The organism is Alkalibacterium kapii (assembly GCF_007988865.1).
GTDB classification, from domain to species: Bacteria; Bacillota; Bacilli; order Lactobacillales; family Carnobacteriaceae_A; genus Alkalibacterium; species Alkalibacterium kapii.
The window spans coordinates 1-57671 of the sequence record NZ_BJUY01000007.1 but is presented as its reverse complement, the minus strand read 5'-3'; the positions used below and the strand labels follow the sequence as shown (position 1 = coordinate 57671).

56 protein-coding genes, 1 pseudogene and 2 riboswitches (1 of these 59 running past the window's edge) are annotated in these 57671 nt (G+C 40.1%); of the genes and pseudogenes, 43 read left to right on the top strand and 14 right to left on the bottom strand.

Annotated elements, in window-relative coordinates:
• A protein-coding gene (locus AKA01nite_RS04115; RefSeq protein WP_146924050.1) for an alpha/beta hydrolase crosses the window boundary here: on the bottom strand, positions 1-860 show its 5' portion. It extends 757 nt beyond the left edge of the window; 860 of the gene's 1617 nt are visible here — the first part of the coding sequence; the start codon lies at positions 858-860; the stop codon falls past the left edge of the window.
• 204 nt (positions 861-1064) lie between these two features.
• Here AKA01nite_RS04115 and AKA01nite_RS04110 point away from each other — a divergent pair, with 204 nt between their 5' ends.
• The 3 genes from AKA01nite_RS04110 to AKA01nite_RS09425 all read left to right on the top strand — a co-directional run bounded on the left by AKA01nite_RS04110 (position 1065) and on the right by AKA01nite_RS09425 (position 2086).
• Positions 1065-1343, top strand: a complete 279-nt coding sequence (locus AKA01nite_RS04110; protein ID WP_146924049.1) for a DUF427 domain-containing protein — start codon at positions 1065-1067, stop codon at positions 1341-1343.
• A gap of 133 nt (positions 1344-1476) precedes the next feature.
• Entirely contained in the window at positions 1477-1947 is a 471-nt protein-coding gene (locus tag AKA01nite_RS04105) for a SixA phosphatase family protein (protein ID WP_146924048.1), read from the top strand.
• Between the two features lie 4 nt (positions 1948-1951).
• Positions 1952-2086: a hypothetical protein gene (locus tag AKA01nite_RS09425; RefSeq protein WP_281282438.1), complete on the top strand. Its 135-nt coding sequence runs from the start codon at positions 1952-1954 to the stop codon at positions 2084-2086.
• A gap of 586 nt (positions 2087-2672) precedes the next feature.
• Here AKA01nite_RS09425 and AKA01nite_RS04100 read toward each other — a convergent pair.
• Both AKA01nite_RS04100 and AKA01nite_RS04095 read right to left on the bottom strand, forming a co-directional pair.
• Entirely contained in the window at positions 2673-2897 is a 225-nt protein-coding gene (locus AKA01nite_RS04100; protein ID WP_146924047.1) for a hypothetical protein, read from the bottom strand.
• Positions 2898-3109: 212 nt separating this feature from the next.
• Positions 3110-3574, bottom strand: coding sequence for a pyridoxamine 5'-phosphate oxidase family protein (locus tag AKA01nite_RS04095; protein ID WP_146924046.1), 465 nt, complete (start codon positions 3572-3574; stop codon positions 3110-3112).
• A 189-nt stretch (positions 3575-3763) separates the two neighbouring features.
• Here AKA01nite_RS04095 and rnc point away from each other — a divergent pair, with 189 nt between their 5' ends.
• From rnc to AKA01nite_RS04060, 7 genes are all read left to right on the top strand, one after another.
• Positions 3764-4468, top strand: coding sequence for a ribonuclease III (gene rnc, locus AKA01nite_RS04090; RefSeq protein WP_146924045.1), 705 nt, complete (start codon positions 3764-3766; stop codon positions 4466-4468).
• A 54-nt stretch (positions 4469-4522) separates the two neighbouring features.
• Complete coding sequence (gene smc / locus AKA01nite_RS04085; protein WP_186805086.1) at positions 4523-8080, top strand: chromosome segregation protein SMC; 3558 nt, start codon at positions 4523-4525, stop codon at positions 8078-8080.
• 21 nt (positions 8081-8101) lie between these two features.
• The gene (locus AKA01nite_RS04080) at positions 8102-8914 is read left to right on the top strand and encodes a Cof-type HAD-IIB family hydrolase (RefSeq protein WP_146924043.1); all 813 of its coding nucleotides are present in this window, start codon (positions 8102-8104) and stop codon (positions 8912-8914) included.
• A 56-nt stretch (positions 8915-8970) separates the two neighbouring features.
• Positions 8971-10092, top strand: coding sequence for a signal recognition particle-docking protein FtsY (gene ftsY, locus AKA01nite_RS04075; protein WP_146924042.1), 1122 nt, complete (start codon positions 8971-8973; stop codon positions 10090-10092).
• A gap of 42 nt (positions 10093-10134) precedes the next feature.
• Positions 10135-10482 carry a putative DNA-binding protein gene (locus tag AKA01nite_RS04070; protein WP_146924041.1) on the top strand — a complete coding sequence of 116 codons (348 nt, stop codon included), beginning with the start codon at positions 10135-10137 and terminating at the stop codon, positions 10480-10482.
• A gap of 7 nt (positions 10483-10489) precedes the next feature.
• Entirely contained in the window at positions 10490-11974 is a 1485-nt protein-coding gene (gene ffh, locus AKA01nite_RS04065; protein WP_146924040.1) for a signal recognition particle protein, read from the top strand.
• Between the two features lie 106 nt (positions 11975-12080).
• Positions 12081-12281, top strand: coding sequence for a hypothetical protein (locus AKA01nite_RS04060; protein ID WP_246116982.1), 201 nt, complete (start codon positions 12081-12083; stop codon positions 12279-12281).
• A 151-nt stretch (positions 12282-12432) separates the two neighbouring features.
• Here the strand turns inward: AKA01nite_RS04060 and AKA01nite_RS04055 are convergent, their stop codons facing one another.
• Both AKA01nite_RS04055 and AKA01nite_RS04050 read right to left on the bottom strand, forming a co-directional pair.
• Positions 12433-13788, bottom strand: coding sequence for an FAD-dependent oxidoreductase (locus tag AKA01nite_RS04055; protein ID WP_146924039.1), 1356 nt, complete (start codon positions 13786-13788; stop codon positions 12433-12435).
• Between the two features lie 108 nt (positions 13789-13896).
• On the bottom strand, positions 13897-14214 hold the full coding sequence (locus AKA01nite_RS04050) for a hypothetical protein (protein ID WP_146924038.1): 318 nt from the start codon (positions 14212-14214) through the stop codon (positions 13897-13899).
• Between the two features lie 163 nt (positions 14215-14377).
• On the opposite strand from AKA01nite_RS04050, the gene AKA01nite_RS04045 reads away from it, so the two are divergent.
• The 8 genes from AKA01nite_RS04045 to AKA01nite_RS04010 all read left to right on the top strand — a co-directional run bounded on the left by AKA01nite_RS04045 (position 14378) and on the right by AKA01nite_RS04010 (position 18713).
• A complete protein-coding gene (locus tag AKA01nite_RS04045) occupies positions 14378-14575 on the top strand; it encodes a hypothetical protein (protein WP_146924037.1) in 198 nt (65 codons plus the stop codon).
• Between the two features lie 209 nt (positions 14576-14784).
• The gene (rpsP, locus tag AKA01nite_RS04040) at positions 14785-15057 is read left to right on the top strand and encodes a 30S ribosomal protein S16 (protein WP_146924036.1); all 273 of its coding nucleotides are present in this window, start codon (positions 14785-14787) and stop codon (positions 15055-15057) included.
• 113 nt (positions 15058-15170) lie between these two features.
• On the top strand, positions 15171-15416 hold the full coding sequence (locus AKA01nite_RS04035) for a KH domain-containing protein (protein ID WP_146924035.1): 246 nt from the start codon (positions 15171-15173) through the stop codon (positions 15414-15416).
• A gap of 79 nt (positions 15417-15495) precedes the next feature.
• Positions 15496-16011 carry a ribosome maturation factor RimM gene (gene rimM / locus AKA01nite_RS04030; RefSeq protein WP_146924034.1) on the top strand — a complete coding sequence of 172 codons (516 nt, stop codon included), beginning with the start codon at positions 15496-15498 and terminating at the stop codon, positions 16009-16011.
• The gene (trmD, locus tag AKA01nite_RS04025) at positions 16008-16769 is read left to right on the top strand and encodes a tRNA (guanosine(37)-N1)-methyltransferase TrmD (RefSeq protein WP_146924033.1); all 762 of its coding nucleotides are present in this window, start codon (positions 16008-16010) and stop codon (positions 16767-16769) included. Before rimM ends, trmD begins: the two co-directional genes overlap by 4 nt.
• Before the next feature lie 136 nt (positions 16770-16905).
• Positions 16906-17262: a 50S ribosomal protein L19 gene (rplS, locus tag AKA01nite_RS04020; RefSeq protein ID WP_091636198.1), complete on the top strand. Its 357-nt coding sequence runs from the start codon at positions 16906-16908 to the stop codon at positions 17260-17262.
• 524 nt (positions 17263-17786) lie between these two features.
• Positions 17787-18272 carry a hypothetical protein gene (locus tag AKA01nite_RS04015; RefSeq protein WP_146924032.1) on the top strand — a complete coding sequence of 162 codons (486 nt, stop codon included), beginning with the start codon at positions 17787-17789 and terminating at the stop codon, positions 18270-18272.
• 18 nt (positions 18273-18290) lie between these two features.
• Positions 18291-18713 carry an OsmC family protein gene (locus tag AKA01nite_RS04010; protein ID WP_146924031.1) on the top strand — a complete coding sequence of 141 codons (423 nt, stop codon included), beginning with the start codon at positions 18291-18293 and terminating at the stop codon, positions 18711-18713.
• An 87-nt stretch (positions 18714-18800) separates the two neighbouring features.
• Here the strand turns inward: AKA01nite_RS04010 and AKA01nite_RS04005 are convergent, their stop codons facing one another.
• The gene (locus tag AKA01nite_RS04005) at positions 18801-19694 is read right to left on the bottom strand and encodes an SDR family oxidoreductase (RefSeq protein WP_146924030.1); all 894 of its coding nucleotides are present in this window, start codon (positions 19692-19694) and stop codon (positions 18801-18803) included.
• A gap of 192 nt (positions 19695-19886) precedes the next feature.
• Here AKA01nite_RS04005 and AKA01nite_RS04000 point away from each other — a divergent pair, with 192 nt between their 5' ends.
• The 20 genes and pseudogenes from AKA01nite_RS04000 to AKA01nite_RS03905 all read left to right on the top strand — a co-directional run bounded on the left by AKA01nite_RS04000 (position 19887) and on the right by AKA01nite_RS03905 (position 42225).
• Positions 19887-20600, top strand: a complete 714-nt coding sequence (locus AKA01nite_RS04000) for a SatD family protein (RefSeq protein WP_186805085.1) — start codon at positions 19887-19889, stop codon at positions 20598-20600.
• On the top strand, positions 20597-21601 hold the full coding sequence (locus tag AKA01nite_RS03995; RefSeq protein ID WP_146924028.1) for a hypothetical protein: 1005 nt from the start codon (positions 20597-20599) through the stop codon (positions 21599-21601). Before AKA01nite_RS04000 ends, AKA01nite_RS03995 begins: the two co-directional genes overlap by 4 nt.
• Before the next feature lie 57 nt (positions 21602-21658).
• Complete coding sequence (locus AKA01nite_RS03990) at positions 21659-22846, top strand: helix-hairpin-helix domain-containing protein (RefSeq protein ID WP_146924027.1); 1188 nt, start codon at positions 21659-21661, stop codon at positions 22844-22846.
• Between the two features lie 668 nt (positions 22847-23514).
• A riboswitch (TPP riboswitch) is annotated at positions 23515-23627 on the top strand.
• Between the two features lie 126 nt (positions 23628-23753).
• Complete coding sequence (gene thiW, locus AKA01nite_RS03985; protein ID WP_146924026.1) at positions 23754-24275, top strand: energy coupling factor transporter S component ThiW; 522 nt, start codon at positions 23754-23756, stop codon at positions 24273-24275.
• A complete protein-coding gene (gene thiM / locus AKA01nite_RS03980; protein ID WP_146924025.1) occupies positions 24250-25083 on the top strand; it encodes a hydroxyethylthiazole kinase in 834 nt (277 codons plus the stop codon). The genes thiW and thiM overlap by 26 nt, the downstream gene beginning before the upstream one ends.
• Positions 25076-25882 (top strand): bifunctional hydroxymethylpyrimidine kinase/phosphomethylpyrimidine kinase, encoded by an 807-nt coding sequence (thiD, locus tag AKA01nite_RS03975; protein WP_146924024.1) that lies wholly within the window; start codon positions 25076-25078, stop codon positions 25880-25882. The genes thiM and thiD overlap by 8 nt, the downstream gene beginning before the upstream one ends.
• The gene (gene thiE / locus AKA01nite_RS03970) at positions 25879-26538 is read left to right on the top strand and encodes a thiamine phosphate synthase (protein ID WP_222592476.1); all 660 of its coding nucleotides are present in this window, start codon (positions 25879-25881) and stop codon (positions 26536-26538) included. The genes thiD and thiE overlap by 4 nt, the downstream gene beginning before the upstream one ends.
• A gap of 130 nt (positions 26539-26668) precedes the next feature.
• Positions 26669-29560 (top strand): insulinase family protein, encoded by a 2892-nt coding sequence (locus AKA01nite_RS03965; protein ID WP_146924023.1) that lies wholly within the window; start codon positions 26669-26671, stop codon positions 29558-29560.
• A 166-nt stretch (positions 29561-29726) separates the two neighbouring features.
• A pseudogene (locus AKA01nite_RS03960) lies at positions 29727-30284 on the top strand (hypothetical protein).
• A gap of 275 nt (positions 30285-30559) precedes the next feature.
• A complete protein-coding gene (locus AKA01nite_RS03955) occupies positions 30560-30982 on the top strand; it encodes a hypothetical protein (protein ID WP_146924022.1) in 423 nt (140 codons plus the stop codon).
• A 65-nt stretch (positions 30983-31047) separates the two neighbouring features.
• Entirely contained in the window at positions 31048-32640 is a 1593-nt protein-coding gene (locus tag AKA01nite_RS03950) for a hypothetical protein (RefSeq protein ID WP_146924021.1), read from the top strand.
• Between the two features lie 244 nt (positions 32641-32884).
• Complete coding sequence (locus tag AKA01nite_RS03945) at positions 32885-33538, top strand: DUF4352 domain-containing protein (RefSeq protein WP_146924020.1); 654 nt, start codon at positions 32885-32887, stop codon at positions 33536-33538.
• 679 nt (positions 33539-34217) lie between these two features.
• Positions 34218-35579: an excinuclease ABC subunit UvrA gene (locus tag AKA01nite_RS03940; protein ID WP_186805084.1), complete on the top strand. Its 1362-nt coding sequence runs from the start codon at positions 34218-34220 to the stop codon at positions 35577-35579.
• A gap of 54 nt (positions 35580-35633) precedes the next feature.
• Complete coding sequence (locus AKA01nite_RS03935; protein WP_146924019.1) at positions 35634-35954, top strand: DUF3784 domain-containing protein; 321 nt, start codon at positions 35634-35636, stop codon at positions 35952-35954.
• Positions 35955-36120: 166 nt separating this feature from the next.
• Positions 36121-36972, top strand: coding sequence for a patatin-like phospholipase family protein (locus AKA01nite_RS03930; protein WP_146924018.1), 852 nt, complete (start codon positions 36121-36123; stop codon positions 36970-36972).
• A 40-nt stretch (positions 36973-37012) separates the two neighbouring features.
• Entirely contained in the window at positions 37013-37321 is a 309-nt protein-coding gene (locus AKA01nite_RS03925) for a DUF3784 domain-containing protein (RefSeq protein ID WP_186805083.1), read from the top strand.
• A gap of 59 nt (positions 37322-37380) precedes the next feature.
• Positions 37381-38331, top strand: a complete 951-nt coding sequence (locus AKA01nite_RS03920) for a nucleoside hydrolase (RefSeq protein ID WP_146924016.1) — start codon at positions 37381-37383, stop codon at positions 38329-38331.
• A gap of 166 nt (positions 38332-38497) precedes the next feature.
• Complete coding sequence (locus tag AKA01nite_RS03915) at positions 38498-39931, top strand: phospholipase D-like domain-containing protein (protein WP_146924015.1); 1434 nt, start codon at positions 38498-38500, stop codon at positions 39929-39931.
• Between the two features lie 828 nt (positions 39932-40759).
• Positions 40760-40984 carry a DUF6718 family protein gene (locus tag AKA01nite_RS03910; protein ID WP_146924014.1) on the top strand — a complete coding sequence of 75 codons (225 nt, stop codon included), beginning with the start codon at positions 40760-40762 and terminating at the stop codon, positions 40982-40984.
• A gap of 380 nt (positions 40985-41364) precedes the next feature.
• The gene (locus AKA01nite_RS03905) at positions 41365-42225 is read left to right on the top strand and encodes a pyridoxamine kinase (RefSeq protein ID WP_186805082.1); all 861 of its coding nucleotides are present in this window, start codon (positions 41365-41367) and stop codon (positions 42223-42225) included.
• 156 nt (positions 42226-42381) lie between these two features.
• Here the strand turns inward: AKA01nite_RS03905 and AKA01nite_RS03900 are convergent, their stop codons facing one another.
• Positions 42382-42837, bottom strand: coding sequence for an SDR family NAD(P)-dependent oxidoreductase (locus AKA01nite_RS03900; RefSeq protein ID WP_281282439.1), 456 nt, complete (start codon positions 42835-42837; stop codon positions 42382-42384).
• A 289-nt stretch (positions 42838-43126) separates the two neighbouring features.
• On the opposite strand from AKA01nite_RS03900, the gene AKA01nite_RS03895 reads away from it, so the two are divergent.
• The gene (locus AKA01nite_RS03895) at positions 43127-43597 is read left to right on the top strand and encodes a hypothetical protein (RefSeq protein WP_146924010.1); all 471 of its coding nucleotides are present in this window, start codon (positions 43127-43129) and stop codon (positions 43595-43597) included.
• Between the two features lie 722 nt (positions 43598-44319).
• On the opposite strand, the gene AKA01nite_RS03890 is transcribed toward AKA01nite_RS03895, so the two are convergent.
• The 7 genes from AKA01nite_RS03890 to arcA form a co-directional block, all read right to left on the bottom strand.
• Positions 44320-44670: a DUF2200 domain-containing protein gene (locus tag AKA01nite_RS03890; RefSeq protein ID WP_146924008.1), complete on the bottom strand. Its 351-nt coding sequence runs from the start codon at positions 44668-44670 to the stop codon at positions 44320-44322.
• Positions 44671-44956: 286 nt separating this feature from the next.
• Complete coding sequence (locus AKA01nite_RS03885) at positions 44957-46855, bottom strand: PTS fructose transporter subunit IIABC (RefSeq protein WP_146924006.1); 1899 nt, start codon at positions 46853-46855, stop codon at positions 44957-44959.
• A complete protein-coding gene (gene pfkB, locus AKA01nite_RS03880) occupies positions 46856-47779 on the bottom strand; it encodes a 1-phosphofructokinase (RefSeq protein WP_146924004.1) in 924 nt (307 codons plus the stop codon).
• A gap of 4 nt (positions 47780-47783) precedes the next feature.
• Positions 47784-48527, bottom strand: coding sequence for a DeoR/GlpR family DNA-binding transcription regulator (locus tag AKA01nite_RS03875; RefSeq protein WP_146924002.1), 744 nt, complete (start codon positions 48525-48527; stop codon positions 47784-47786).
• Positions 48528-49166: 639 nt separating this feature from the next.
• A complete protein-coding gene (locus tag AKA01nite_RS03870; protein ID WP_146924000.1) occupies positions 49167-50675 on the bottom strand; it encodes a YfcC family protein in 1509 nt (502 codons plus the stop codon).
• A 127-nt stretch (positions 50676-50802) separates the two neighbouring features.
• Positions 50803-51816 (bottom strand): ornithine carbamoyltransferase, encoded by a 1014-nt coding sequence (gene argF / locus AKA01nite_RS03865; RefSeq protein WP_146923998.1) that lies wholly within the window; start codon positions 51814-51816, stop codon positions 50803-50805.
• A 13-nt stretch (positions 51817-51829) separates the two neighbouring features.
• Positions 51830-53080, bottom strand: coding sequence for an arginine deiminase (gene arcA, locus AKA01nite_RS03860; RefSeq protein ID WP_146923996.1), 1251 nt, complete (start codon positions 53078-53080; stop codon positions 51830-51832).
• A 466-nt stretch (positions 53081-53546) separates the two neighbouring features.
• Positions 53547-53732: riboswitch (Lysine riboswitch) on the top strand.
• Positions 53733-53824: 92 nt separating this feature from the next.
• Here arcA and AKA01nite_RS03855 point away from each other — a divergent pair.
• Genes AKA01nite_RS03855 through dapB form a run of 4 tightly spaced genes read left to right on the top strand, consistent with a single transcriptional unit; the run spans position 53825 to position 57658 of the window.
• Entirely contained in the window at positions 53825-55027 is a 1203-nt protein-coding gene (locus AKA01nite_RS03855) for an aspartate kinase (protein ID WP_146923995.1), read from the top strand.
• Between the two features lie 10 nt (positions 55028-55037).
• Positions 55038-56042, top strand: a complete 1005-nt coding sequence (locus AKA01nite_RS03850) for an aspartate-semialdehyde dehydrogenase (RefSeq protein ID WP_371860854.1) — start codon at positions 55038-55040, stop codon at positions 56040-56042.
• Position 56043: 1 nt separating this feature from the next.
• The gene (dapA, locus tag AKA01nite_RS03845; protein WP_146923993.1) at positions 56044-56928 is read left to right on the top strand and encodes a 4-hydroxy-tetrahydrodipicolinate synthase; all 885 of its coding nucleotides are present in this window, start codon (positions 56044-56046) and stop codon (positions 56926-56928) included.
• Between the two features lies 1 nt (position 56929).
• Positions 56930-57658, top strand: a complete 729-nt coding sequence (gene dapB, locus AKA01nite_RS03840) for a 4-hydroxy-tetrahydrodipicolinate reductase (protein ID WP_146923991.1) — start codon at positions 56930-56932, stop codon at positions 57656-57658.
• Positions 57659-57671 lie beyond the last annotated feature (13 nt).

Genomic DNA, 57671 nt, shown 5'->3' with positions numbered 1-57671 from the left:
AGCCCGTCATCTATTCCTTCAGTGCCTTCATAAAACAGAACATCTTCTTCGAGTGAATAGTCGTCAGACGGAGATCCAAAGAAAAAAGCCGGGATTGATACAGGAACATCTCTAAACTCAGTTATATTATCATCAAAAGACTTCCATTCGTTTCCAAAAGCTTCGGTGTAGTTTTCTTCTGCTTCGTTTAACATGGAGGGGATAGACAGAAAGGGCAGAGCAAAGAGTATGTATAATACTACGCCAAATGCACCTAAGGAGTACGTGATGATCGAATGCTTTTTAACGTTTATGAGGTTCAATGACATGCCGGAAATGCTGAGAAAAATCAGACTATAAAACAAGCTGTAAGGAGATAAACCGGCTTCTATCAAACTGACAGGAATGTTCGTCAACATGATCAATGCGAGTAATCCACCAACAAGCATTAAAAAAGAGAGCAATAGCAGTAGGGCGATCCTCGTTTTTCTGTATGTTTTTAAAGCCTGCTCAATGTTGTCTGTTTTGTTTTGGCTACTGAAAGACTTACTTGTCAACCTCGCACCGATAATCAAGAGTAAAACCATGATAGCGATCGATAAAATACTTTGGGAAGAGTGATTGGCTGGATCCAGAGAAGTGACGGTATTTAAGCCCATGACAATAAGTAATCCGAAACTTGACAGAAGAAGATAAGAGAAGCGCCACTTCTTTTTTTGCTTTATAAAAGTAGCGGCCAGTATGTTACTAGTCAGAGTTAGGATCAAGATCAAGCCATAAACGTTCGCGTAAATACTTGGGCCGGGCACAAAGAAATAAACAAGACTTGCCACTATAGAAATAATATTCAATACAAATAAAGACTTCAACGAGTGAGCCATAATTTTACTCCCTTCTAAAATGATATCAATAGATTTATCAATGCTTTAATTAGTCTCATTGTAGTGAATAAAGTTGAATGATGCAACTAGTATAATCAGATAAGGCTTCGGTGTAATGAGAATTGGGGTCAAAAGTGTTAAAACTTTAAATGAAGTGATAGTGTGCCTTATAATAAGTGTAAGTTAAGAAAGGGAGGAATCAACATGAAAGCCATTTTAAATGATACAGTACTGGCAGAAAGTAGTAATACAGAAGTCGTTGAGGATAATCACTATTTCCCGAGAGAAGATGTCAAAACAGACTATTTAAAAGAAAGTGACAAGGAATATACGTGTCCGTGGAAAGGTGAGGCGACTTACTATCATATCGATACAGGCGAAGAGCGTAAAGAAAACGGTGCCTGGTCGTATGAAGATCCAAAAGACGCTGCCAAAAACATTACCGGCTATATCTGTTTCGATAAATCACTGGTTACTGATTAACATTTGGCTCTGCTCATTTTAATTATGGGACGGAGCTTTTTCTAAACCAGTCAGACTATAGATTACACAAGGTTTAGTACGTGGTTACATGTAAAAATTAGTTGTTATTACACGAATAGAAAGGGATATTAAAATGACTAAAGAGATACTATTCGTCCGACATGGAAAGGCTGAAGACAGATCAGCGGGTACAAGTGATGCGAACCGACAGCTTACAGAAAAAGGAAAAAAAGAATTTCGTTCCTTTGTTTCATCCGTTAAAAAAGAGCTGGAATCGGATAAGGCAGTTAGCGTTTGGACGAGTCCGATGGAGCGTGCGAAGCAAACAACAGAAATCTTAAGCGAACAGATGAATTGGCCAGACGCCGAAGAAAAAGAGTTTATCGTTAAAGGTGACTTCAAAGCTTTGATGGAAGACGTAAAAGCAGCAGAGCCAAATACCCGCATTGTTTGTGTCGGCCATAAACCCATACAAGGAATCTGGATAAAGGAACTGACCGGTAATTCTTATGCCTTCAAAAAAGGCGGCATGGCATTGGTGCGGTTGAATGAAAGGGACGCGAATCAAGGCGAATTGGTTTGGGAAGACAAGCCGGACTCATAAACTTATGGCTGGTATTGATTTGAGTTTAACTAAACGTATTCTCTGTCCTCTGAGTGGTCACTATATCAGTTCCGTTTTGACCACTCAGATGAATAGAAGAATTGAAATGCCTATACAAGAGCTGTTTGGTTCCAACTGAAAGGAAAGTTGATGTTGAGCGGTAACTAAAAGCGTAAGTAACGTCAACTCAGATTAGTCGCTTTTTTGAGATGATAGAATATCACACTTTTATTGCCTGCTCATCGGAAAATACAGCTCAGTTCGATGGATAAATGTTTTTTAGCCCATCCATTACTAAATAAGTCTGAACTGTAGATATAAATACTTGAAAATTTAATTCAATAGAAGTTATAGAGTTCATACGAGCTATAAAGCGCGTATGTTCCTTTTTAATCATTCAATTATGATGAAACTGACCAAGGTTAGTTTTTTCTTTACAGACTAAACGAAATCAATGAACTCCATCCGTTTGTTTCCAAAGCGGACGGGGTGTTTAATGTTTAAACTTAATTACTCGGGTGCATAACACTTGCAACAGCTATCCGTAAAAAAACTGTTTTACAAACAGATGAACCACATGTAACCTCGTTTGACATTATGTTATCCTTTAGTATGAAGTAACGCATGTGGAAGAGAAAATAAGAAGATCCTAAAAGTTTTTAAAACAAAAAAAGCAGTCACGCAAAAGATTTTGCGGACCGCTTTAAAATAAGTATATCGAGCAATTATAAGCACAAGACTAAATTGTCAGTGTTTATATAATTCTCTATTTCAGTGTATAATACTTGTGCTTCGTGACGTTCGCTTTTTGTGACATCTGCTGAGTCACTGAGATAGAGAACATCGAGCGTTTCGAGTTGAGTGATAAGCAGATCGACTTTTTTCGGAAAGGCGATGACTGGAGAGGCTTTAATGGCTTGAAAGTTGCTTTTTACATCGTTTAATCCCATTACTGTACCTCCTTGTTTTTATTATTCCTTTGTTTATGATACCACATTACTTGTGTAGTAAGTAACCGATCATGTGACATTATTGACTGAATTTGTTCATATTTATACTGCTGACCACCTACATAAAGAAGAAAATATGACAGCAAAAGCCCAGAGCAGGAAGTCAGGCACTTCCTGCTCTGGGCATGTTCAGCATATTGATTTAAATGTACTTAAACATCTAAGGCATCATTTTCTCCAAGATCAGCTTTTTTATCGGTCGTCATGGCTTTGGTAAATTCAAAGGTATTGGTAAATATGTTATCGGAAGTCCAGTACTCGATACTATCCATGTCAACTTTTAAGAGGATGATCTGGTCATCTTCCGGTTCGCTTTCGAAAAATGCTTCCAGTGGTTTTGACCATAATTCTTTTTTCTTTTCTGCATCATTAACCACAGAGACGTTTCCGCTAACAGAGAGGTACTCATCACCCGTAAATGACACATTAACTACATCATTCTTTTTCAATTCCTCGATTTTTTCGGCATTCCTTCTTGAAAAGAACCAGAGTACATCGTCTTTGATGTCTCCCTGACGGGTCATCGGGTGGCTTACGAGCTTGCCTTGTTCATTAATATTGGTCATCATACCGATATCGTAATTTCTGATCAAATCATAAATGTCTGCTTTTTTCAAAACTAAACACTCCTTTAGTATTTTTTACTTTGGAATAATCCTACGTTTTAATTTTAAAATATAAAAGGAATTATATGAAGCAATAAGACTTACAAGATACATATTCATTGTGTTGCCTTGTTTATTTTTCCTTTGAAATCAAGTATAATTATCAGGGAATGCTATTTTTTTTAAAGGAGGGAAAATGAAATGACAAAAAAGTTAGTGAACCATATAGAAAAAACCTTTGGTGTAACGTTTAATGACGAGTCGATACTAGTCGAAGCGTTTACCCATTCATCCTATGCGAATGATCATCGCGAACAACAGCTCAATAATTTGGAACGCCTTGAATTTCTCGGCGATGCTGTGTTGGAACTGACTGTCTCTGATTACCTTTATCACAAATATCCTGACCAGCCTGAAGGACAACTGACTAGAAAACGTGCATCGATTGTGCGTGCTGAAAGTCTGGCTCAACTTGCCAAAGAGTATAACCTTCATAACTATTTGCGACTAGGCAAAGGGGAAGAACAAATGAACGGTAGAAACCGTCCGTCACTTTTATGTGATGTGTTTGAAGCCTTTATCGGTTCTGTATTTGTGGATCAGGGAATGGATACCGTTCTAAATATATTGAAACAGATATTATTTCCAAAAATTGACTCCGGTGCTTTCTCTCATGGGATGGATCATAAAACAGCGCTTCAGGAACTACTTCAGCAAAATGGTGTCGTGACGATCCAGTACAAGGTCGTTGATAAGCGCGGGCCCGATCATCAGCGTGAGTTTGTGGTAGATGTATTTGTTGAAGGAGATTCATTCGGTCGAGGCATCGGTCGTTCAAAAAAAGCTGCGGAACAGCTGGCGGCTAAACATGCCCTTGATACACTGGAAAAAACGGAACGAAGCTGACGTCTGAATGCAGGCCAGTACTTTTTTATTTGCGGGAGAGGAGAGACTTTTTACGTGCAATTAAAACGATTAGAAATTAAAGGGTTTAAATCTTTTGCTGATAAAACCGTTATTGATTTCACTGATGGGATAACGGCAGTCGTTGGGCCTAATGGCAGCGGGAAATCCAATATTATAGAAGCAATCAGATGGGTCATGGGGGAACAATCGGCTAAGACGCTTCGCGGCGGCCGGATGCACGACGTCATTTTTTCAGGGACCGACTCACGAAAGGCCATCAATATCGCCCAAGTGACCCTTATTCTTGATAATTCCGATAACTTTCTGCCGATAGATTTTGAAGAAGTAAGTATAGGTCGGCGAATCAATCGAAATGGTGACAGTGATTACTTTATCAATAAAGAAAGCTGTCGTCTTAAAGATATCATTGATCTGTTCATGGATTCTGGACTTGGTAAAGAATCGTTTTCGATCATTAGTCAAGGTCAGGTGGAAGCCATTTTCAACAGCAAGGCAGAAGACCGTCGTGCGATATTTGAAGAGGCAGCGGGTGTTTTTAAATACAAGATCGAAAAAGAAAAAGCCGAACGTAAACTGTTTGAAACGCAGGACAATTTGGACCGCGTACAAGACATCCTTTATGAATTAAAGGATCAACTGGAACCTTTAAAAAAACAGAAAGATATCGCTCAGTCTTACCTTTCTCAAAAAGAAGAACTGACGGATCTGGACATTGCCTTATCGGTACTTAAAATCGATCAGTACGTTCTGGAACAAAAAGAAAATAAAGGTAAAATCAATCGCCTTGATCATGACCTTAAGGAACTTGAAGTCAGAATCGGGCAAGAATCCGGCGAATTAAAAAAGAAACGTTCTGAACTGGATGTCATCGAGGAGAAACGGGAAGCGATTCAAGAAAAAATGCTCACCTCTGTTCAGCAAACTGAGCGCACAGAAGCTCAATTGCGTCTGGTTGAAGAAAAGGAGCGTCACCAGGATGCTTTCTTATCCGAAAAAGAGAACAGCTTGAAAAAAGAGCAGATCCGTCTCGCTACTTTGAATGATGACTATGACACGCTTAAAGTAGCCTATGAAAAACAGTCGGCCCAGGCTGAAAAACTGAAAAAAGAAAGAGACAGATTCACCAGCCAACTGGAACGTTTGATGGGTAACAAGGATGAGGCCATCGAAGGGCTCCGCAGCGAATACATGGATGCGATGCAGCTGAAAACCTCTTTGAAAAATGAAGAGATGTACCTGGAACGTGAACACCAGCAAGCACAAATCAATACGAAAAAGTACCGTAAAGCACTGGACAAGGTGGATCAAAATCTTGACGAAAAACGAGTGGAGCATCAAGAAAACGATAAGGCTCTGACTGAAATTAAATCCGAGATAGATGATCTTTTAAAAACATACACATCAAAGAAAGACGTTTTGGAACAGACACAGGAGTTATATAAGGAAAAAACAGGGCGGCTGAACCAATTGAATCACGACTTGCAGCGCGCTCAAGCGAAACAGTCCTCGCTTAAAGAAATGCAGGAAAATTACGCCGGGTACTTTGCCGGTGTCAAAGCTATCATGCGAAGTAAGGATAAACAAGAGGGCATCGTTGGAACGGTTGCTGACATGATGGATGTGCCGTCTGAAGTGACTGAAGCCATCGATGTGGTCTTAGGCGCAGCCAGTCAGTTTGTGATCGTGGAAGATGAAAAGGCCGGACGGTCAGCTATTGCATATCTGAAAAACAAAAAAGCTGGACGGGCAACCTTCCTCCCTTTGACGACAATCAAAAAACGTTTCATTTCACCGGGGAAACTGCAGAATGTAAAAGCAATGGATGGGTTTATTGGTGTAGCCAGTGAGCTGATTCATTATGATGACAAAGTTAAAAATGTAATGGAAAACCTTCTTGGACAGACGATCGTTGCGCGTGATCTTCAGTCAGCAAATGCGATTGCCAAGGCCTTAAGCTATACTGTTCGGATCGTTAGTCTCGATGGCGACGTGATGAACGCCGGGGGTTCAATGACTGGTGGTGGAGGCAAGCGTTCCTCCAACGCTCATCTTTTCTCTCAGAAAAAAGAGCAGAAGGTACTGCGCATTGAAATCGATGAGCTGGAACAAAGATATTCCCTGCGTGAAAAAGAAATGCAGACACTTCAGAATAAAATCGACGGAATTAGTCGAGAGCTGGAAAAATTGCGTACAGCCGGTGAAGAAAAGCGCCTGGCCGAACGGCAATTGGAACAAATCGTTGATGGGCTGACCGAAACTCTCCGTCGTTTAGAACGCGAAGCCAAGGGTCTGCAGTTTGAATTGGAAGAAGCAGAGAGAGAAGAGACAGAGGTTACGGCTAATCTGAAAGATGTGAAAGAAAATCGTAAGCTTTCAGAAACTGAGCTTGAAAGACTGAAACACGAGCTGGATCAGCTGACGAATGAAAAAGAGGATAAACAGGTTCAAAAAGAACGTCTGGAACGTGAACGCGATGTGGTGAGTGAGCAGTGGAACAAAGAACGTGAAACCCTTGCCTCAACGCGGTCAAAAGTTGAAGGGATCAAGTCACAAATCAAAGAGGCTAAAGTATCTCTTTCTAATATAAAAGCAGAACTGACCCAGTTACAAGAGGGCGGCCAGCTGGAATCAAAAGAAGATCTACATGAAAAACTTGAATTGTTGAAGTTGGAATCAGAACAGTTGAAAGTACAGGAAAATGCATTGAAAACGAAACACAGCGCATTGGATGAGCGGGTCCGCAGCCTTGATGAATCCGTAACGTACGCAATTCAGCGCAAGTCTGAACTGACTGATCAAAAAAATAAGCTGGATATCGCTTTATCCCGTTCAGATGTCTCGATGGATCACCTTTTGGAATATTTGTCAGAAGAGTATGCTGTTAGTTATGAGGAAGCCAAAGCGAACCAGCCGGAAAACATCGACCCGGGAGATACAAAAAAACGGGTGAAACTGTTGAAGCGGGGTATCGAAGAGTTGGGTCCAGTCAATATTGGGGCGATCGAGGAGTACGAACGTGTTTCAGAACGTCATGATTTCCTGGCTGCCCAGCAGACTGATTTACTTGAAGCTAAAGAAAAATTGTATGACACAATGGATCAGATGGATAAGGAAGTCAAGCGACGCTTTTTTGAAACTTTCAGCCAAGTGAAAGAACAGTTTGCGCTCGTCTTTCCACGCATGTTCGGAGGCGGTAAAGCGGAACTGCGTCTGACTGACCCGGATGATTTACTTCACTCAGGGATCGAGATCATTGCACAGCCACCAGGAAAGCGTCTGCAGTCTTTGAGTCTGTTATCCGGAGGCGAACGCGCATTGACTGCTCTGTCTTTACTTTTTGCTATTATCCAAGTAAAGCCGATCCCTTTCTGTATTTTAGATGAAGCGGAAGCAGCCTTGGACGAAGCTAATGTGACCCGGTTTGGTCGTTATCTTCATGAATTTGCATCAGATACACAGTTTATCGTTATTACCCACCGCAAGGGAACGATGGAAGAAGCAGATTCACTTTACGGGGTGACTATGCACGAAAAAGGGGTATCACAACTTGTCTCTGTCCATCTCAAGGATGCCATAGAAACAGTTACCTAATAACTTTTTACGGAGGAAAATATGTCTATTAAACTCGTTGCCATCGACTTAGATGGTACTTTACTTAACTCGAATCACGAGGTGTCTTTTGAAAACAAGGAAGCGATCAGGAAAGCGAAGGAACAGGGCGTCAAGGTCGTTCTCGTTACCGGCCGTCCTTTGAAAGCGATGCTGCATATTCTAGAGGCGTGCAACTTAACTGATGCAGGAGATATTGCCTTAACCTATAATGGCGGATTGGTGCAGTGGACGCAAAGTGGTGAAACGCTGAATCAAATCGTTTTCCAGAAAGATGAATCCATAGATATTTATAAACTGAGTCAGGATCTGGGCCTTCCATGTAACTTTATCGATTTGAATACGGTCTACGAACCGCCTTACCCTAAAGGCAAACCGTCCCGCTATCCAGAAGTGATGCATGCTTTACCATTTGAACCGATCGATATGACGGATTTACCGGAAGAATTCCCGATCAATAAAATTGTTTACTGCTGGGATCAGGAAGAACTGGATGAAAAAATCAAAGAAATCCCAAACATCTACCGAGAACGCTATAATTTGATTAAATCACGTCCCAATTTACTTGAATTCATGCCTAAGTCGATCGATAAAGGCAAGGGGCTTGAGCTTCTTTCTGAGATTTTGGACATCAGTGTGGATGATATGATGGCGATCGGTGACCAGGAAAATGACTTGGCTATGGTGCAGCGTGCCGGTACAGGGGTGGCAATGGAGAATGCTGTGCCGATTGTTAAAGATGCTGCTCAAATCATCACCAAAACAAATGATGCGCATGGTGTGGCTTATGCTATTGAAAAATATGTGTTAAACTGATTCTATTAAGACACAACGCTATTAAAACAAACAGAGCATAGAAAGAGTGAGACATTATGGGATTATTTGATAAAATCAAATCAGCTTTTACCGGTTCAGACAAGCAAAAGGACACAGTAAGAGACGAGAAGCTAAGTGGAGCAGCACCCGCTTCTAAAGAGGAACAAGTTGAAAAAGTCACAGAAATAAGCGAAAAATCTACAGCTGAAAACACGACTTTGGAACCAAAAAATGATAAAAAAGAGACCGAACACTATGAAAAAGGCTTAAAGAAATCGCGAGTGAGTTTTACTCGTCGACTAAATGAATTATTAGCCAATTTCCGTTATGAAGATGAGGAGTTCTTTGAAGAACTTGAGGATCTGCTCATCGAATCAGACGTCGGATTCGAAGCAACGATGCATATTGCGGACACTTTGCGTTACGAATCTAAAGTCCAGAACGTCAAGAGCATGAAAGATGCGGAACGTGTGATTGTATCAACAATGGTCGATATGTACGGCGAAACGAATCCGGATCACCATTACTTTAATGAAAACAAAGACGGCTTGACTGTTGTATTATTTGTCGGCGTCAATGGTGTGGGGAAAACAACCACCATCGCTAAAATGGCTCATGAATATATCGAAAAAGGTCAGAAAGTCGTTATGGCTGCCGGAGATACCTTCCGAGCCGGTGCGATCGAACAGTTACATGTCTGGGGAGACCGCGTGGGAGCAGAAGTCGTGTCAACCAAACAAGGCGGAGACCCTGCGGCTGTTGTGTATGATGGGATCGAAACGGCCAGAAACAGTGGTGCCGATTTATTACTCATCGATACTGCCGGACGTCTACAAAACAAGAAAAACTTGATGAACGAACTGGAAAAAATGAAACGGGTCATTTCAAGAGAAATCCCGGATGCTCCGCACGAAACGCTATTGGTCCTGGATGCAACGACCGGACAGAATGCCTTGAACCAAGCCAAGATATTTAAAGAAACCACAGATGTCACCGGAATCGTCTTGACGAAAATGGATGGGACGGCTAAAGGTGGGATCGTGCTGGCGATTGGTAAGGAACTGGGTATCCCAGTGAAATTCGTGGGTTTAGGTGAAACAATGAATGACCTTCATCCATTCGATACAGAGAAGTTTGCTTATGGATTATTCAAGGAATTGATCGAACAAACGGCCTAAAAGCGCTTTGTAGAGCGTTCAAAGGATAAAGGAGCCGACCCAATGGAACTGGAAAAAACATTACGTATGAATCAGCTGTTTTCTTTTTACCGACCGCTCCTCACAAAAAAGCAGCAGGAATACATGCAGCTTTACTATGGTGATGACTATTCGCTCGGAGAAATTGCTGATGCCTTTTCGGTGAGTCGTCAAGCCGTTTATGATAATATCAAACGTTCGGAAACAATTCTAAAAAATTACGAAGACAAATTGCATCTGGTTTCCGATTTTCTAAAAAAGCAAGAAGTATTACAAAAATTAAGTCATTATGTAAAAAAAAACTACGAAGAAGATACTCAGTTGCTTGATTATATTCAGGCGATTCGTAAAGAGATCATGAGAGAGGAATGAAGCCAGAATGGCCTTTGAAGGATTAACTGGACGTCTGCAGGATGCCTTTTCCGGACTGCGTAAAAAAGGGAAAGTAACTGAGGCAGATGTCAAAGACGTCATGCGAGAAGTAAGGCTCGCTTTACTGGAAGCCGACGTCAACTATAAGGTAGTAAGAAATTTTGTTAAAACCGTTCGCGAAAAAGCACTTGGTGAAGAAGTACTTGGCAGCCTCAATGGCGGACAGCAAGTCGTTAAGATCGTTAATGATGAACTGACTGAATTAATGGGTGGCGAGCAGGAAAAAATCATTTTTGCCGAACCAGGACAAGGCCCGACTGTTTATATGATGACGGGTCTCCAGGGTGCCGGTAAAACGACCACTGCTGGGAAACTAGCGAACTATTTAAGGAAATATGAGAAGAAAAAACCGATGATGGTCGCAGCTGATATTTACCGTCCAGCGGCTATAGACCAGCTGCAGACCGTGGGGCGTGACTTGGATATTCCTGTTTTCAGTATGGGAGATCAGGTCAGTCCTGTTGAGATCGCAAAAAAAGGGTTGGAAGAAGCAATTGCTGAAAACCGCGACGTCGTTATCATTGATACGGCTGGTCGTTTGCATATCGACGAAACGTTGATGGATGAACTTGAAGATGTCAAAAAAGCCGTTAACCCTAATGAGATCTTTTTGGTTGTCGATGCCATGACCGGACAGGACGCTGTCAATGTGGCTGATTCCTTTAACGAACGTTTAAGCATTACAAGTGTCATCTTGACAAAATTAGACGGTGACACACGTGGTGGTGCAGCGCTATCTATTCGTTCCGTTACCAACAAACCAATAAAATTTACGGGTACCGGTGAGAAACTAGACGCACTGGAGCCTTTCTATCCAGATCGTATGGCCAATCGAATTCTTGGCATGGGTGATATTCTGACGCTGATCGAACGAGCTCAGCAGGAAGTCGATGAAGAACGTGCCGAAGAGATGGCAGCCAAAATGCGTGAGAACCGTTATGACTTCAATGACTTTATCGAGCAGATGGATCAGATGCAGAATATGGGGCCTTTGGAAGATATTATCAAGATGATCCCGGGGATGAATAATCTGCCTGGCATGGATAACTTTGAAGTGGATCCTAAAGACATGGCTCACATGAAAGCCATTGTAATGTCCATGACGAATGAAGAGCGGGAAAATCCGGATCTTTTATCTCAAAAACGTCGCCGCCGTATAGCTAAAGGTTCGGCTAGAGATATCGCAGAAGTCAATCGTTTGATCAAGCAGTTCAAGCAGTCCAAAGAAATGATGGGCAAGATGTCCAACGGCAAAATGGGCGGCATGGAAAAAATGCTTGGTAAATTAGGCGGTGGCAAAGGCAAGCTCGGAAAGATGGGCAAAGGCATGGGCGGCATGGGTGATATGCTCGGTGGCCTTGGTGGTGGAAACGCTGGTTCTGGTGGCAAGAAGAAGAAAAAGAAGAAGAAAAAAGTCAGACGCAAAAGATAGCAAAGGAAAGCAAAAGAAAGCAGGCATCAGGCCTGCTTTTTTCATACACATTTTTCGTTATTTCTGTTACGTTAGAGATAATAGAAACAATGAAAGGGAGATAGACTTGAAAAAGAAGACATTCTGGCTTTTAGCGATAGGCTACAGTCTACTTACATTCTTATTACATAATGTTTTAGATACTTTCCTGGGTGAGATATTGATGCAAATCAGTTATTTTGGCTTATTGTATGTGGTTGTGTGGTTCATCTATTCGATCATTTCATTCGGTATCAAACAGTTTATTTACAACCGGAAGCACAAGTAGTAATTAACGAAGCGATTTAGGTCGGATAGGCTAGGTTAATGCTTAGTTTAAATATAAATAGTAGTCACTGTAAACTCTTGAACTAGAAAAAGCTCCCCTTACCTCTATAACACTAGAGGGAGGGGAGCTTTCAGCGTAACTTTGAAGCTTATTAGAATAACATATTGTCGCTGCCGTAGGTTTCTCCAGAAGCTTGCTGTGCAAGGACGTTCAAGAAGTTCCATGGACGATTGAATTCTGGCTGGAAGAAGAAGTCGGCGAATGCTAACTGTTCCAATGTCCATCCAGCAGAAATCACTACAGAAAGTGTATTGATAGCTGGTGTGATATCATAAGTCGACATCAACTGTGCACCGACGATACGCTTGCTATCTGTTTCAAAATGAATTTTCATCATAACTTTTTCGTCATCACCCATAAATTTAGGGCGTAGTTTTTCTTCTACATACTTGCTTGAAACTTCTGCTTCCACACTGTCGCTGTCAATATCTTTAACACCTGTTGAAGCGAATTTGTGTGAGAAGAGAGAGAGTCCGGATGTACCAGAAACTTCTGGCATTTTCATCTTCTTATCACCCATGTTTTTAGCTGCAACGACTGCTTGGCGTCGTGCATTTGATGCTAAGGCAATCAATTTATCTCCGTTATTTGGAGCGAAAGGAATCTTGGTAGCATCACCAGCTGCATAGATATCTTTTTCAGATGTCTGCATGTATTCATCGACAACGACTGTTCCGTCTTCGTTCAAGTCTAAAATACCATCTAGCCATTTGGTATTAGGACGAACGCCGGCAGAAAGGATAACGGTGTCAACATCATACTCACCTTTATTGGTAACGACTTTTTTGACTTTGCCATTTTCGCCAACGATTTCTTTGACCATTTCATCCGTACGGACATTGATACCTTGATCGCGCATTTCATCTTCAAGGACGTCTGTGAATTCTTTATCCAGATATGTTTTCAGCACACGATCGAGTGCATCGATAACGGTAACTTCGATACCGGCTTTTGCAAAAGCTTCAACCACTTCAATACCGATATATCCAGCACCAACGACAACGGCTTTTTTCGAATCAGCCATGCGTGCTTTTATTTTTTCTGCCCAATTTCTTCCGCGAACGTAGAAGGCGTTTTCTAAATCTGTCCCTGGGATAGGTAGTTCTACAGGTTTAGCCCCAGGTGATAAGAACAACTTGTCGTAACTTTCTTCTGTTTCACCATCGTCGGTTTTAACCGTGATCGTTTTGTCTTTGGAATTGATGCCCACAACATCACTATTCATGTGTACATGAACGCCTTGTTCTTTGAAAGACTGTTCAGTTGCATAATGAAGCTGGTCGGCATGTTTGCTGATACCTTCTAAATAACTCTGAATGCCGCAGGACAGAAATGAAGCAGTGGATCCTCGTTCATACAGATGTACTTCTGCATCCGGATGATCCTTCAAAAGTGTTTCTGTTGCTTCGTATCCAGCGTGAGATGTGCCTACTACGATAAATTTCATTGAAAATTCCTCCTATTATAATAAAATAATATGTATATTTACATACTTTAATTATTTTAACAAAATACATCTTACTTATAAAATAATATGCCCATAGAATTCAAGTCTTTAACCGTTTTTAACCAGTCTTTTTCCTGCTCCACTAATTTTTTTCAATTCCTCTAATTCTTCTTCTGAAGCTTTTTCAGTCGTTGTGACTAACTTACTTACTTGCTGAGGGCTTAATCCGAGCATTTTTTCAAGTTCTTCCTCAGAAAGTATACGCCTATTTATATAGTTTTCTACTCGTGCCGTATACATAATAGACTCAATTTTTCTGTCAGATAGGCTTTCATCAATTGAAAATTCTAGTTGCAAGAGCTCTTTAAGGGAAGAGAGATCAAGTAACACGCCGATTCCTTTCGCAAAATTTTTTATCTGACGCATAATAAAATCCTGGTCTTCGTATGACATAGAAATCACTCCTCATTTAGTATGACTATAGCATGATTGATCGTATATTTCTCTTAATAGAATCAGTAAATCATATTCAAAGAGATATATCTGTGGTAAATTAATAGTGATCATTGTGAAAGAGGAGGGGAAAATTGTGTCAAATAATGGATTTTTAAAAAGTGGTTTAAACATGGGGATTACTGTTTTTCTAGCATTGATGATAGCTGAATTCACTCCGATAGATAATCTCGCGCTTTTATGGCGTATACTTTTGACTATGTTGATTACAGCTGTTATCTACTTATTAATCAATACATTAAATCCAGTAAAGCACAAAAATGAACAGGGGTAAAAGTCCTAAACTAATGATAAAGTTACTATCAGTTAAATCAGTTAAATCAGTTAAATTTCCTTCTGTAAAGAAAAAACACTTGACGACCTCTACATATCATGATAAGATTACTATCGTGAGTTTGAAAGAGAACGAAACTCAAATAAAAAAGGGTCTTTAAACTTTAAAAGAACGCCTTATTATTTTAAATAGCAGGAGGTGCAAGTATAATGGCAGTAAAAATCCGTATGAAACGCATGGGTTCAAAAAGAAACCCGTTTTACCGTTTAGTCGTCGCTGATTCACGTGCTCCACGTGACGGTCGTATTATTGAACAAGTTGGAACGTACAACCCAATTTCAAAACCAGCAGAAGTCAAACTTGATGAAGAGCTCGTTATGAAATGGTTGAGAGATGGCGCTAAACCATCTGACACAGTTAAAACTTTATTATCTAAAGAAGGAATCATCAAACGATTCCACGACGAGAAAAACAGCAAATAATCGTTCGAATTAAATGAAGCATGTGTGAAGAAAAGGCTGGAGCATTGATAACTGAGACTGTTCCATTTCTTTTCTTCATTTTGTATCAAAGCATTTAAACAAAGGATGGTATTATGACTGATACAGAGATGAGAGAATTGATCAGAACCATTGTCGAACCCTTGGTAAGTCATCCTGAAGACGTTAAACTTGATTTAAAAGACACAGATGACTTTCACGAATATTTGTTATCTGTTCATCCAGACGATGTCGGTCGTGTGATCGGTAAACGTGGTCGGATTGCTAAGGCGATTCGTTCTATTGTCTACAGTATCCAATTTGATGGACCTAAGCGTGTCCGTCTGACGATCGTTGATTAATCAATTGAACAGAAAAACGAGGATGGCTCTCTGAGTACATCCTTTTTTTGTATCAAACGGCATACAGAGGAGGAAATGAATGGATTATTATGACGTTGGAAAAATCGTTAATACACACGGAATAAAAGGAGAGGTTCGTGTGTTATCTACAACGACCAATCCACAGGAACGCTACTTTGAAGGGGCGCCTTTAATATGGTTTGGAAAAAATGGAGAGAGAGAAGACGTTACCGTACGTACGCACCGTACCCATAAAACATTTGACTTGCTTTCATTTGAAGGTTATACCAATGTGAATGATGTCGAGCGATTTGTCGGTGGAACGTTGCGTATCAGTGAAGAGATGCTCTTAGAGCTGCCTGAAAATGAATTTTATATCCACGAAGTTATCGGCAGTCGCGTAATCGATGAGGATACTGGAGAAGAAATCGGTACGATCAAAGACATTCTGACACCAGGAGCCAATGATGTCTGGGTCGTAGAGAGACCTGGGAAAAAAAATCTTCTTCTTCCTTATATAGAATCTGTGATATTGGATGTAGATTTAGATGAGAAAGTCATTCGCGTACATGTGATGGAAGGACTGGACGAATGAAAATTGATATCGTAACACTTTTTCCCGAAATGTTTGACGGTCCATTGGGTCATTCTATGGTTAAAAGGGCAATCGAAAAAGACATCGTTGACATCAATACGATAAATTTTAGACAGTTTGGAAAAGGCAAGCACCAGCAAGTCGATGATACGCCTTACGGTGGGGGCGCCGGGATGCTTTTGAAGCCCGAGCCTTTATTTGAAGCGATTGATGCCATCAACTCGCGTAATCCGGAAACGAAAAAGCGCGTGATTCTCATGGATCCTGCCGGTAAACCTTTCGATCAGAAAATGGCTGAAGAATTCAGTGAAGAAAATCATCTCGTTTTTCTGTGCGGGCATTATGAAGGGTATGACGAGCGTATTCGTTCACTGGTGACGGATGAAGTCTCTTTAGGCGATTATGTGCTGACAGGAGGAGAACTGGCCGCAATGGTGATGGTCGATGCCACGGTGCGTCTGCTGCCTGAAGTTTTAGGTAATGCTGTTTCTGCTCAGACAGATTCACATTCCAGTGGCCTTCTTGAACATCCTCATTACACACGTCCGGCAGAGTATAAAGGGATGAAAGTGCCTGACGTCTTGATGAACGGCAATCACGGTTTGATCGAAGAATGGCGTCATGAAGAATCTTTGAAACGTACCTTTTTACGTCGTCCGGATATGCTGGAGAACTACGATTTGACTGAAAAAGATAAAGCACTTATTTCCAAGTGGCAGAACGAGACAGCAGATAAAAAGACAGACGAAGATTTTTGAATTAAGTAAGTAAAAGACCTTTACACTATATATGTAGTATGGTAAAGTTAATAATTGAGTGGGCAACCACTTTTATTTTCGCAATATTCCGCTGGGACGTGCTCTTATTGAGTGTTGCGCGAGAGGAGATGTAAAGATGAACCAATTGATCGAAGATATCACAAAAGAACAATTACGTACTGATTTACCAGACTTCCGTCCAGGTGACAACGTAACTGTACATGCGCGAATCGTTGAGGGTGAACGCGAACGTATTCAGCTTTTTGAAGGCGTCGTAATCAGCCGTCGTGGTAAAGGGATCAGCGAAATGTACACTGTCCGCAAAATGTCCGGCGGTGTCGGCGTTGAACGTACTTTCCCAGTACATTCCCCACGTGTTGCAAAAATCGATGTTACTCGTCAAGGACGTGTCCGTCGTGCGAAGTTGTACTACTTACGTAACCTACGTGGTAAAGCTGCTCGTATTCCAGAACGCGTACGTAAAACTAAATAGTATGCTGTTGAAGCACCAGATTCTCGATATAGAGTCTGGTGTTTTTTCTACCTTAACGTCAACATTTTCATGCTCATGATCAACTCTGCATCTAGGTACGTTATTTTGTTTAAAACATATGAATAAGGTAAAGTAGTCCGAACTCGGGGACGCCATAGCGATTGAGTTCCAATTATGTGCTTCTATAGCTCTAACTCACGGATGCCACAGCACGTGAGTTACTGTTATCCATTTTGATTCTACCGATTCCACAAAATTTAAACTGGTTAACATTCGTAACAAAGGACTTAGACTACTTCCTGCTCCAGTTTAAGAGGTCAAAGTATACTGAACAGGAAAAAATATAGGATTATGTCTCTTAAAAATTTATTTCAGTCTTTCACTTTCTAAAGTCATGAAGTCCTAATGTTAATAAAATCCCCAACTCAATTCCTGAAGACGTCTATATTTAGTAAGCGTTTTATGTTATACTGTTTTTTGTGTGGAACATAGACACGATACTACATCATTGGAGGAATTATATAATGAGCAAAATAACAGATAATTTCAAATACTTGGCACAAGATAGAAAAATAGAATTCAAAACAAAGGATATCGAAACACCGATCCGCAGAAAAGACGGAGAAGATATCGTACAAAAGCAAATGGTTTTCCAGACCGCTCTTAGAATAAACGAAGATAAAGCAGTGGCTTGCGGCGTGATTATCCATGATTCTGACCAGCCGCGTGTCAATTATCAAGTCACTTACAACAAAATCGGTCAAGTAACAGATCGTAACAAAATGCCGCAAATCACATCTGCACTTAACGACATCAATGCGATGCGTTCAGGTTACTACCGTTTCGTTATATCAGGTGATGGGGAGATTATTATGCGTCATTTGGGTATTACAGGCGAAGATGCCAGCCCGATGATGGATGTATTTGTTTACGGTGGACGTATTTTAAGAGCAGTCTTACCGGAACTTGAAAAAATCGACGGCGTAGATATGTCTCAAATCAAAAACTGAGCGACGAAGGTGAAGTAAGTGGAAAATTATTTGTTTGAAGCAACCGTTCATAACGAAGAGGGCGTGGAGGGGACTGCCTATGTTGAAGGAGAAGACAAGCTTTCCGTCACTGTTTCCAGTCCGACGTCTGATAAGCCGGGAACTAATCCCGAAGAATTGTTTGGCCTGGCTTTGACAACGTGTTTAAATGCCACAATCAGGTCTTTGCTTAAAGCACGTGGTTTGAAGAATCAAAGTAGGGTAACAGCTAAAGTACAGTTGAGACGTGAAGAAAACGGCGTAGGATATTACTTCAAAGTTTCTGTCTTTGCATCGATCGAAGGGCTTGAACTGGACCGTGCAGATGCAATCGTCCAGTCAGCTGACAAACGTTGTCCCGTTGCCAAACTGACACAAAACGCCTCCACGATCACGCTTAAAACTGTTCCTTACAACAACTGATCAATACGAAAGACACTGTAGATTGAACTACAGTGTCTTTTTCATCTTTATTTAGTTGATTTCTTAAAATCGCTTATAAAAGATTGATTATAATGCGATTTGTTTTCCACCGGTAATGCCGTAAATCTGTCCGTTAACGTAGCTTCCTTCATCTGATGCCAGGAAGACGTAAACTGGAGCCAATTCCACGGGTTGTCCGGCACGGCCGAGCGGTGTATCCTGACCAAACGACGGTATGGAACCTGGTAATTGTCCGTTATCTAATTGAAGCGGTGTCCATACAGGGCCTGGTGCAACGCCATTGACACGGACACCTTTTGGACCAAAGTACTCAGCTAATGTTACTGTAAAGTTGCTGATTGATCCTTTAGTGGCTGCATAATCTAGCAGATGGGTACTTGGTCTGAATGATTGTACAGATGTCGTCGTGACAATTGCACTGCCGGGCTTCAAGTGCTTTTCAGCCGCCTTGACTGTTTCAAACATGCTGAGGATATTTACTTTAAAGGTATCCGTCACTTGCTCCATCGATAAGCTTTCAAGATCAGGCTGTGCAATCTGCTGGGCTGCATTTAAAACGAGGGTGTCTAATGCACCGAAGGCATCCACTGTCTTTTCAACGATTTCAGTGGCAGCGTTATCCTCTCGTAAATCATAAGGAAGCAGTAATGCTTTTCGTCCTTCTTTTTCAATAATTTCTTTAACTTCATTCGCGTCTTCTTCCTCGCCAGGGAAGAACTGGATGGCCACATTGGCTCCTTCACGCGCGTAAGCGATAGCTGCCGCACGTCCGATCCCCGAATCTCCACCCGTGATCAGAGCATGACGTCCTTCTAGGCGACTATAACCTTTATAGGATTCTTCTCCTGAATCAGGCTTTGGATCCATCTTTTTCTGTAAAGCCGGAGTACCTTGTTCTTGTTCAGGAAACTTCTCATTGTAATATTTCGTACGCGGATCAGTTATCTTTTTCTCTGACATTGACTTTCGACTCCTTTATCTATTTTTGTCTTAATTTTATAGACACCTATAGTTTAACAAGTCTTTTTTTTATTTTCTATTATAACGGCTCAAACTGTTAATGTTGAATACCATAAACCAATAACAGTTGAAATTTGAAAATCAACCTTTTATGGTTTATGATAAAGAAGAATAATGAAAGGAAGACAAAAAATGACAAAGACGACAAAAATAGCCATGATCGGGGACATCATTGCTTCAAAAAAACTGAAAGAGCGTGCAGAAACGCAGAAAATTCTCTCTACTATACTATCTAAAATGAATACAACATACAGTGAGCACTTTGAATCACATTTAACGATTACTCTAGGAGATGAATTTCAATGTATCGTCAGTGATGTTAAGACGGCATTTATACTCATTGACCGGATCACATTGGAACTGCAGATTACCACAAAAAAACAACTGAATGACGATATTTCATTACGGTGGGGGATAGGGATCGGTGGATTGATCACGCCTATTATAGATAAAAAAGTAAGCATTGGTGCCGATGGTCCAGCTTACTGGCATGCAAGAGAAGCAATCGAATCAGTACATGAAAATGATGATTACGGGCTTTTGAATGAAAAAATCATTACGGAACAGGACGATGATCTTTTTTATAATAGTATCATAAGACTACAGAATGTCATCCGTAACCAGTGGACTTATACGCAGAAAGAAACAGTTTACCATGTCCTCTTAGCTGATGAGTACAATGATGTAAACAATCAAAAAGTCACCGAGGCTTTGTCTCAAGGACTTGAAAAGTCTCTGAGCGCTCAAACAGTCAGCAAGCGAATCATTTCTACCCAGATCAAACAATATATTCAGTCGCGTCGATTACTGGCTGAACAAATAGAGAAGGGGTGTCTACAGGAATGATGATTGAATCAGTTATCCTCCATGTGATCAGTTATTTTTACTTCCAGTCCATTGGTGAAGAAAATGCACATAGACAGCGAGCTGTTTCACAAACTGTCCATTTTGTATGGGGAACGCTATTGTCGAGTTTGATCCTCGCCAGTTTAAAGGACTTTGACATCATCTTTTCTTTGAAGCTGCTTTTGATCGCATCCGGCCTGCTTATGGGATATATTCTTTATGAGAACAAGCTCAAACAGTTTTTTAACATCTTTCTAGCAGATAACTTGAATAGTGAGCATGCCTTATATTCGGTTTATATCAAGAATCGCTCGATCATCCAGTTCGTTCTCCACCAAGGTGTCTATCTGCTGTGGCTAATACTTTTAAATGAGCTGGTATCCATCAGCACGCAACCACTGATTCTTGCAGCTTTGAGTCTAGTCTTTTTTGGTATTTTCATTATAAGTTTCTATGCCCTAAATCAGCGTGATAAAAGAGAAACTCTGTCATTTAAATCATTTTTGAAGCATTTAGGGACTTATATGTTCATTTGGGCTGCCGGGGTACTTTTTTTACAACTTTTGATGGACGGGCTAACGTTGCTCAAGCAATTAGCATTTCCAATCAGTATGTTCCGTATTCAATCGCCTTACCGTATCCTTATCTCTATTAGCCTTGTCCTCTTATTATTGATGAAGCCGACCAATTTAGTCATACGGGCAGTAAGCAGTAAATATGATCCGAAAAAAGATACGACGTTATCTACTCAAAGTGATCATGGATCAGGTTTCAAAGGAGCCGGAGCTATGATCGGGGACCTTGAGCGCCTTTTGATTTTACTGTCGTTTTTCTTTGGCAGCCTTTTATCCGTCGTCGCCATTTTATCGATCAAGGCTTTCGCGCGTTACAAACTAATTGCCGAGGATCCCTACTTCTCAGAGTACTTTGTTATTGGTACAATGCTAAGTGTATTGATAACCTTTGCATGCTATGGACTGCTTGTCTTGTTTCTGGTGTAGAGCAGTTTAATTTGAAAATCACTCAAAAAATAAACACTCAAAAAGGAGCGGTAACGTATGTCAAACGATATGGAAATATTTCAAAGAATGGTCCAGCAGTTTTTAGATGAACACGGAGATGAATTTGATACCACAGCAGAAGCAGTTGATTACTTCACCAGAAAGTATAACAATAAAATAAACACTGGATTCGATTTTTCTCAATCAGAAACGAAAGAAACACGGTCAATGAAAAAGTTGGAAGAAGCCCAGTACGAAGCATCACAAGCGAGAAAGAAAAAGCTCATCAAAGAAGCGATCGAGATTTGGCCGGAAAATTGGGATGCTCAAAGTATGCTGATCGATGTGGATCAAGAAATAGACATGATATCTTTTGTGGAACACACTTTGTTTCTGGAGAAAAGAGCACGCAAATATTGGCAGAATCATACAGATAAGATGGGGTACCTTAACGTTGAAGAACGGCCATATTTAAGACTGAAAGCAAAAGTGGGCTTTCTATATATGGATATGGGTATGGTCGATCACGCACTGGAACATTTACTTGAACTTTACAATATTGATCAAACAGATTCACTAGGCACTCGCTATAAAATCATGAGCCTCTATGTCCGTAAATTCGACTGGAAAAGTGCCTGGCGCTTCTTCCAAAAGGCTGAAGGAGCAGACGAAGACGATCAACTGTTGCTGCCTATACTGATTCTGGCTGTACTGACTGATCGAAAAGATTTAGCCAGAAGTCTATTAGAAAAACTTATTAACGTTAATCGTGAAATAGGATTGGTATTGATGGACGACATGTGGCCGATCGAAGATATTTATAACGAGGAAGTCACTTTAACAACTTCTTACCAGCCGTTTTCTTATCAAAGTTTGCTCATTGCCCTGAGAGATATCGTTTATGTAGTAGTTGAAAATGCCTATCTTTTTGATTGGTTGAAGAAAGAAACGTTCAAACGGATCCCTATCGAAAAAAGTGTCCGTAAAAACAGTCAGCCTTTTTACGGAGAGCTCGACCCGTTCCAAACTCAAAAGTTAGAAGATTTCTTCTATAGTATGCGCGATGAACCATCTAATCCGCTTCGTGGAATGCGAATCGACCGTATGCGTATCCTGTATCATGCAGGGCTGCGAAACTTTGAAGATTTTGCTGAAAGAACTGAAAAAGAGATCCTCAAACTCGACGGAATCGGTCCGGTGACGATCAAAGAGCTAAGGGCGAATGGAGTGAAGTTTAAAAAGTGATTTTTCTATCGGCAAACGAAAGGTGTATGACTTGATTTAAAATAGACAAAAATTTCATTTAATTTAATTCTATAAGTGTGCACTCGGAAGCTACCTGGTCAGCGAGTTCGATATTTCAAGACGAAAAGTGCTCACTCGGACATCATGGCTTCACTGAGTTCGACATTCCGAGACGAAAAGTGCTCACTCGGACATCACGACTTCACTGAGTTCGACATTTCGCTTCACAAAGTGCACACTCAGAGGGCTGGGATTTACTAAGTTCGACATTCTGCTCTTAAAAGTGCAGACTCAGATGAGTGGTGCTTGTCGAGTTCGACATTTCGAGATGCAAAGTGCTCACTCGGACATCAATGACTCTCTGAGTTCGACATTTCGAAAGAAAAAGTGCATACTCAGTGGTCAAAAATTCTGCGAGTTCGACATTTTGAAAGGAAAACTGCATACTCGACAGATACTATTCATCTGAGTTCGACATCTCCAAAAAAGCCTGAACTTTTACTCTTAAAACGACTAAATCACTCTGATATACGCAAATCATAACGATGTAATAAAACAATCTTTATTCAAAAGAGGTCAAACTAGGCTGCAGCCTAGTTTCTTCAAATTAGCCCTTAAAAGGATTGGTTATAAGGTAAACTTGTGGTATCATGAACACAAATTGAATAGAAAACCATTAGGGGGGCATATCCATTTGACCGATGTGCTGAGAGTGACTTTCGTCTGACCCTTTGACCTGATCTGGTTAGTACCAGCGGAGGAAAAGTGGATAAAAGAAAATGGGAGAAATATGTTTTCTTCTCAATTTGCTTTTTATTAATATTACTCACCACACCACTTTTTGTCACTGAGACAGATAAGTGGTGTTTTTTTATTCAATGAATTAAAAGTAAGAAAGGAAACTTCTATGAATATCAAAAAAATGATTCAAACCTCGATGCTGATCGCTATAGGTTATATTGGTAACAGTTTATTTATCATCCCGCTGGGTTTTGTAAGGATCGCACCCATGCAGCATCTGATGAATATCGTGACAAGTGCTTTACTTGGACCATGGTATAGCCTCGCACAGGCATTCGGTGTCTCTTTTTTAAGAAATGTGACCGGAACAGGCTCTCCATTGGCGTTCCCCGGAAGTATGATCGGCGCCTTTCTTTCAGGACTCCTGTTCAGACACTATAAGAAATTTTGGCTGCTTGGTGCAGGGGAAGTCGTTGGTACTGGTATTTTTGGTGCACTGATAAGTTACCCGATCGCACGGCTTGTTTTATCGCAGGAGGCCACGCTATTCGGCTTTTTACCTGCCTTTTTTCAGAGTTCGCTGGCTGGAACGATCATTGGATTAGTCATAGTGATACAGGCAAAAAATAAAAATCTGTTTAAACTGTTAGGAGAAGAAAAAAATGACCACACACTATCTGCTAAATAAGTTAAGACAAGAAAATCCTCTCGTTCATTCTATCACCAACCAGGTCGTTTCCAATGATGTTGCTAATAGCCTGCTGGCGATCGGGGCCTCTCCAATGATGGCGATGGCGCCGGAAGAAATGGAAGAAGTAACCAAATTTGCCAAGGCTGTTGTGTTGAACATAGGTACTTTGACAACAGAAATACTCGAAGCGATGCTCATAGTCGGAAAAGCTGCCAATAAAAAAGGAGTTCCGGTAATCCTTGATCCTGTCGGAGTAGGCGCAACTCAATTCCGTCAAGAAGCTGTTTCGATGCTTTTGAAAGAAGTAACTATTCAACTGATAACAGGAAATGCTGGTGAAATGGCTTATCTTGCTGGGATCGATTGGTCAAGTAAGGGCGTCGATGCAGGGGAAGGGAAAGCCTCAGGAAGAGAAATCGCTGAGCGGGTGGCCAGACGCTATCAGACAGTAGCCGCCGTCAGTGGTAAGGAAGATTTTGTTTCTGATGGTCGAATGACTATAGGTATTTTAAATGGTGATCCAATGCTGACGCGTGTCACTGGAACAGGGTGTATGTTAAGTGGCATTTGTGGTGCCTATTTAGCTGTAGGGGGAAAACCTGTATTAGAAAGCACCGTAGAAGCCTGTACTGCCTATGGTGTGGCTGCAGAAATAGCCGTAGAAAATAAGGAGGTCAACGGACCGGGGAGTTTTCGTGCATCTCTAATAGATGCGCTCTATAACCTCTCAGAACAGACTATTCGTGATAAAGAAAACATAAAAAGATACCATGTGAACAAATCAGAGGAGGGTACCAATGAGTAAAATACAAGTTTTAACTATTGCCGGAAGCGACAGTGGAGGGGGAGCTGGGATACAGGCTGATATCAAAACCTTCCAGGAAAGAGATGTGTTTGGGACTTCAGTCATCACAGCCGTTACGGCTCAGAACACACTTGGGGTTCATGGGATTTATAAGGTTCCTCTAAATGGGGTCAGAGCACAGATGGATGCTGTTTTTTCAGATTTCGATATTGCTGCTATGAAAACGGGTATGCTAGTCGATGAAACCTATATCTCTCTCATTGCAGAAGAACTATCAACTCACTCAGAGATACACTTAGTTGTTGATCCTGTTATGGTTGCCAAAGGTGGGGCACATTTAATGGAAACGCAGGCACTTAAAGCGATGAGAGATGAACTGGCTCCTCTGGCAACGGTATTGACACCGAATATCCCGGAAGCAGAAGAACTGACTGGCATGCAAATTAAATCAGAAGAAGACATGAAAAAAGCCGCTGCCATCCTTCAAGAAAAAGGAAGTAGAAATGTTCTGATAAAAGGCGGACATATGGCAGACAAAGACTGTGCACGTGATTATCTGCTGATGGAAAATCAAACCGAACGCTGGTACGAAACTCCCCGTATAGAAACTAAAAATACGCATGGCACAGGCTGTACGTTCTCTGCCTGTATAGCTGCAGAACTGGCGAAAGGAAAATCCGTCGAAAAGGCAGTTGAAACAGGTAAAGCTTATATTCAGGCGGCTATTTCTCAACCAATTCATGTCGGAAATGGACACGGTCCGACGAATCACTGGGCATATAGGGAGAGTAAACAATGAAAAATGAAATAGAGAAAATGCTTGAATTGTATTTCATCGCAGGGACTCAAGACACGAAAGATCGGTCATTACCTGATGTCCTAAAAGAGGCATTAGAGGCGGGGATCACCTGTTTTCAATATAGAGAGAAAGGACAAGGCAGTTTAACAGATCATGAAGAAATCAAAAAAATGGCAAAGACTTGCCTTGATTTATGCAAAAAAGCAGGCGTACCTTTTGTTGTAAATGATGATGTTTCTTTAGCTGTTGACATCGGAGCAGATGGCGTTCATGTCGGCCAGGATGATTTGGCGATCGAAGAAACAATTGATTTGGCAGGCAGCGATATGTTTGTCGGCTTATCCGTTAATAATTTAAAAGAATTTAAAATCGCAGAAAAAATTGATGGTGTCTCTTATATTGGAATTGGGCCAGTTTATTCGACTTATTCAAAAGCAGACGCAAAGGAGACAATTGGCCTGGGATTTATAGAAAAGGTAGTCGCTCAAAAATCAAAAAAACCTATTGTCGCTATCGGAGGGATTTCAGAAGAACGAGCAGTGCTGGTAAGAAAAACCGGAGTCAGTGGTATTGCTGTGATTTCTGCGATAACGAAGAGTACGGATATTAAAAAAACGGTCACTACATTAAAGAAGTTAAATAAAAATGAAGTTTAAACTAGGCCTCAGCCTAGTTTTTTCATTCTGACTAAAGCCCTCAGTCTCTTCCTCTAGTCAAACAAGGAGCTATTGGTGTACAATAGAGAAGTATGTAGTTGAAAATATAGATGATACAAAGGAGATTGTTATGGTCTTTAAGAAAATAGAAACGCAGGAACTTCCTGACGTTCACTCACAAGGTCACTTATATAAACATATTGAAACAGGGGCTCAGGTTTTACACTTGGCCAATGATGATACGAATAAATCTTTCACGATTGGCTTTAAAACCCCGCCTTATAATGATAACGGGATCACGCATATTCTTGAACATTCTGTCCTGAACGGATCAAAGAAATATCCTTCCAAAGAACCGTTTGTGGAATTGATCAAAGGATCACTCAACACCTTCGTCAACGCGATGACGTTTTCGGATAAAACCATTTACCCGGTTGCATCCACGAACGAAAAAGACTTTGGCCATCTCGTAGACGTCTATCTAGATGCTGTCTTCCAGCCGAAACTATATGAAGATCCACAGATTCTAGCACAAGAAGGCTGGCACTATCATTTAGAAAACGAAGAAGATGACTTGATTTATAAAGGTGTCGTTTACAATGAAATGAAAGGTGCGGCCGCGTCACCGGAAGGTCAGATCTATGATCATATCTTAGCGCAGCTCTACCCAAACACAGTTTACAGTAAAAATTCTGGCGGAGATCCTAAAGCCATCCCAACACTGACACATGAGGAATTTATCGCTTATCATCAAATGCACTATCATCCAAGTAATTCTTTAACGATCGTTTATGGCGATTTGGATATCACTACTGTATTCAATAAATTGGAAGAATACTTCACTGGCATGGGTGAACAAGAAGAAGCGGTCGATTTGTCCATCGAGCTCACTCAGCCGAAAGATGCTGTTTACACGGATACCTATTCCATCACGGCTGGCGATGATCCGAATGATAAGGATTATCTGGCGCTTGCCTGGCATGGTGCTTTACCTGATGAAACGCTGGATATATTCGGTTTTGAAGTACTGGATGAGATTCTTTTCGGAAACAATCAGTCGCCTCTTAAAATAGCATTATTAGACGCTGAAATCGGCGGCGATATCAACAGTGACGTGTCTGATATTGGATATCCGACGGCCTTCATGATCATGGCGAAGTATTCAAGTGCTGATAAAATGCCGAAATTCAAGGAAGTCGTTCAAGAAACATTGACCGATCTGGTTGATAAAGGAATCGAAAAAGAACGTATAGAAGCAGCTTTAAACAAAATCACTTTCCAGACAAGAGAAGCGGCGATCTCGGAAGACAATCCGCGTGGTGTCATTTATGCCATTCAAGTATTCAATACATGGCTGTATGAAAAAAATCCTTTTACAAATCTTCACTTCAATCACTATTTAAATGAACTCTCCAAGAGAGCGGAAGAGGGCTACTTTGAGGAGCTGATCCAGCGTAAATTGATCGATAATGATTTATTTAAACAGATCATTTTAAAAGCTGAACCGGGTAAAAGTGACAAGCAGGAAGCCGAAACACTTGAAAAACTGCAGGACTATAAAGAGAAAATATCTGATGACGAACGCCAGAGGATCATAAAAGAAACACGCGCACTGATCAAACGTCAGGAAACGCCTGATGATCCAGAAGCTCTGGCAAAAATCCCAACCCTGAAACGGGAAGATTTGACAACTGAAGAACCGGATTATCCTATTGAAGAAGAAGCATTCAATGAAGATACGTCTTTCTATCATGCTGAGCAGTTCACCTCAGGGATCGATTACATCGATTTATACTTTGATATCGAAGACTTTGAAGCAGACGAGTACACACTCTTAGGTTATTTCAGTCATCTACTCGGAAAACTCGCTACGGACAACTATGACGAAGCTGCACTGCAGACAGAAATGGATACCCACACAGGCGGGATCTACGGAAGTGTATCGATTTACGAAGATGTTGAAGGAAGGATCAAACCGTTCTTTAAAATCAGCGGAAAAGCTTTAACTGCTTCTTTAAAAAATTTGATCGGATTGATGAAAGAAATCGCCATGCACACTCAGTTTGACAACAGAGCCGAGCTAGTGAAAATCACTCAACGACTGATTTCAAACTTTGAAAATAAAATCAACTTCAGTTCGCATGCGATCGTAGCGAATCGGGCATTGAGTCAAGTGAAAGCGACCGCAAAACTGAGTGAACAGCTTGGTGGTATCGATCAGTTCAATTACCTGAAATCGATACGTGATGATTTAAAAGCCGGATCCACTGATATCAGTGAACAATTGACTCACTTATTGAACAAACTAATGAACAAGCAACGATTAAATGTTCTGTATACTGGCGATGCTGATCGAAAAGACGCCGTTAAATCAGCTTTGAAAGATGCCTTTGCTTCCTTGCCAAGTGACTCACTAGGCGAAAGAGCGGTATATAAAGCGGGGACAAAACAAAGCGAAGCGTTTGTCACCGCACAGGATGTCAACTATGTTGGTTTAGGAAGCGATGCTAAGGAGCAAATCGATTTTTCCGGTGAAACCCAGGTCTTATCAACGGCTTTCCGCTTTGATTATTTATGGAATGAGATCCGCGTTAAAGGAGGCGCTTATGGTTCGCTTTACCGCCATACACGTAACGGAAGTGTCGCTTTAGCCTCTTACCGCGACCCGAATATCAAGAAAACTCTCGATGTTTACACAGCTATTCCCGACTATGTCAAAGGCTTGAAATTGTCAGAGTCCGAGCTGCTGAAATATATCATCGGGACGCTCAGTCCTTTGGAACAGCCGAAATCAGCACACAGTAAAGGATTGACTGCTTTTAACCGACTGCAAAGACATATTTCAAAAGATGCTATCGTTCAATTGAAAAAAGAGATCCTTGAAACGAATCCAGATAAGTTACAGGCATTACACGAAGACTTCAGGACTGTTATCGACTCAGGTTCGGTTGTCGTCATCGGTAACAAGACACAGATCGAAAACGAAAAAGAATTGTTCGATAAAGTTTATGAGCTGTACTGATTTGCTTTAAAATATTAAAACTTTAGAAATAGAACGTCTTCCCGACTCAGGGAGCGTTCTTTTTCTATAAGGATATAGATAAATCGTATCAATTGATTAGCCAGAGGATAAGATTAAAACTTAATATAGTAAAAGAATCATGATTATATTTAGGAGGATGGTTATTATGCCTACAAGATATACTGCAGAGATAAAGCCTGTCAATGAAGATATGATCGGAACGTCCGTCTCTGGTAAAGCTGAATTGATTGAAGACGGCGACACGTGGAAGATAAAAATCGAAGCCACTGGTACACCACCAAACATGATGCACTGGAGTCACTTCCACGGATTCCCTGATGGAAAGAAAGGCAAAGTACCGTCAAAAGCTGCCGATACAAATGGTGATGGCTTTATCGATTTGCCTGAGGTCTATGAAGTTGCCGGTCAGACGATGGTTCCATTTGACAATGCACCTCAAGATATCAATGTCCCCCATGACGATTATCCGCATTCTGATGAAGAGGGGAACTGGAAGTATGAATTTTAAGTACCGCTTGCACCACTTAAAAAGAAGTTCAAAGAAAAATTCGGTTCAGAAGACCTGCAGCTTGACACTCGAACTGTCATTATTCACGGTGTTCCAGAGTCCGTTGACCTTCCAGATACAGTCGAAGGCACTGTTAAAAGTTACGGACCGCATACAACACTGCCGATAGGCGTCGGTGAAATAGAGAAAGCGTAGACGTTGTGAGTCGGTAGAAACTAGTGATGAAACAATTTACTGTCTAACTTCACATCAAAAAATAAAAACGAACCCCTTTCAATCGTTACTGAATTGACCACATATGAAAGGAGTCGTTTTTTTCTGCTTTCTAGTGTCAAAGGTTGTTATACTGAAGTAACGATCATATTTTGAAATTGAAATCCATATACTTAAATCTAATATTGATAAAAACAGAAAGACCTTTATACTGTAATAAGGTAGTGATTTATCTAGAAGAGAATAGAGGTGAATAAATGAGTCTGTTTTATTTTGCACTAGTTTTAAGCGTCTTTTTGTTCCTAAAAGAAGAAAAGGAAGTAAAAAAGCTGTTGACGGCTGTCGATACATATAAAAAACCATTTAAAATTGGCACGTTTATTACTGTCATTTTCCAGGGGTTGTTCATCACGCCATTCGAATCTAGCGGTACAATCATCTTGCGTGCTGTCTTCTACTTATTTGTTGGCATGATCATGTATGGTCTTTATAAGAATCAGCCCCTGAAAGTCTTCTTAGTAGTTGTCATGCTGCATCTACTTGGACTTACCGGACGGATCACACTCGAATGGACCGAAACGATACCCATGAAACTTTACGAGGTCGCGATTCCACTCGTTATCCTATCACTTTATATTTACATCATCCAATTGTTCCTGACTCTTAAACGCTTTTCTTAAGATTGATCACTACCATTAAATCAGCTGTTTGTCCTATTATGGACGAATGCAAAAAGGAAGGTTTTATGAAAACAATAAAGAAACGGCTTTTATTATATCCTGTGCTTTTTATAATCGCACTAGTCGTGTTTTACATTTACACACCGGCACTTAACATCCAGTCGCAGGAGTTCAGATTTTATCTCATACTATTCACATTAGCTGTGATGGGTATAGAATTTCTGGTGGACGGTCAATATTTCTACCGCAAGAAACTGAAGTACGGTGCGCTTTTTTTACCAATCATTTTAGTTATTGGTATTGCGGTCGGCAATTTATTCAACAGTGTGATTTTCCGCTCGACGGACTATGCTGATCTTATAAAAGTGGAAGAGAAGAGCTTCCAGCAGGATTTTCCATCAATGGATGAATCTTCCATTCCACTAATGGACAGAGACACAGCTCAGCGTTTGGGAGACCGCCGCATCGGCTCGATCAGTGAATTGGTGTCCCAGTTTGTACCGGCAGATTCCTATACACAGATCAATATCGATAATGATCCTTACCGTGTCACGCCGCTTCAGTATGCAAGTTTTATTCGCTGGTTGAATAACCGCAGTGAAGGGATTCCCAACTATTTGAAAGTCGATATGGTGACCGGTGAAGTTGAAGTGGAAGACTTGGAAGAAAATATCAAGTATTCCGACTCAGAGATGCTTAACCATAACGTCAAGCGGCATCTGCGTTTCAAATATCCAACGAAACTCTTTGAAGACCCGGATTTTGAAGTAGACGACGAGGGGCATCCGTATTATATTGCGACGACTTACGAAAATGTCTTCTGGTTCACTCAGCTTGAACCGACTGGGCTCATTGTTTTAGACGCTGTGACAGGTGAAACCGAAGAATATACACTTGAAACAATGCCAACGTGGGTCGACCGTGTGTATTCAGCAGAGTTGATTCTGCAGCAGCTGAACTATCGCGGTCAGTATAGCGGCGGCTTCTTCAATGCATATTTTGGTAAGCAGGGCGTCAACCGTACGACCGATGGGTATAATTATATTCCAATGAATGATGATGTCTATCTGTATACAGGAGTCACATCCGTCAATAATGATGCATCAAATATCGGTTTCTATCTTGTTAACACGCGGACCAAAGCGACTGAGTTTTATCCAGTAACGTCTGCTGATGAAATTTCAGCTATGGATTCGGCAGAAGGGGCGCTTCAGCAGATGCGCTTTGAATCGACTTTCCCGCTTCTCATAAGCTTGAATGATCGTCCTTACTATATTTCATCTTTAAAAGATGATTCAGGACTCGTACGTTCGTATGCACTGGTTGATGCGCAGGATTATCAGAAAGTTATTACAAGCGATACAGTGGATGGTCTAATCACTCAATTGAATGGAAAAGACTCAGTGACTGATTCTGACAATGCGGAAGAAGACATCGTTGAAGTGGTCGACGAAAACCTGAATGAGGTCAGCGGACAAGTGGAAAACATCTCACAAGCTGTGGTTGCCGGCAATACGATTTACTACTTCATGATCGATGGCAGTATTTATAAAGCCGATATTACACTGGATGATGCCCTGCCTTTTGTTGAAGAAGGACAAGTCATTGAAGGTGAAGCCAATGAAGACAATGAATTCAAGATGATTATTCTGGATTAGAATATAAGCCTTGCTCGTCTTACTTTTTAGTTGAAGTGAGATGGGTAGGGCTTTTTGGTTCTATAACAGATGTTTTAAAAATACTATTATTCATTTTATATAACCCTTATTTATAATAAATACAGCTTATTGTTATCTAATGTTATAAAAATTTTATCTGTTTTTCTTTACTAAAATATTGGAAATTTAGCTATACTTATGATACGGTGTGGTTGTATTGACATCATTCATAGGAGGAAATCTCATGCTCAGAAATAAGTTTTTAAAGATACTTTTGTTTTCGAGTATGTCTTTGACATTAGCTTCTTGTTCATCTAGAGAAGTACAGGACACAGACTCGGTTGAAGACGCTTCAACAGAAACTGCGGAATCCACTACAGATCAGGAAACAGGAAATGATGCAGAAGCTGAAACAGAAGAGTCAACCAGTGAACTGGGTAAGCGCTCGAATCCCGTTCCGGTTGGTGAATCGATTACTTATACAGAAACATACTACGGTGACGATATGGAAAGTGAATACGAAGCAGAATTTGAATTGAAAGTTACCGATGTGGTACGGGGTGAAGAGGCCTTTAATACATTGAAAGCAGAAAATGAATTCAATGAAGCCGCACCCGAAGGAATGGAGTGGGCTATTATTTCTCTGGAAGGACAATTGCACCAGGGAGATGAAGATGTCCCGTATCCGGTGTATCCGACCTTTACTGTTGTAGATTCAGATGGATCTGAGGTACCGCAGGATATCTACGGAACTTTTGATGGAAATGAATTTGGATATGTTGATCTCTTCCCCGGCGGGACAACGTCTGGTCGCATTGCTAAATATATGCCTGTAGACGATGAAAGTCTGCTTGTCTTAGATGACATGATAGGCAGCGGCATCTATTTCTCACTTTAGGAATAAGACAAAAAGTTATCATGGTCTTGAATGATTAGATAACTGTTCATTTAGTACCCTGTGCAACTTACGCACAGGGTACTTTTTTGAAACAGAAATAGTCTTTCATGACACCATTTTTACTAAATAAATAGTTGATACTTTTGACTCATTAATTGTGTTCTCTTAAGTGGATACTATCTTAATCGGGTTAGTTCAACTCAAACATTATTTACCAGTGAGTGTATTCTACTAAAAGCAAGTAGTGACTACTCATGCATTGATTTATGATCATTTTGATTTAAAAAGAGTATCTGAGGATGACTCGCCCAAAAAATTCCTTTCATCCACTGACCATTAATCAATACTCATAACTCAGCTGTTTTACACCCGACTCGAACTTATATAGTAATTGAGTATACGTTAAATACAATATGAATATTAAAAAAAGCAGTTTATGATTACTTTTTTTAATTTAATCAGAGAATAATGGTATAGTTAATAAAAGTAAGTTAATGATAAAGTCAAGTATATAATAAAAGACGGGACGGAAATGTCAGGGTCAGGGTACAAAAAAGTAGCGTAATTTATTTTTAAATTGCATACATTTGCTTAAGTACAGTTTTTCATAGTAAGAATAGTGACTAAACATTTATTATTTAAATAAGAAGAAAAATTCAGTACAGAAAGGGGCAGGAGTATGTCTGTAAATAAAGATGAAATCATTTTACGTGGACTTAAAGAAAACAACCTTAAAAACATTGATTTAACGATACCTAAAAGAAACATCACGGTATTTACTGGGCTTTCGGGTTCAGGGAAAAGTTCTGTTGCGTTTGATACGCTGGCTACTGAGAGCAGAAGACAGATGACGTTGAACTATCCTTTGTATGTTAGAAATCAGATGCCCCGCTACGAAAGGCCGCATGCCGATTTAATGCAGAACTTGAGTCCGGTCGTTGTCGTTGAGCAGCGGGCTGCCAGTGGCAATTCCAGATCCTCGGTCAGTACTTATATGGACATCGATCCTTTGATCAGGCTTTTATTTTCTCGATTCGGAGACCCATCGATTGGTTCAGCAACTGACTACACCCCTCAAAGCGTATTCGGAAGATGTCCGACGTGTGATGGCTTTGGTGAAGTTGTTGCACCTGATTTGGATAAATTGGTAGACTTCGATAAGTCATTGAGAGAATACGCTGTTCAGTTTAAACCTTTATCTCCTGCAGGGTGGCAAGGTAACTGGATGATGACCTGTGGGCTCTTTGATCCGGATAAACCGATCAAAGATTACTCGGATGAAACACTGGAACTGTTTTTATACGGTCCTCCCGACGGCGGGGCAGTCTATGCGCCTTTTCATACCAAGGATGGCCCACAAAACGCCCGGTGGGATGGCTTGCTGCCACGGTTTACCCGTCTTTATATCAACCGGGACCTTTCAAAATTAAAACAAGTGTCTCAAGAAGATGTCCTGGCAGTTTCCGCTCATTCGACCTGTCCAACGTGTCAGGGAACGGGATTGAATCCAAAAGTGCTTGAAAGTAAAATCAACGGATTCAATCTCCTTGAATACCGAGGATTAGAATTGACAGAAATGGCATTGGAACTTGATAAAATAGACGATCCGCTTGGACATTCTATTGCCCAGCAGGCTTTACCGTTAGTGTCTAAGCTGATCGATATGGGACTTGGATACTTGACCCTAGGACAAACCACGAGTTCTTTAAGTGGCGGTGAAGTCCAGCGATTGAAGCTCGCCAGCCAACTGAAAAAAGAGGGTCAAACGTATCTTTTAGACGAACCTTCACTTGGACTGCACTTAAAAGATAATGAAAAACTTCTTGATGTCTTTAACAAACTGGTCGAACGTGGGAATACGGTAATCGTAATCGAGCATAATTTAGAGTTTATTGCGGCGAGTGACTGGGTAATCGAACTTGGTCCAGAAGGTGGTAAAAGAGGGGGCAAAATCATTTCTGAAGGGACGCCTATGGACATGCTTAATTCTGATACACTGACCGCTAAATGGCTGAACCAGGCTGTCAGTGAATCACGTTAAACAGTCAAATGATTTATCGACATATAAAACGAATTTTAGAAGGAGGAGTTCAAATTGTGGACTTATGTAATCATGGGCTTGGTATTTTTAGGCATTGGCTTTGCTGTGCATATACTTAAATGGAACGGTCTGATATCAGGCTATTCATCAATACCTGAAGAAAAAAAGAAAAAAGTTGATATACAAGCCCAGCGACGTATTTTAGGCCTGTACGGTTATGTCAGTGGTGTGTTTTTCCTCTTGCTGGCTGTCATGGAATACTTTGGGATCATAGTCTCACCGATCCTGGCACTTGTCATCTTTCTGGTGTGGACAGGGTTCATTCTATATTATGCGCAAAAGCAGGCAATAAAAGGCTCGATCAACAAAAAATAATGTCATACATTTACCGTAAACCGACGACTGATGAACAATTAAGAAGGACCTGTGATTGATTGTCAACATGGGTTCTTTCTTTATGCTGTTTGAGCTTGTATAATTGAAAGTAACGATACAATATCACATATGTTGAAAAATAACTAACGAACGAAAAGGTGAGACAATGAGTACAGGCATGGTATTGGAAGGCGGAGGGATGCGCGGCTTATATACAGCCGGAGTGCTTGACACACTGATCGAAGAAGATGTAAGTGTGGACGGTATGGTTACCGTATCTGCAGGCGCTTTGTTTGGTATCAATTTTGCTTCCAGGCAAAAAGGACGATCGCTGAGATATAACATCAACTACATTAGAGACAAACGGTATATCAGCTTAAGAAGCTGGCTGAAAACAGGTGATATCGTCAATAAAGAATTCGCTTATTACACCGTTCCTTTTTCTCTCGATGTCTTCGATGAACAGGCATTCAAGGAATCAGGTATTGATTTCTACGCAACCGTCACGAACATGGAAACAGGTCAACCGGAGTATCCAAAAATCACGGAACCTTTTAAACAAATGGAAGCACTCAGAGCGTCTGGCTCCATGCCCTTCGCTTCAAAACCCGTTACACATGAGGGAACGAATTACTTGGACGGAGGTGTGAGTGACAGTATCCCATTAGAAAAAGCAAAAGCACTTGGATACAATAAAAATATTGTTATTTTAACGCGACCACTGGACTATAGGAAAACGAAACCGAACAGCTTTTTAATTGACCGCTGGTACAAGCATTATCCAAAATTTAAAGAAACACTAAAAAACAGATATAAAAATTACAACAAAACCATTGAAAAAATCAATGAAGAAGAAAAGCAAGACGATATCTTTGTCATAAGGCCGTCAAAAACCATCCCGATCAAACGGCTCGAACGCGATCCAGAAAAACTGCAGGCCATGTATGACTTGGGCGTAAAGGATGCTAAGCGTCGTATTAATGAATTGAAGGACTACTTAAACAAACCATTAAATTAAAAAACATAAACATTTACGCTATCAGAAAGAAGGAATCCTTGTGTTAACTTATCTTTTAATCGGTGCTATTTTACTGGCTCTTGGCTTTGCGGTACATGTTCTCAAATGGAATATGCTGATTGCCTACAGTAACAGTAAACCTAAAGCAAAAACGAACAAGACTAATTCAGAACGCTTCAGAAAAATTATAGGCATTTACGCCTATTTTACTGGCGCTTTATTTTTACTTCTTGCGTTTTTAGAATATCAGGGTATCAGCGTCCCTCAAACGCCGGTCGTTTCTTTCTTTGTCTTGTTGACAATGGGCGTCATGTATTATGCACAAAAAGATTCGAATGATAAAAATTAATCGGATCAGTCTGGTTCTATTTCAATAAAATAGCGATAGGAAGAAAGGGACGTTTGATTATGAAAAAGAATAACAAAAGACCAATCATTATAGATTGTGATCCTGGTGTGGATGATGCCTTTGCTTTGGCGATGGCCTTTGCGGAGGACTCTTTAGACGTACTGGCAATCCATACAGTGGCTGGGAATGTACCGGTGGGGTATACAACAAAAAATGCGAGAGGATTAGTCAAGTTGCTCGGTGTCGATGTGCCAGTTGCTAAAGGAGCAACAGAACCACTTATATTTGATCCGTTTTTTGCTGCGGAAGTGCATGGTGAAAATGGCTTTGGAGAAATCGAACTTACAGATTTGGCACCTTTATCTCCGCTCACTGCAATGGAATCTTATGTTAAGATTTTGAGCGAGGCAGAAGAAAAAGTCACGATCATTGCGATAGGACCACTGACAAATATCGCTTTGTTAATAAAAAGTTACCCTGAATTACTTGATAAAATCGAGTGCATTTCATTAATGGGCGGTGGGCTCAAGGGCGGTAACACGACAAGCGCCGGTGAATTCAACTTTTTCTATGATCCACATGCTGCCCACATCGTTTTAAACAGCGGCCTCCCAATCATTATGTCCAGTCTTGATGCGACCGAACAAAGCGAGTTCCATCAAAAAGACGCTGATGTTCTGAAGGAAAAGGGAGGCGAACTAGGTGTCTTGCTGCACGACATCTCTCAGTCTGCCCTGAAATTTCACCGTGAAGTGAATCACAGCGATTTTATGAATTTACATGACGTGATGGCAGTCTTGTATTTAGTTTATCCTGAATTATTTACGACAAAAGATGTTTATGTGAAGATTGCTTATGACGAAGGGATCATGAGAGGCTTCAGCCATACTGATATTCGTCTTCAGGCAGAGAATCCACCTAATGCCAAAGTTCTTATCGGTCTTGATAACAAAAAAATCATACGAATAGTACTTGAGACACTAACAGGTAAAGACGTGACGTTTAACTAAACGAGAATACCTTTGATATACAAGAACCTGCTGTTTATCACACATTTATGATAAGCAGCAGGCTTTTTTATACTTAAGATAGGCACCATTTTTTATCCTTCCCTCCATTAATGGTATACTTGAATAACAACGGTATGCTTTTGATGTATAGAGAGGATTGGTCAGTATGTTAAAAAAGATAATCAAAGGCGTAACTTTGGGTTTAGGCGCTTATATAGGGTATGCCTTTTTTACTGGGAATATCCTGCTCCATTACAAGAAACCTAAAAACAGGGAAAAATTGAACCCAAAAGGACTGACAGATTATTACGGTGACGACGAAAAATACGGACCGGATAAAGCCGCTTTTTTTGACACGCAGGATATTTTGATGACTCTGCATTTAAACCTGATCGACTCTGCAAAGCAGACGATCAAACTTGCCAACTTTTCCATCGATGACGGGAAAGCCAGTGATTTATTTTATGGGAAACTATTAAAAGCAGCTGATAAAGGAGTCAATGCCTATGTTCTATTTGACGGTAAAGGGCACAATCTTGTTGGTATCAGTAATGAGAAATACTGGGCACTGATGGCTCATCCAAATATCAATCTAGCCTTTTACGAAGAGTTCGATTGGCTGCGTCCGTGGACCTGGCAAAACCGTATGCATGATAAATACATGATTATTGATAAACGCAGTGTTTTGACCGGGGGCGTTAATTTAGAAGATGCCTTTTTCGTTAAAGACGATGAAGATGCTGTGTACGACCGCAATGTCGTTATCATTAATGACGATCCGAAACGCTACGATGAGAGTGTTTTGAAAGATTATACAGAATATTTTGAGTCGATGTGGTATCATCCGTTTACGAGTGTAAGACCGAGTCATATCTTGGAAAGATATAAAGATCTGGCTAAAGAGTCGTATGAAAATCTTACTTCGGCAGTTATAGAGGCTGAAGAAAACCAAGAATATGGAGCCGGGAAGAAAATCAAGTGGGATGATCATGTTTACTCGACAAGAAAAGTCAGTCTCGTAACAAATGGCATACAGCGCTGGAAAAAGGACCCGCATATCCTTGCAACACTTGGACGGCTTTTTGACGAAGCTGAAGAGTGTATAGTTTTTCAGAGTCCTTACGTGGTGCCAAATAAAGAAATGCGTAATTATATCTCACTCAAAGATACAGATGCTGACATTTTCTTTGTAACGAATTCCATGGCAGTTTCAACAAATTTCCCAGCTATTTCCGGCCAGCGAAAATATTTGCAGGAATTAAGCGAGAGAACGACACAGCTCTATCATTTCCAAGGTAAAGGATACATTCATGCCAAAGCATACATGTTTGACCGACGATTGAGCCTTATAGGTTCATTTAACTTTGATCCGCGCAGCTCTTTTTTAAGTCAGGAAAACCTGGTTATTATAGACAGCAGTGATCTTGCTGAAGCCCTAGAAAAAAGCATCAAAGAAATCGCAAAAGACAGTGTTCCTTATCAGAAAGACGCAGGACATCTTGTCGAAAAAACAGCGGAGAACACACCGACACCTTGGTATAAAAAAATCTTACTGGGCATCGCCTATATCGTTTTTTATCCTTTGGAAGATGTCGTTTAAGTAGAGAATAATAAGATGAAGAAGCTGAGATGAGCTTTTCAGCTTCTTTTTTTGTGGCTTTTGTACGAGTGCTCAGTTTTTCTAGCTACATCAAGGTATTTGCTAGCATTTAGATAAGTGAAGTACTTGTAATAATAACTCATGACTGTTTTGGCTCCGAGTTACCATTACTAAGACAAATAACCCCAACTCAGTCCTTTACTTCTGCTTGAGTTGCCATTACTAAGACAAATAGCCCTAACTCAGTGCTTCACTTTCCCTTGAGTTGCCATTACTTAGACAAATAGCCTCAACTCAGGCACTACATAAAATCCCAGTTCCTGTTACTGAGCACGTTAAACTTAACTCATAGAATTATTCCGTATTGAGTTACTACTATTGAGCTCATTAGACGGAACTCGAAAAATTTCTTTACTTTGAGTGACTCATATTCACTATGATTATTTCAAAATCCTGTGAATATTAAATTCGTTATCTAGAATATTTAGTTCGGTTCATTAAATAACACTTTCACATGTGAACTGCTTTTTTTTAAAAAGTAGTTACAGTTAATAGAAAATTCTGCCAGGATCTCATCCATTTATATGATATTTTAATCAAATTGTTTAAGTATATAAGAGTTAAAGCTGCAAGATTAAATAAAATGGAGATTTTATTATAGATATGTTTATTTATTCATATTTTTTGAAAATTTGTATGGATTATAAGTGCAAGATGAAGTAGAATAAAAGAGGTGTTTAAATTAGTACATTGTTAACACTCGTATACGTTTATATACTAATGTAATAGTATATACATCATAATTTTTGATAAAAAGGAAGAGTGATCATGGCCTATGTAATAGCAAAAAAACACGGAAAAAACGGCTCCGTTGCGTATACATATGAATCAAGTGAAATACAGTTGATCAGTCAATTAGAACAGGAATACTCAAACTGCGATATCGATATTTTCATTACCTCAGACCTGTGCAATAAAAAAGAATTTCAGCCTGTTTTCAATGTGGGTCATTTTGAGTTGTTCATTGAATCGATCAAGAAGGTACTGAAATAATTAGATATCTATTATTCAATCTTTATTTATGGGGTTGTTCAGAAAGTGAACCAGCATGCCATAAAAGTTTAAAACACGATGACCGGTCATTTTTCTTGCCCGTAATACTGAAATATAGAAAAACCGGATCTTTGTGTTTTTATTTGCAGAAAAACAACTGACTTATTTTTGCAGTGAAAGCTTATCTCATTGTAAGCGACTTATATTATCATTGAAACTTGCCCAGCAGCCTCAGATAATATTGGAGCAAGAACAAATCATCTCCATCATGCAAGGACAGACGGGTCAGTTTTCATCAATTTTATTATGTCCATAGAATTAATCATTTTACAGGGTACAAAATAATGTATAATGAAATTAAGGAAAAGGAGATGAGAAACATGAGTGAACAAGTTTTAGTGATCAACGACTTGCCGGGTGTTGCCAAGGTCGCCGGCATGTCAAACCTACCCATTTTAGAAGCGGCGCAGTTCGAAGTAGCTTTGCTGCCCACACTGCTTCTGTCTACACATACACTAGGTTATCCGGGTATAGTGAAACATTACTTAAATGAGTCTTTTGATGATATACTGGCTCACTGGAAAGATCTAAACGTGCAATTTCGAGCAACACTGACTGGATACTTTGCCGACAGCAAACAGATCGTCACGGTCATCGATTACCTGGAATCCCTGGATTATGATATGCCGGTCATTATTGATCCCATTATGGCAGATTTCGGTAAATTATATGCGGGCTTCAGTGAAGACTTTCCTGAAAAATTCAGAAAGCTTGTTAAGTATGCAGACATTATTGTTCCCAATTTAACGGAAGCCTGTCTGATTACAGATTATCCGTATTCAGATGATTTGGGGCCGGAAGATTATCCAAAAATCGCTCAGAAATTGTGTGATTTAGGTGCAAAAACCGTTGTATTGACAAGTGTCTTTCAACATGAGGGTAAGCGTGAAGAAGAGACAGGTTACTATGTTTATTCTGAAAACACTGAACCATTTTATCACATGCATGAGAAAGAAGATGTCTGGTTCAAGGGCGTAGGGGATATTTCAGTCAGTTTCATCACAGCTTATTATTTACTAGGACATTCTGTAAAGGATGCTGTGATCAAGAGTTCTGATTACATTGAAAAATCCCTTCGACACAGCACAACTGTAGATCGGGATCCAAACCTGGGAATTTATTTTGAACCGATCATACCAGAATTTTCAAATGATATTGATGAAATAAGAAAACAGCAGTAACTCTCGTATCTTTTAATATCCTAAAAACTTGTCTTATCCTACTGGTTTTTAAAACTAGAAGAGTGGAGAAGAGGAGGGGGGGAAGGGAGGATTTGCTGTTAAAATAAAGAGGATCAAGTCAACTGAATGACTTGATCCTCTTTATTTATTAATGAATTAAGACATCGTCCATCCACCATCAACAGGTAATGCGTGACCTGTGATATAAGAAGACTGATTGCTGGCCAAGAACAAAGCAGCATTTGCCACATCATTAGGCTGGCCTAAGCGTTTCATAGGGATCGGTGAAATAAAGCCTTTATATGTTTCTTCATCTTCTAGAAGTTCTTTAGTCATGCCGGTTTCTCCAGTACCTGGACAAATAGCGTTTGCACGAATGCCATCATCAGCATAGTCAACAGCCATCGCACGAGTAAATGAAATCACTGCACCTTTGGTTGTTGCATAAGATATCGCATCAGGGAAACCGATTATTCCTCCCGCCGAAGCTGTGTTGATAATATTTCCTTTTGTTTCCTTTAAATAAGGCATGGCATATTTAGACGCCAGGAACAAACTGGTAACATTGACGTCTAATGAACGTTTCCAGGCATCCATCTTGGTTTCTTCAATGTTTCCATAAGCATAAATATTAGAAAAGTAAAACAGTTATCCTTCTAATTGTGTATATGGCAATCTTTTAATAATCTAAGACAACCAAAAAACTTGCAGACCAACTTATGATATACTGCGAAGTGTGGACTATACTTTTGACTTAAGAGACGAGAGGAGGAGAGAGGTGAGAAGTAAACGCAGATGCTTTCTTTAACTTTATTTCAAACTGCCACTTTCTGCAAGGAATATTGTATGCAAAGTACCTGATACTAGTGATAACCTGCTTATTTGAAGGAGTGACTTTTATATGTATATTGACAAAGACAGACATCCGATTGCTGAGTTCATAATCAGATTGATTTATATTCTTTCAGTCATACCTTTTATCATAAATCTCTACATATTTTGGCGAACAGACAGTCTAAGCGATGTATTAAATGATGCGATCGACGGAAGAAAAATTGACAGTATATCAGTCAATAACGATGTGCTTAACCTAAGTGATGAGACAATAGAAGACTTTTACTGGAGTATACATGGATATGACACGACAATACCCACGCTTCCTGTTCATGCTCCCAGCAATATTGCCTGGGAAATAGAAGTCAAACATCATCCTTTTAAATCGATCAGCAAAAATGCCTGCGAGTTTTCTATTGAATTCAAGAATGATGACTCTTTAACGATATTTTACAATCAAAATGGCGTCGAGTTAAACAATGTTTATTACACGCTAGTTAAAAATCCAATACAAGAATTTATTGATGATAATAAATAATAATTTGTTTATTTGATAAATTCAAACAGATAATTTCATTTAATTCATTTTGAATGACGGAAGAATTCTAAGGATATTTTATTATTATAATAAGTGTTTTGGCGAAATAGCTGTCTGTTGTTTCTTTACAATTGCAATTAAAGTATGAAGGCAACTCTTATGGAACAAATCGAAAAAGCAATTTAAAAAGTAAAAGTATCAGTATTATTACGATCATTTAATAAAGTTAGATTAAAAAGTGAAAAATAAACTAAAAATAGGGGATTAATTCACGATTTTAACGTATCCAGACAATCCGTTTCTTTTTTTGTTTTAGTTTACATAATATATATTATACAAAGTAGATTGTATGGAATAATGTCTATTATTGATCATTTTCAATTGAATTTGACTTCCTCATCGTTCACTGTTGAATTGAATTGAATTCATCCTTTATTTCAGCTGATTATTCTTTATAGATTTATCTTTTTGTAAAAATTAAAATCATTCTCCATTTGTTTCAACTTTATATTCATTCAAACCATTTATGACTGTTTCAGTTTTTCTCATGTAAAATTATTTGTCAATATTTCTAGAGTTTTCATTTCTGTTCGAATATTTTCCATGCCCTGCTTCTATTTTATTTAGCTCATTCTTTTATTTATTGTTAAACTGTCATGAAACTATCTTTAAAATTATTGCCTGCTATTTTATAGTCCACTTTATTCAAACTTAATTTGTTATTAGTGTCGTTTGATATTCTCGAACTTTTTACCTCTTGCTAATTCATCAATAAGTTTGTCTAGATAGCGAATATCTTGCATCAGCGAATCTTCAATGTCCTCTACGCGAATACCACAAATAACACCTTTAATCAATTTGCGTGACGGATTCATCTGTGGTGCTTCAGCAAAGAACGTCTCAAAATCGTTATCTTTCTTCAATTGATTTTCTAATCCTTCTTGAGTATATCCAGTTAACCAACGAATAAGCTCATCAACTTGACTCTTTGTTTTACCTTTATTTTCTGCTTTTTTAACGTAATGTGGATATACTTTTGAAAAACTCATTGTAAATATTTTGTGTCTAACCATTATATTCTTCTCCTTTTCTACAGAAATGCTGCTGGTATAAATTCATAATAAATACCTCTATCTGAACCGGATAGTTTCATTTTACGATTTCAAATAGCTATATATTCAAAGCATTACATTCTTATACTATCATATATTTACTCAAAATAGGTGTTTTACTTTCTTTATTCACCTCCTTTGCAGTCTATTTGGTTTGAAAAACAAACTAAAGAACGTTCGTTCTGTGTTGAGAATAAAAACAGACTCCTCTACTATGAGAAGTCTGTTTCATTGTTTTTATATGTTTTTAGCTTAATTTACTTTCTACAGTATTTTTATTTGTATTGTCCACTTTTGGTTTCCATAAGCCCATAATGACTGCGGATATTATCGAACCAATAAGAAGTGCTACAACAAATAGCAATGGATTTTCTCCAATCCCGACAACGAACAAACCGCCGTGTGGTGCGGGAATGGAAACATTCCACAATTGGGTCAATCCTCCACCGATAGCTGCACCTAGGACAGAAGAACCGATGACTCGTAGTGGATCTGCTGCGGCAAATGGGATGGCTCCTTCAGTAATAAATGACGCACCTAAAACGAAGTTCGATAAACCGGATTGTTTCTCCATGTCAGTATATTTAGATTTGAACAACACGGTGGAAAGTGCGATCGCTAAAGGCGGGATCATACCACCGACCATAATAGCTGCCATTAAAGCTCCATCTCCAGTATCTGTAAAGATACCGATCGAGAACGCATAGGCCGCTTTGTTTACGGGACCACCCATATCAACAGCCATCATTCCGCCCAAGACGGCGCCAAGCAGCACGATATTTCCGGTACCGAGATTATTTAATAATCCTAACATTTCATTGTTTATAACGGCGAAAAATGGACCAATAATAAAGAACATCAGTAAGCCAACCACAAACAGACCTAATACTGGATAAAGTAAAATAGCTTTAAGTCCTTCAAAGGTTGTAGGTACTTTTCTGAGCATCTTCTTGATTCCGTTCATAACATATCCGGCGATGAAACCAGCAACCAGACCACCTAAGAACCCTGCATTACTTTCTACAGCCAGCAAACCACCCGCCATACCAGGTAAAAGACCAGGACGATCACCGATACTGTATGCAATATAGCCTGCTAGGATTGGGATAAGGAATTCGAAGGCTGAGCCGCCTATAGTATTAAGTGAGGTAAATAACACACTATCCGAACCTAATAAAGATTCAAACAGGAATGATAAAGCTAAGAGTATTCCACCCCCGACAACAAATGGCAGCATATGTGAGATTCCATTCATTAAATCCTTATAAATCGATTGCCAGACCGAACTACTTTCAGTCGTTTCAGCTGAACGTTCTGAACTGTAATCATTACCAGAATCGAATATGGGGGCATTACCTGTACTGGCTTTAGTGATCAGTTCTTCAGCTTTTTTAATGCCATCAGAAACTGGGCGCTCAACAACCGGTTTACCATGGAAACGAGCTGTATCTACTTTTTTATCCGCCGCTACAATAACCCCATCTGCACGAGCAATTTCTTCACTGGTCAGTTTATTTTTAGCACCATCTGTTCCATTCGTTTCAACGCGGATCTCGACACCCATTTCAGCCGCTTTTTTCTTTAAGGCGTCCTCGGCCATATACGTATGCGCGATCCCTGTCGGACAAGCAGTGACGGCAACGACAAACTTCTTGCCTTCTTCATTTGCCTGGACTTCAGTGACCTTTTCTTCTTCTTCACTTTCATTGAAAATCATTTGAACATCTTCTGGGGTCTGAGTTGTTTTCAGCGCTTGGACGACGTCTGCATCCACGAGTCGGCGTGATAAAGAAGCTAGCACTTCAAGGTGTAAGTCATTCCCGCCTTCAGGGGCAGCGATCATGAAGAATATTTCGACCGGCTCTCCATCTAGAGCATTGAAGTTCACACCATTGGATGATTTTGCAAATAATACAGCGGGTTCTTTGACTGCTTCATTTTTTGAGTGTGGCATAGCGATCCCATCACCCAAACCTGTTGAAGTCTGTGCTTCACGAGCCATGATGCCATCTTTGAATGTATCAAAGTCATTCACCACTCCTTTATCCACGAGTTGCTCTACCATCTCATCTATTGCAGATTCTTTTGTTCGAGCTTTTAAGTCCATGATCATTAACTCTTTTTTCAAAACATCATTGATCTTCATTTATTTTTCCTCCCATTTTTCGATTATTATTTGAGGTAATAATTTTTCTATATCATCTTTTTCTGCCAGATCTTCTTTGAAAGCTGTTGCGCTTCCGCAGGCTAAACTCATTTTAAATGCATCGAGTGGATCTTTTATTTTTTGATATTCACTGATAAAACCGGCAATCATGGAATCTCCGGAACCTACCGAATTGACGAGCTGACCTTTAGGCGGTTTGCTGTAAAAGACGTCTTCCCCACTAAAGAACAATGCGCCATCCCCTCCCAGAGATATAATGGCATAGTGAGCACCTGCTTCAAGCAATTTTTTACCGTAAGGCACGATGTCGTTTAAGTTATTTAATGTAACCTCATATAAATCTTCTAGTTCATGTATATTTGGTTTTACTAGCAACGGTTTTTTTGATAAAGCCATCTGCAATTCTTCGCCTGTAGTGTCAATGATAAAATCCGCTTGCTTACTTTCTACATGATCGATCAGTTGCTGATAATAATCTTCCGACAAGCCTTTGGGTTTACTTCCGGCGATGATGACAATATCTCCTTCTGACAAGTCGTTCAATTTCGCATAAAAGTCTTTACTGAAAGCTTCCGTCACTAGAGGCCCTTTGCCATTGATTTCTGTTTCATGATAGCCTTTTATCTTCACATTGATGCGCGTATCTGAATCAATGGCTGTGAAATCAGTGTTGACATGTTCATTATGGAGCTGATCTGTGAGCAGCTGTCCAATTCGTCCGCCTACAAACCCCATAGCCACATTATCCGTATTTAATTGTGTGAGGATACGCGACACATTTATTCCCTTCCCACCCGCTGATTTCTGATCTTTCTCAAACCTGTTCAGTTGTCCTAACTCAATCGGGTCATCCGGGTAAATCACATAATCGATTGAAGGATTCAAGGTTACTGTGTAAATCATAGTGTTACGCCTCCATTATTCTCGTATATTCTTTGAAGTGATGGTATTTATCAGGCAGAGTATTGGTGATGATCGTGCATTCATCGATATCTGCCACTTTTTTGAAGTGGACTTCTTCTAATTTGGATAAGTCAACAAGAACATACGACTGATTGGATTGACTTATCGCTTTTCTCTTAATAGCCGCTTCATCAATGTCTGGAGTAGTAAATCCTTGGCTGACATCCACTCCGTTCATTCCCATAAAAGCTTTAGTGAAATTAACTTCTGCTAGTGTCTGCTCTGCTATGGCGCCAATGATTGCTTTTGTGCGTTGCTTGATTCTTCCTCCCAGAAGGATCGTTTCAATATTGTAATCAGTTAACAGGACAGCATGAGGCACACCATTAGTCACAATAGTGATATTTTTATCTTTCAAATGAGGAATCATAGAATAAGTCGTCGTGCCAGCGTCAAGATAAATCACATCAAAATCATTGATAAGAGAAGCAGCCAATTGACTGATTTTCTCTTTCTCATGAATGAATTTGACTGTTTTTTCATCCATAGTGGGTTCATCCACTGGTTCTCGCTTCTTTTTAGCCCCACCGTGTACACGAACGAGCAAATCCTGATCCTCTAGTGTTGTTAAATCACGTCTTATCGTTGATTCGGAGTGTCCTAGGTTCGTCACTAAGTCTTGAACAGATACCGTTTGGTGCTGATTTAATTGTTCGATAATATACTGATGCCTTTCCTCTGTAAGCACTTCCTTCACCTCTTAAATGTAGTTTAACATGATATAAAATTCAAAACAATACTTTTCATCCAATTACAATCAATTTCAATCATTATTCTTTTTAATAATTGCTAACCTTTTTAAAACGGTCGACTCTACAAGGGGATCGTCGCGACTGCGACATATAGTCTAGAAAGTGCATGCTCAACTTCAGTCAGCTTCATGAGTTCGACATCTCAGTCTAAAAAGTGCATACTCAACTTCAGTCAGCTTCACGAGCTCGACATCTCAGTCTAGAAAGTGCATACTCACCAGCAGTCAGCTTCATGAGTTCGACATCTCAATCTAAAAAGTGCATACTCACCAGCAATCAGCTTCATGAGTTCGACATCTCAATCTAAAAAGTGCATACTCACCAGCAGTCAGCTTCACGAGTTCGACATTTCAGTCTAAAAAGTGCATACTCACAAGCAGTCAGCATCATGAGTTCGACATCTCAGTCTAGAAAGTGCATACTCACCATCAGTCAGCTCACGAGTTCGACATCTCATGCTAAAAAGTGTAAACAGTGCTTACTTCGGCACATTCTCCATCAGACGCATAAAAAAAGATTCCTGACACGACGGTTAAATCGCATCAGAAATCTTTCCCCTTTTATGGATCCTTCTCTTATAAGAACAACACACCTAACGCTAACAGAACACAGGTTGTGACAAAAAGAATACCAATCAGTTTTGCCGTATATTTCCACCAGGTGATAAGTTCAACTTCAGCAATAGCCAAGGCTCCCATTACAACACCGAATGTTGGGGTGACCAGATTGACTATTCCACTGGCGGATTGGAAGGCTGTTACAACGATATGTTCAGATACGCCTACGAATGATCCCAGCGGCCCCATGATCCCCATGGTTGCAGAAGCAAGTCCAGAAGTTGAAGGGATCAGGAATGACAGTGGAATATAGAATATATATGTCAACACAGAGAAGATGACTGGCGACAAACCAGACAAGGCTTGTTCTCCAAAGTGCAGTATGGTATCTGTAATCATCCCTTCGTTCATGATAACTTGAATACCGCGAGCCAAGGCGACAATCAATGCGACACTTAAAAGGTCTTTTGCTCCGTCAACAAAGCCTGAAACAATTTCTTTCTCAGGGACTCTGTAAATGATTCCGATCAGGATGGCCATAGCAAGGAACAGCATTGTGATTTCTTTGAAATACCAGACTCCCAAAGGTACCATTTGCTGGCCTAAGACTGTACCGACAATTGGCAGCTCCATCAGCCAGGTATTAAATGTTTCAAAGAATGTCCAGTTTTCATTAAGTAACGTCCAAGGAATGAGTCCCATTACCATGATCAAGAAGGTCAATCCGAAAAGTATGATCACTATCTTTTGTTTTGTATTCATTTTTGTATCTTTGTTTTTCGTTTTAAACTTCTCTTTATTTTTTTCATAGTCTTCAGAAACCAGTGAATTTTCCCGGTCTTTCTGTACCTTGGTCGCGTATCGATAGACATAAGCTGTCGTGATACTATACATGACTACAAAGAAAATCAGTCTTAGTACAATACCGTTACCTGGGCTGATACCCAAGGATTGTGATGCCACCCCTGTTGCAAAGGGGTTAACGGTTGAAGCTAAAACGCCGACTCCGGCACCCAAAAGGATAACCGATACAGCGACAAGCATGTCAAAACCTACAGTAATCATGACAGGAATGATCAATGGATAAAAAGCAAGTGTTTCTTCTGCCATACCATAAGTGGTTCCGCCCAAAGCAAAGATGAGCATTAAAATGGGGATGAGCGCTTTTTCTCTACCCTTGTTTGCACTAACAACTTGGCCGATCGCCGTGTCAAGTGCCCCTGTTTTATTGACAACGCCTAAAAACCCACCTACAACGAGAATAAAGAGCGATACTTCGATGGCTCCGGGAGTCGTATCTGTTCCTAACATCCCTTTGACGGGAGCCATAAATATATCCCACAAACCCTGTGGCTGCTGTTCGGTGTAAGCAAAGGTGCCTGCAATGATCTCTCCAGCATCATTCACTTCATAACTGCCTGCGGGTACAAACCATGTTAGAATAGCCATAATGACAATGATTATAAATAGTATAGTAAAAGAGGTCGGTAAGGACGATAATTTATCCTTTATTTTGTTATCAGACATTTTTTAACCCTCCAACTCATTATTTTTATCGTTTATTGTGCCAGCCGTCTTTGATTCATGCATTTGAATTCATTATAAGAAGAGGAATGAACCAACTGGATTACCCAGTCAGTTCATTTTTTTCACATTATACGCGGGGAATAAAAAGATTACCTAGTGTTGCTGCCATAATGGCTTTTATTGAATGCATACGGTTTTCTGCCTGGTCGAACTGGCGGGCGTGCTTACTTCTAAACGCTTCATCTGTGACTTCCATTTCCACTTCTCCGAATTTTTCTTCGACCATTTTACCATATTCGGTTTTTGTATCGTGAAAGGCCGGTAGACAATGTAAGAGGATCGTTTCTTCTTTTCCAGTTTTATCAAACATATCCATGTTTATTTGATACGGTTTCAGTAAACTGACCCGCTCTTCAAATTTATCTTCCTCACCCATGGACACCCAGACATCTGTATAGAGAGCATCGGCATCTTTCACACCTTCATCAACATCAGAAGTAACTAATACACGGCTTCCTGATTTATCGGCATATCCTTTTGCCAGGTCAATGATTTCCTGACTTGGAAACAATTCTTTCGGCGATACGATGTGTACATTGACTCCTAGGATAGCACCCGTAACTAGTAAACTGTGGGCAACGTTATTTCTTCCATCGCCTGTGTAAGCTAAGGTCAATCCTTCCAGTTTGCCGAAATTTTCTTTCAGTGTCAGATAATCCGCAATCATCTGAGTCGGATGCCACTCGTCTGTTAAACCGTTCCAAACAGGCACACCAGCATGTTCTGCTAATAGTTCAACACTTTCTTGCTTGAATCCACGAAATTCGATTCCATCAAACATCCGACCAAGTACTTTAGCTGTGTCTTCGACCGATTCTTTTTTACCGATCTGAATATCATTTTTCCCAAGATATTCTGGATGAGCCCCCAAATCGATTGCTGCAGTAGTAAAAGCTGAACGGGTACGCGTCGAGGCTTTTTCAAACAGCAAGGCAATATTTTTTCCTTCGAGATAATGATGGGGTATACCCTTTTTCTTCATATCCTTTAAATGCGCTGAAAAATCGATGAAATACATCAGCTCTTCTTTAGTAAAATCTTTTTCCTTTAAAAAACTGCGTCCTTGAAATACATTTTCCATATCGTTTCCTCCTCTAATTGTCTTCTATATCTTTTCTTACAAGCGGCATACTCATACAGCGAGGACCGCCACGCCCTCTGGATAATTCACTGGATTCAATTTCTATGACTTTAATGCCTTTTTCTCTCATCAAACCATTGGAGACATGATTTCGATCGTATGTCACAACAACGCCTGGTGCGATTGCCAGTGTATTGGATCCATCGTTCCACTGTTCTCTTGGTGCTGCAATAGCGTCTCCGCCACCACACTGGATCAGTTCGATTTCTTCAACGCCCAGCGCCTCTTTAAGAACTTTTTCCAGATCAGTCTGATGTGTGATTTTCAATTCATCTGAATCTAGTGATTTCTCTAAGGTGTATGTGTCTATAGAACCGTCCAGTTCTAAAATACCAGGATGTATGGTGAATTTATTGTGGTCAATCATGGTAAAGACCGTGTCCAAGTGCATCATCGCACGCACATTTGGTATTTTGATCGCAAGAACTTTTTCAAAGGTTGTATGCTTTTTAAACAACTCATGTGCTAAGTCCTCGATCGCTCTAGCTTCTGTACGCTGTGAGATCCCTACGGCCAGGACTTTATCATTCAATACAAGTTCATCGCCACCTTCCATAGATGTCGTTTCATTACGGTCCCTATAAATTTCTACAGCACTGTCTTTGAAGCGTGGATGGTGTTTCATGATCGTCTCAAGAAACAGCGTCTCCCGTTTACGTGCCTCAAAGGTCATATTGTTGATCGTCATGCCATTACCGATCGATGCACCGGGGTCACGTGTGAAGTAAAGATTTGGCATTGGATCCATATAAAAAGGATAATGCTTGCGGTCACTGATATCAGCCAGTCGTTTTGATTCCACTTCGATTTCTTTCTTGCGTACCCCTGCCATCATCGATTCCACCATATCATAAGTGTTCATCGAAAGAAGATACTCTTTTAAAGCAGCGTAAACACTTTCTGACTGAACATGTGATTCATCGAGCATCGCTTCCACAAAGGCTTCTTTATTGCCGGAAGCATCGATTGCTTCTGCCGAAAGTTTTTCCAGGTAAAGGACCTCGACACCGTTTTCTCTTAAGACATCAGCAAACTGATCATGTTCTTTTTGAATAACAGGCAGATGCGGAATATCATCAAGTAATAAACGATCCATAATATCTGGTGTCAGATTTTCGACTTCTCTTCCAGGACGTTTGAGCAAGACCGTTTTCAGATCACCTATTTCTGAGAAAACATGGATGGGCTTATTTGCTTCGTTCATTTTTTTCTCTCCTTTGTAAATTTTTTTATTATCTATTTATTTACACTTGTATAATAACATGAATAATTCATATTGTTATAAGGAATGAAAACGCTTTTTATTCATTCGGTACGCTATTTTGTATAAATATTTAAAATTTGTATATCCTGTGATTTCTGTTCTTTAAAAATGAATAATGGCTTTTTTTATACAGAAATTATCGATAATAAATAATTGATGATAAGTATATTAGAAGTCTTTTAATTGTAACTTTTTGCCACTGATAAGCCTTTTTTTCAATAAACAAGATATTCTATCATCGTCTGTCACTCCTTACTTTTTAATCTTAACTTGAACTGCCTTCAATTTAAAATGATTTGCAGTAAAAGAAAACATAAGTTCAACCCTTTTATTTAGAATTTGATGATTAACTGTTTACATATTTATTAAAATTTGCTAAGCTTGAATACATAAATACAACAGTTGAATAATTGGATGAGGCGCAAAATTCATCAGTACTGGCTTTAGAGGGATCTGTTTATCCAAAGCTTGGGAAAGGGACTTTTGCCGAAACAGCGTGTTTTTTACAGAAAACAGGTTGTTGGGCTGTATATTAAGAATATGCAGACTGCCGTATAGCATTTCATGTGCTAAACGGAGGGCTTCCGCTTGTGAGGGTATCATTAAAAACAAGTCGGCATCCCCGGCTTGTTTTTTTATATAAAAATACTTTCTCAGCTATATATTTAAAGAAAAGGAGTCGCTATGAAAAGAAGTGTTTTAAAATTTGGAGGCTCAAGTGTTTCTGATTTTTTGAAAATCAAAAATCTTGCAGGTTACCTCAAATCACGTATTGAAAACCAGGAACAATTGGTTGTCGTTGTTTCAGCTATGGGGAAAACAACAGATGACCTGCTGACGTCAGTCAGTCATCTGACTGCTAAGCCGAATGAGCTGGATTTAGCGATGCTGCTCAATACAGGAGAGCAGCAGACCATTTCTTTTCTATCGCTCGCACTGAATGATTTGAATGTGCGGACTAAACCTTTGACCGGTTATCAAGCAGGCATCGAAACGAGAGGCAATCATTTGAAAAGTAAAATTTCTTCTATAAAAGCAGACTTTCTAAAAGAGTTGTTTGAATCCAATGATTTACTTATCGTCGCTGGCTTTCAAGGATTCAACGAATTCGGGGAACTGACGACGCTTGGACGAGGCGGGTCCGATACGACAGCGGTAGCTCTTGCTGCTGCCCTGGACTGTACATGTGAAATCTACACAGATGTCACCGGTGTATTCAGTACAGACCCACGGATCTATAAAGACGCCAAACGCCGCGAGCTGATTTCCTTTGAAGAAATGATGGAAATGTCTGCTTTAGGCGCAGGTGTGCTGGAAACGCGGAGTGTCGAACTCGCTAACAATCATAGTATCCCCATTTATTTAGCCAAAACATTATCTGATGAGAAAGGAACATGGATCGTGCCGAATGACCAAATGCTCGAACGAAAAGCCGTAACAGGAGTCGCTTTAGATAAAGAGATGGCACACGTTACCATCACTCACCCTTTAGAAACAAAGGCATTCCTTACCGATTTATTTAGTGAACTGGAAGGATCCGAAATCAATATCGATATGATTTCTCAGATTCAGAACAAGGATGGTCTGCAGTTGTCTTTTACTGTTAAAGAATCTGAAGAAAGCGTGTTGAATGACTTGTTTGATTTGCTAAAAAAGTCCTATGAGAACCTTTATGTCACTATCGAAACGACTTATTGCAAATTGTCTGTTATAGGAGCCGGGATGCGAGATATGACTGGTGTAGCATCGAAAATTTTCAACACATTATTGACTTCAAACATTCCCTTTTACCAAGTCACGACTTCTGAGATCAGTGTCTCTTATGTCTTGGATGAAAAAAATGGCGAATATGCTGCCCGTCTTCTCTGTCAGGCATTCGACTTGTAAACAAACTAAACTGAGAAAGGTTGATTTCATGAGTAACATTGCGATCGTTGGAGCTACGGGGTTAGTAGGCAAGACCATGCTGGATATCATTGAACAGAATGACATTTCCTATTCTTCCCTGACACTTTTTTCTTCTGCACGTTCTGCTGGGAAAGAAATTATTGTTAATGGGAAAACACATGTTGTTGAAGAACTAACCGAGGAAAAAACATCTGAATCGTTTGATTACGTGCTGATGTCAGCTGGAGGAGACACAAGTTTACATTTCTCTCCCCTGTTCGAAAAATCGGGAGCTGTCGTTATTGATAACTCAAGTGCCTGGCGGATGGATGAATCGATCGACCTAGTTGTTCCTGAAGTGAATAAGGCGTCTCTTAAACGTAAAATCATTGCTAACCCAAACTGTTCGACCATCCAGTCTGTTGTCCCTCTAAAACGTCTGTCAGACATTTTTGGAGTGAAACGTGTCGCCTATACGACTTACCAATCGGTATCAGGATCTGGATGGAAAGGCATCGAAGACTTAACAGGAGGTGAACAGGGCGAAGCACCAAAAACTTACCCTAAACCGATCCATCATAATGTCATTCCACACATTGATGACTTCTTGGATAATGGCTACACCAAAGAAGAAGAAAAAATGATTAAAGAAACTCAGAAAATACTGAATGACCCGGCATTGGCTGTTACAGCGACTTGTGTACGCGTGCCTGTGCTGCATGCTCATGCTGTTGCGATAAACGTCACTTTAGATCAAGAAACGAATGTTATAGAACTGAAAGAGGTCCTTTTAAATGCGCCATCCGTGGTTGTTATGGATGATCCTTCACGAGAGGTTTATCCGACGCCCTTGGATGCTGCCGGAAAAGGAAATATCTTTGTTGGACGAATCAGAAAAGATGACAGTTTACCAAATACTTACCACCTATGGTCGGTTTCTGATAACATCCAAAAAGGCGCCGCTTTGAATGCTGTACAAATTCTCCAAGACCTTCTATCAAGAAAGGAAGACTAATATGACAAGACTATTTACTGGCGCAGCTGCTGCTGTGACGACGCCTTTTATAAAGGATCGTATCGACTACGATAGTTTCAAGAATCATTTGACTTATTTAAAAAACAACTCTATTCAAGCTTTTGTGGTTAATGGGACGACTGGAGAAAGTGCCACATTAACTCACAAGGAAAAAGCAACACTTTTATCCATCGCTATCGATGTGGCAGATGGCGATATTCCTGTTATCGCAGGAACGGGATCCAATAATACAGCCGACAGCATACACTACTCAAAGGAAGCTGAGAAACTAGGAGTGGATGGCCTTTTAGTCATTACCCCTTATTACAACAAAACCAGTCAGAAAGGATTGGTTGCTCATTTTGGTGCGATTGCTGACTCTGTCTCTATACCCGTGATTTTATATGATGTGCCCGCCCGAACCGGAATGACGATTGCTCCCGAAACATTGGGAGTTCTAGCCAAGCAGCATAAGAACATTGTGGGATTAAAAGATGCAACGGGCGATCTCTCTCATCTGAACAGGCTGCAATACGTCGTGGATGACTCCTTTTCTTTCTACAGTGGCAACGATGATCTTGCCCTGCCCTTTTACTCTCTAGGTGGTCATGGTTTGATTTCCGTACTGGCTAATGCTTTACCAAAAGAATACCAAGATATGTATGAAATGGCACAAAGACTCCCTAAACGAGCCGCTCAGATCAGTCACAAGCTTTTCCCCTTAGTGGATGCTTTAAACGTAGATGTGAACCCCATTCCCATAAAGTTACTAATAAGTCATTTAGGGTTCGGCGAGTATTCCCTGCGCTTGCCATTAGTTCCACTGGAGAAAATGGCGCAGGACGTCTTGCTCGAACTCTTTGAGCACACAAGGAAGGATGGTTGATATGAAACTACTACTCGTTGGATATGGTGTGATGAATAAACGTGTCGCCAAACTGGCAGAAGAAAGCGGACATGAAATCGTCGGAGTTTTATCACCGGATGAAGAAAACAACTGTCCTTATCCTCTTTTTGAATCAGCGTCTGAAAAATTACCGGAAGCAGACTGTCTGATCGATTTTTCACATCCCTCTTTGTCGAAAAAAATACTGACTTCAGACTTGACTGTTCCCATGGTCATTGCAACCACAGGTGAAAAAGAGGCACTGGTGGAACTGATCGATAAAAAAGCTTCTTCTACACCAGTCTTTTTCAGTGCCAATATGAGTTATGGTGTCCATATCATGATACAGCTCCTTGAAACGGTGGTTCCTTTAATGGAAGATTATGATATAGAATTGATTGAAAAACATCATAACCAGAAAATAGATGCACCCAGCGGTACTCTCATTAAACTGCTTGATGTCATCAAGAATAGAGCGCGCTCAGATGCGAATGAGGTCTATGACCGCTCAGAGACTACAGAAAAACGCAATCAAAAAGATATAGGCATTTCTACGATCCGCGGTGGAACGATCGTCGGAGAACACGAAGTTCTGTTTGCAGGACAGGATGAAGTGATTTCCATCAAACACACCGCCCAGTCAAAAGATATCTTTGCTCGTGGCGCTTTAAAAGCAGCTGAGAAACTCGTCGATAGGAAAAATGGCTTTTACACCTATAATAATTTGTAAGTGAGAAGATTTT

Excerpts from the sequence above, each read along its gene's own strand:
- AKA01nite_RS04110 (WP_146924049.1), top strand. The coding sequence starts at position 1,065 with ATGAAAGCCATTTTAAATGATACAGTACTGGCAGAAAGTAGTAATACA.
- AKA01nite_RS04105 (WP_146924048.1), top strand. The coding sequence starts at position 1,477 with ATGACTAAAGAGATACTATTCGTCCGACATGGAAAGGCTGAAGACAGA.
- AKA01nite_RS09425 (WP_281282438.1), top strand. The coding sequence starts at position 1,952 with ATGGCTGGTATTGATTTGAGTTTAACTAAACGTATTCTCTGTCCTCTG.
- AKA01nite_RS04100 (WP_146924047.1), bottom strand. The coding sequence starts at position 2,897 with ATGGGATTAAACGATGTAAAAAGCAACTTTCAAGCCATTAAAGCCTCT.
- rnc (WP_146924045.1), top strand. The coding sequence starts at position 3,764 with ATGACAAAAAAGTTAGTGAACCATATAGAAAAAACCTTTGGTGTAACG.
- AKA01nite_RS04080 (WP_146924043.1), top strand. The coding sequence starts at position 8,102 with ATGTCTATTAAACTCGTTGCCATCGACTTAGATGGTACTTTACTTAAC.
- ftsY (WP_146924042.1), top strand. The coding sequence starts at position 8,971 with ATGGGATTATTTGATAAAATCAAATCAGCTTTTACCGGTTCAGACAAG.
- AKA01nite_RS04070 (WP_146924041.1), top strand. The coding sequence starts at position 10,135 with ATGGAACTGGAAAAAACATTACGTATGAATCAGCTGTTTTCTTTTTAC.
- ffh (WP_146924040.1), top strand. The coding sequence starts at position 10,490 with ATGGCCTTTGAAGGATTAACTGGACGTCTGCAGGATGCCTTTTCCGGA.
- AKA01nite_RS04055 (WP_146924039.1), bottom strand. The coding sequence starts at position 13,788 with ATGAAATTTATCGTAGTAGGCACATCTCACGCTGGATACGAAGCAACA.
- AKA01nite_RS04050 (WP_146924038.1), bottom strand. The coding sequence starts at position 14,214 with ATGCGTCAGATAAAAAATTTTGCGAAAGGAATCGGCGTGTTACTTGAT.
- rpsP (WP_146924036.1), top strand. The coding sequence starts at position 14,785 with ATGGCAGTAAAAATCCGTATGAAACGCATGGGTTCAAAAAGAAACCCG.
- AKA01nite_RS04035 (WP_146924035.1), top strand. The coding sequence starts at position 15,171 with ATGACTGATACAGAGATGAGAGAATTGATCAGAACCATTGTCGAACCC.
- rimM (WP_146924034.1), top strand. The coding sequence starts at position 15,496 with ATGGATTATTATGACGTTGGAAAAATCGTTAATACACACGGAATAAAA.
- trmD (WP_146924033.1), top strand. The coding sequence starts at position 16,008 with ATGAAAATTGATATCGTAACACTTTTTCCCGAAATGTTTGACGGTCCA.
- rplS (WP_091636198.1), top strand. The coding sequence starts at position 16,906 with ATGAACCAATTGATCGAAGATATCACAAAAGAACAATTACGTACTGAT.
- AKA01nite_RS04015 (WP_146924032.1), top strand. The coding sequence starts at position 17,787 with ATGAGCAAAATAACAGATAATTTCAAATACTTGGCACAAGATAGAAAA.
- AKA01nite_RS04005 (WP_146924030.1), bottom strand. The coding sequence starts at position 19,694 with ATGTCAGAGAAAAAGATAACTGATCCGCGTACGAAATATTACAATGAG.
- AKA01nite_RS04000 (WP_186805085.1), top strand. The coding sequence starts at position 19,887 with ATGACAAAGACGACAAAAATAGCCATGATCGGGGACATCATTGCTTCA.
- AKA01nite_RS03995 (WP_146924028.1), top strand. The coding sequence starts at position 20,597 with ATGATGATTGAATCAGTTATCCTCCATGTGATCAGTTATTTTTACTTC.
- AKA01nite_RS03990 (WP_146924027.1), top strand. The coding sequence starts at position 21,659 with ATGTCAAACGATATGGAAATATTTCAAAGAATGGTCCAGCAGTTTTTA.
- thiW (WP_146924026.1), top strand. The coding sequence starts at position 23,754 with ATGAATATCAAAAAAATGATTCAAACCTCGATGCTGATCGCTATAGGT.
- thiM (WP_146924025.1), top strand. The coding sequence starts at position 24,250 with ATGACCACACACTATCTGCTAAATAAGTTAAGACAAGAAAATCCTCTC.
- thiD (WP_146924024.1), top strand. The coding sequence starts at position 25,076 with ATGAGTAAAATACAAGTTTTAACTATTGCCGGAAGCGACAGTGGAGGG.
- thiE (WP_222592476.1), top strand. The coding sequence starts at position 25,879 with ATGAAAAATGAAATAGAGAAAATGCTTGAATTGTATTTCATCGCAGGG.
- AKA01nite_RS03965 (WP_146924023.1), top strand. The coding sequence starts at position 26,669 with ATGGTCTTTAAGAAAATAGAAACGCAGGAACTTCCTGACGTTCACTCA.
- AKA01nite_RS03955 (WP_146924022.1), top strand. The coding sequence starts at position 30,560 with ATGAGTCTGTTTTATTTTGCACTAGTTTTAAGCGTCTTTTTGTTCCTA.
- AKA01nite_RS03950 (WP_146924021.1), top strand. The coding sequence starts at position 31,048 with ATGAAAACAATAAAGAAACGGCTTTTATTATATCCTGTGCTTTTTATA.
- AKA01nite_RS03945 (WP_146924020.1), top strand. The coding sequence starts at position 32,885 with ATGCTCAGAAATAAGTTTTTAAAGATACTTTTGTTTTCGAGTATGTCT.
- AKA01nite_RS03940 (WP_186805084.1), top strand. The coding sequence starts at position 34,218 with ATGTCTGTAAATAAAGATGAAATCATTTTACGTGGACTTAAAGAAAAC.
- AKA01nite_RS03930 (WP_146924018.1), top strand. The coding sequence starts at position 36,121 with ATGAGTACAGGCATGGTATTGGAAGGCGGAGGGATGCGCGGCTTATAT.
- AKA01nite_RS03920 (WP_146924016.1), top strand. The coding sequence starts at position 37,381 with ATGAAAAAGAATAACAAAAGACCAATCATTATAGATTGTGATCCTGGT.
- AKA01nite_RS03915 (WP_146924015.1), top strand. The coding sequence starts at position 38,498 with ATGTTAAAAAAGATAATCAAAGGCGTAACTTTGGGTTTAGGCGCTTAT.
- AKA01nite_RS03910 (WP_146924014.1), top strand. The coding sequence starts at position 40,760 with ATGGCCTATGTAATAGCAAAAAAACACGGAAAAAACGGCTCCGTTGCG.
- AKA01nite_RS03905 (WP_186805082.1), top strand. The coding sequence starts at position 41,365 with ATGAGTGAACAAGTTTTAGTGATCAACGACTTGCCGGGTGTTGCCAAG.
- AKA01nite_RS03895 (WP_146924010.1), top strand. The coding sequence starts at position 43,127 with ATGTATATTGACAAAGACAGACATCCGATTGCTGAGTTCATAATCAGA.
- AKA01nite_RS03890 (WP_146924008.1), bottom strand. The coding sequence starts at position 44,670 with ATGGTTAGACACAAAATATTTACAATGAGTTTTTCAAAAGTATATCCA.
- AKA01nite_RS03885 (WP_146924006.1), bottom strand. The coding sequence starts at position 46,855 with ATGAAGATCAATGATGTTTTGAAAAAAGAGTTAATGATCATGGACTTA.
- pfkB (WP_146924004.1), bottom strand. The coding sequence starts at position 47,779 with ATGATTTACACAGTAACCTTGAATCCTTCAATCGATTATGTGATTTAC.
- AKA01nite_RS03870 (WP_146924000.1), bottom strand. The coding sequence starts at position 50,675 with ATGTCTGATAACAAAATAAAGGATAAATTATCGTCCTTACCGACCTCT.
- argF (WP_146923998.1), bottom strand. The coding sequence starts at position 51,816 with ATGGAAAATGTATTTCAAGGACGCAGTTTTTTAAAGGAAAAAGATTTT.
- arcA (WP_146923996.1), bottom strand. The coding sequence starts at position 53,080 with ATGAACGAAGCAAATAAGCCCATCCATGTTTTCTCAGAAATAGGTGAT.
- AKA01nite_RS03855 (WP_146923995.1), top strand. The coding sequence starts at position 53,825 with ATGAAAAGAAGTGTTTTAAAATTTGGAGGCTCAAGTGTTTCTGATTTT.
- dapA (WP_146923993.1), top strand. The coding sequence starts at position 56,044 with ATGACAAGACTATTTACTGGCGCAGCTGCTGCTGTGACGACGCCTTTT.
- dapB (WP_146923991.1), top strand. The coding sequence starts at position 56,930 with ATGAAACTACTACTCGTTGGATATGGTGTGATGAATAAACGTGTCGCC.